Origin of the sequence: Winslowiella sp. 2C04 (assembly GCF_050037805.1) — a bacterium.
GTDB classification, from domain to species: Bacteria; Pseudomonadota; Gammaproteobacteria; order Enterobacterales; family Enterobacteriaceae; genus Erwinia; species Erwinia toletana_A.
Window position 1 is genome coordinate 402,607 of record NZ_CP188300.1, and the last position, 57,671, is coordinate 460,277.

A 57,671-nucleotide genomic window follows, 5' to 3' on the forward strand; every position below is an offset into this window, starting at 1 on the left:
GTGGGCAACATGGCGAATACCGCCCCCGGCTCAGAGGGCGCCGGCCTGGAGGAGTACAACCGGGAAATAGTGAGCAGCCAGAAGGCCAGTTTGCGTGCGCAGGATTCGGTACTGGAGCTTGGCCGGGCGGTGCAGAAGGCGACCGGAAAACCGGTGGACGTGTTCTCAAAGGACGCGCGCATCGCCCTGCACCTCGGGCAGTATTTTGCGCAGATGAAGGCGTCAATGCAGGCAGATCCCGGGTTTAAGCCGTGGCTGTTCGACAGGATGGTCGGGGAGGTGGTCAATAAAGAAATACCCGGGCACTTCGGCAAAAAGGATGACCCGGACGGGACGGTGATGCTGGCCAGAGTGATGGCGGCGGTGGTCGCGGCGGGCAATGGCACGCTGCTGACGCCCGCAACGATCGAAGAAGTGATGGCGAAATACCCGACGGCGGGTGAGTACCTGGCGAAGGCGGGCCGCAGCAGCATGGTGGGCAGGCTGGTTTACGCCAGCGTGGACATGACGGTCGAGCGGCTGACGTCCTGCCTGCCGCGCAATCTAATCCCGAACCTGAGCATACTGAAGGCGGCGCTGCTGCCGCTGACCTTTTATCAGGCGTACAGCAGCCTGCAGCATGCGGTGATGCCGGGGCAGCCGGCGCCGGCCAAAGAGGCGGCGGTGCTGGGGGCAAGCTTCCTCACTCAGCTGACGAAGCAGGTGGCTGACTTTGTGCTGCCGCACATGTGGAAATTTTTAGCGAGCGCGGCCCTGACCGGTTATTCCCTGGCGCGCGACGGTGCGGATAAATTTTCATATAACCTGATGAAAGATCTGGTGGATAACGCCACGTTTGCCGCGGCGTCCAGGCCGCTGTCTGAAGGGATAGACATCGTAAAGGACGCCTACGTCGAAAACAAAATAAATGCTTTAAGAATGGCGGCGGCAGGTGAAGCCGTTGCTGCGGCTGTTGAGGAGATTGTGGTTGCGAATACTGCTGCTCAACAACAGATTGACCGCTTATCATCGGTAGTTGAACAGGGTAAGGCTACTCTGGACGCGGCGGATGCGGCATCGGTAGCGGCCACAGATGAGAGCCCGCCGGTAGAAGAAGTGACAGGAAAAAGCCGAAAAGAACGTTCCTTCATCACTCGATTTTTTGAACGTTTTAAGGATAACGAGCCTCTTAAGGTAAAGGAAAAAATTACTACACCTTATCAGGTGGAATTAGCTGTGGAGGAATATAAAGCGGCATATAAGGGATTTAATGATTTAAATGGCAAGAAGTCAGTCGGAGGTGAACGGCTAAATGCTTATAATAGATTAAATATCGCGATAGAAAATGTTGAAACGTTAAGAAACAATCTTCGGGAAACCGAGATTAAACGTAGTAAGTTGGATTTAAATAGAGTAGCAACAGAAACAACAGACTTTATGAATTCAGTAATGCGTGGAAGTAAGGTCAGAGATTCTGAAGGCCTTTTTCCCAGAAAATTCACTGAAAATTATATTATGGAGATAATTAATCGTTATCCAAAAAGTGAACGCGGCGGCTTAGATGCTGTTGACAGCAAAATAACGCTTAAAAGTAAATGGTTAGGGGAAGAGGAAGAGTTTTCTTTACTCGATATCGCCCAGGGAAAAGTCGACATAACCGGTTACCGATTACCGCATAACTTTGTCAGAGACAGACCTGATTTTAATATAGAGTTCGGCAAAGAACTTAAATTATTGGGTGATGATAAATTCAAAGTTCCTGGACCAGCTCTCGGCCCCACTCAAAAGTCTAATGAGCATGCGATATATGAAAATGGTACTAAATTGGGAGATCTGGCTGCCGATATTTTGAAGAAATTTGAAAGTGAAATGGATAGTGTCAGGGGCGATCCAGAAAAAATTTCTGATATGGAAAATTTTTACAAAGCCAACTTTAAACATTCAGCCAGTGAGTTAGCAAAAAAACCTGATCTCAAGGATTTCAAGATACAGCTTGAGGCTTTTATCTATGGGAAAAGAGAAGCTGAGCATCTGAAATTTCGAACCGGAACACTAACAGAGGTTGTTGCTGTGTCAGTAGGGAATAAAATACTGGCATGGGATATTCAGGGTACCTATAAAGTCATTGAAAATACTCCCGGTGGGCTTAGTGATTACGACACCCAGAAATGGATCGTTTCTCATATGAGTGCAAATAATCAGTATGCATACAGAATAAAACCAGGAAATGAGTATGCGTTCAGGTTTGTTAACCCAAATCATCTGGGAAGTAGCGTATTTGCACCTAGTTATAATGTGCTGGATGGTTCAAATAAGATATTTTCACCGCTAAAGACTGTTCTGTCAACGGATACCTTTAAACAAACATTTTATAATACATGTCAACGTGCAATTGACGATATTAATAGTATGGTCAAAACTCGCAATGAATATTTAATTGATGATATTATCGACTACAGCTTTATTATCGGTGGTACTGTGGCGGGGATAGCTCTGGGCGGGCTTCCTTTGACAACTGTAGGAGGATGCATAGCGCAGTTGCTTTTTGCAACCACATCGACAGGCGTTAAAGACCTCGTTAAGTACGGTTTTAAAGATAACGCAGAAGAAAGGCAAGCGATCTTAGATTCTATGACCGCGAATATCGCGGCAAGTCTTATTGTTGACGGGCTGTTAATATGTGCTTCGCCGAAAGTTAATCAGATATTGAATTCCCTGGGTATCAAAAAGGTGTTTAACGGTCGTACGTTAGAGTTTATCCGTGACAGTAAGATAAATGTGGCTGGTTTTCATGCGGCTAATAACGTCGCTTCCAACTTACCTTTCAGCACCAACCAGGATGAAGTGGAAAAGGCAGAGCTACCAAACGGAAAGAAAATTCCAGATGCGGGGCTCACAAAAATTAATAGCCAACTTGCAGCTCAGTCAAAGGCAACAGGCATCCTGTTAGATAATACCTATACAGTGTTGAAACCTGCCGATCTCTTTTCTGTTTGTGCTGATTTAAGCATCACAATGACAGAGTTTTCTAAGCTACAGTACGACAATAGCATCAAAGACCCTATGAATATTCCAGCAGGGACAAAGCTGATTATCGAGCCCAATCTGCTCAGGAAGGAACGATTGGGTTTAATAAATGCGAAAGATGTACCGGGGAAGGTTACAGATGGTAAATATGTAATTGATAAGGAGACTAACGCAAATGCTATTACCAAAAGTTTGGGGCTGGATTCGAGACAGTTTGGTCTGATCTATACTGATAATGCGGATAAAATCATCGATCCTAATAAGATTCCTGCAGGTACAGAGCTGACTCTTTCAGACAATATTCAGCAGGCTTACCAGCTGTACTGTAAAGGGGCTACGGGTCGAATTGAAGATAATAAGTATGTGGTTTACCGGACAACCAGTCGTGAGGCAGTCTGTAAAGACTTGAATATTACTGTGGCTCAGTTCCATCTGATAGTTGCTGCCAATCCAGATATAATTGAAAACAATGAGGATAAAATCCTGCCGGGTACAAAATTGAATCTTCCTGATGTTGTACTGGATCCTTTCCTGCTGGCCAGTGAAGGTCAGGAGAGCCAGCTAACTGGCAACGTTTATAAAGTTTTGAAACCTGCCAGCCAGGACTCGATCTGTAAAGATATAGGAATTACCTATGAGGATTTTTATTTAATATACAGAGCGAATATGGAGTCACTCACCGATGTTTTCAACATTCGTCCAGAAACGGAGCTGATTATTCCAGACAATGTTCTGGAAGTATATCAGGCAAAATTAAAAGGCGAGACCGGTAAGGTTAAAGGTAGCGAGTATCATGTTCTGCGAACAGCCAGTAAGGAGTCCATCTGTAAAGATTTGGAGATTCCGCCTGAGAAGTTTGGTTTGATATTAAATGCGAATCGTAAGCTAATCAAAAATACTCAAAAAATTCCCCCGGGTATAAAATTGATTATTCCAGAGCCGATACTGGATCTTATCGAGGCGAAAAAGAATGGTGTGACAGGTAAAGTTAGAGGTGACGTCTATCATGTTTTACAATCTACCAATCAGGATACTATCTGTAAAGAACTGGGGATTCCATCCAGGATGTTTTTTGGGATATTCAAGGAGAACAGAAGGGTAATATCAGATCCTGACAACATTCCCGCTGAAACGAAGCTGACTCTTCCAGCAGATGTAATGCAGAGTTACCGCTCGTACTTAGAAGAACAAGTTATGATGGAGGCCGTGGAGAAGGGTGAAGGTGTTCAATATAAACCTTCGCGCGAACCGGCTCCGAAGAAGGTCCTTTTACCACAACCCGTGCCAGATAAAACAGATAATTCAGTGGGTAGAGTTGAAGGTGACCAATATACACTTTTGCAAGAATCTTCTCTCGATGCAGTTTTCAAAGATTTGGGCGTTACAGCCGATAAAGGTACTCTAATCTATTATGCTAACGCCAAAAAAATATCTAATCCTAATTATATCAGTGCAGGTACTGTATTAACGTTGCCACAAGCCGTGTTAGAGCAAGTACATATTCATGCTGCCAGGGTTAATCAGGCTGGTATGGAAGAGAGCACATCCAAAACAGCAAGCTGGCCGCAAGAATTAAAAGAATCCGAACCATTGCAGGGCAGTGGCATTGACAGCAAGGCTTTTTATGCCTATTTGCATAACAAGGTGGTTTCTTCCGGAAGTCAGTCGTCAAAACCGTATAGTCCTGAACTTTACTTGCGCGTTACTGGCGATACGCTTAAGGAAGAAAGATTTGAGAATATCCGTTTCCGCCGCATTGACATATATCTGGATGGGGAAGATAAAAAGCCGCAGCAACATGTTGTCGTGGTTGCAACGGACTATGGAAAAGACTATGTATTCGATGTATTAGAAAATAAATCAATACCAGGTCAAAATCGAGGGGTTCATGCTCTGGAAAACTATAATGAGAGTAATCAACACTTCTACTCTGGAATCGTGATAAAAACGCATGATTTTAAGGAAACGACTTCGATATCCCAACTGTTGATACCACCAGCCGCTGATCCTCAGCCTAACGATGATATTGATAGTCAGCGCTATTTTAGCCATTTGACGAATACCGTCGTTGCGAAAATTGCTAAGTCGTCCCCGATTTATACTCCTGAAATTCATCAGCAATTTTTTGCCGACACGCTTAAGGAGGAAGAATTTGAAAATGTTCGTTTTCGGAGCGTAAAAATATTCAAGGATGGAGTCAATAACAGTTCTGTTGACCATTCGGTTGTTGTGGCAAACAAAGATGGAAAGGAATATGTATTTGATATTCTGGCACATAAAGCGCTGCCGGATAAAATCAGTAATAAAGCCCTCACTAAAAGCGAATGGGACTCAAACTATGCAGCCAAATATCCTGGAGTGACGATAAAGTTCAAAGACTTTGAACAACTCCCGTCAGCTAACGCTTATGGAAAAATGACCAGTTAGCGTTATTAAGCGACTAACGCCTGATGGTCTCTGTCAGGCATTAGTCGCTACTTATCCACTTATCGCGGCACCGTTATCCTTACTATCTACCTTTACCTTCCCTGAAAAAACATGACGCAGTAATAAGAAGAACCTGCTCAAAAGCCAAAGACTGGCCTCAATGATACCGCTAACTTTGCGGGATCATTATTGACCGCTGATGACCGGGATCACCTCATTATGCCTAATCTTTTACAATCTGCGTCGTCCGCTTCTGCCGTGTATATCAGCCGGACCGCAGCCACCGGGGCGAAAAACGGTAATATCCCGTCCGCGGTGGCTGACATTTCCGTCTGCCCGCAGGCCAGACAGCTGCTGGGGCAAGTCGTGATGGATGCCGGGGAGCGCTGGCAGCATGACGGGGGCGTTCCGGCCTTCCTGTCCGATTTGCTGAGAGATAAAACTTTTGCCGGAGATATTAAGGAGTTAACCGGCCTGTTGATGGCCGCGAATCAGCCCGGCAGCGCGCCGCCCGCCAGCGTGAAGGACCTGCTGGCGCCGGGCTGCCACGCGGCCCAGTTTCAGCTCGATCAGCTGCGCCAGCTGCTTACGGACAAGCTGGAATACAGCTATCCGATGCTGGACGAGTTCCGCAGTAAGGGGCATAACAGCAAAATTCTGCACCTTGAACTGGACAGCACCCTGCTCCAGTCGCTGAAGGCGCAGTCCCCTGAAGGCAGCGGCAGTGAGGCCGTGACGGAGGTGGCTGAAGCACTGCACAAGGCGATAGCCAGTACGCTGGCGATAACGTCAGCAGACAAGGACGTGCAGGCCGACGTGACCAGCCTTAAAAAGGCGCTGCGCGCCCAGACCGACGCGCTGATGAAGGCCGCCCTGGCTCTGCCGGTGGCCAGCAAGCTGTTAACGCCGGTGGCCGGAAAGGCGCCGGACCCTGACCCGGCGCTGATAAAGGCGGTTGCGGAAGGGCTGCACGACGCGGCGAAGGCGAACGACCAGGCAGAAAAGGCCTTTACTAAGGAGCTGGGCAGGCTGTCGCCGCTTTCCGAAGGGGCATGCGGAGCGATAGCGATCCAGGCCGGGCTGGTCAACAAAAAGCTGAAGCTGATGCGGGAAAGCCTGAAGGCGATGGAGCAGGCGATCCAGCCGGCCAGGTCGCGCATGGGGCAGCTGGCAGAGCTGTCTAAAAAAGCCTTCCGCGCGGTGGAAAAAGCCACTTCGGCCGAAAGTGTTGGAACGCTGCAAAAAGCGATGGGGAACGCCTGGCATAAAAGCCCGGCGTTTTTCCGCGATTTGGTACGCAGCACGGCAAACCAGGGGATGACGCTGCCGGCCGCCATCAGGCACGTCGCAAAACTGACGACCAGCTACATCAACAAGGCTAACCACGCCGTTCAGGACGCCGCGCGCTGGGTCGGGGATGCCCACCTCTCTTTTGAAGCCAGGCTCGAAAAAGGGGCCGGGGATGCGGTCACGCAAAAAATAAACAGCCAGGTGCGGGCGGCCTATCACCCGCTGCTGGTGGCGATGAAAAAGCACCAGAACGCCTCGGAAAAACTGATCGCGGCGACGGAGACGCTGGCAAGGGCGACCCTGGCTTACGACAAGTCGCCGGACGGGGTCTCCGGCTTGATGGATGAAATTACGGAGGGATCGGCCGCCGGGAGCGCACTGGCCGCCGCCGGGCAGCACCTGGCGGGCGGCCTTACGCCCGGCGGCGCGGCAAAGAAGGAAAAAAGTGAAGCACAGCTGAGGGAGCAGGCGCAGCTGATGTTCAACCAGCAGTCGGAGGCGTTGTCCGCCGCCCGCGATGAGGTGGAAGGCTGCTCGGAAGAGCTGCGGGCGGTGCTGAAGGAGACCGCGGAGCGGTATAAACAGCATGACAAGCAGGTGAAGAAGCTCAGGACGTTCAAGGCCGAGATTGACCGGGCCGAGCGCCACTTCCGCGCGGCGGCGGAAAAAATGAAAGGGGCGGTGGGCAACATGGCGAATACCGCCCCCGGCTCAGAGGGCGCCGGCCTGGAGGAGTACAACCGGGAAATAGTGAGCAGCCAGAAGGCCAGTTTACGTGCGCAGGATTCGGTACTGGAGCTTGGCCAGGCGGTGCAGAAGGCGACCGGAAAACCGGTGGACGTGTTCTCAAAGGACGCGCGCATCGCCCTGCACCTCGGGCAGTATTTTGCGCAGATGAAGGCGTCAATGCAGGCAGATCCCGGGTTTAAGCCGTGGCTGTTCGACAGGATGGTCGGGGAGGTAGTCAATAAAGAAATACCCGGGCACTTCGGCAAAAAGGATGATCCGGACGGGACGGTGATGCTGGCCAGAGTGATGGCGGCGGTGGTCGCGGCGGGCAATGGCACGCTGCTGACGCCCGCAACGATCGAAGAAGTGATGGCGAAATACCCGACGGCGGGTGAGTACCTGGCGAAGGCGGGCCGCAGCAGCATGGTGGGCAGGCTGGTTTACGCCAGCGTGGACATGACGGTCGAGCGGCTGACGTCGTGCCTGCCGCGCAATCTAATCCCGAACCTGAGCATACTGAAGGCGGCGCTGCTGCCGCTGACCTTTTATCAGGCGTACAGCAGCCTGCAGCATGCGGTGATGCCGGGGCAGCCGGCGCCGGCCAAAGAGGCGGCGGTGCTGGGGGCAAGCTTCCTCACTCAGCTGACGAAGCAGGTGGCTGACTTTGTGCTGCCGCACATGTGGAAATTTTTAGCGAGCGCGGCCCTGACCGGCTATTCCCTGGCGCGCGACGGTGCGGATAAATTTTCATATAACCTGATGAAAGATCTGGTGGATAACGCCACGTTTGCTGCTGCATCCAGGCCGCTCTCTGAAGGGGTAGACATCGTAAAGGCGGCCTACGTTGAGAATAAAATTCAGGGTTTAAAGATGATTGATGAGGCTGTTGCGGTTATGACGTACGCTGCATCTGTTGCTCAAAATCAGAATGCCCTGCAACTAACAGAACTAAATATCGATGGTGATAGGGCAGTTCAAGATAGTAATGTTGATTCGGGGTCGTTACAGGATAACAGCGATAATGTTAAGGTTCGAAAACGGCGTAGTGATGATCATATAAATACCCAGAATGATGATATAGAGTTGGATGCCATTCAGCGAAACTTCTTTGCTGAAAATAGTGTCGATAAAATAAACTATAAAATACGTCAGTACTCCGATGGATTTAATCATCGGGTAGGAGGAATTTTCACACCGGAACTGGCTGCTGGTATATATATGGATGAACTGATTAAGTCAGTTCCTGAGGAGCAGCGTGGTGCTCGTGGAGAACACGGTTTTATTGAAGATCTTGATAGTAAAGTCTATATAAAACTTAATATTAGTCGCGGTGAATTAATTGAGGTCAAGTTATCTGATTTGCTTTTTGGTAAGGTGAGTAACTTACAATATAATATTCTTTGGCATCCTAATGTCTCCCGTGAATTAAGAGATAAGCTGTTTCCAAATGGATATAATGTTACTAAGTATGATAACGTCAGAATTGGCGATTTTAACGGAAAATATCCGGCCGGCGAGGGGCTGAAAGCTAAATATCCGGATGGGAAATATCCCGTCGACCGTTCTCCGCAAGGTAAGCACCCTTACGGTACAATACTTAAATCCAGTAACTCAGTTTCAGGGAATCTACCGGGCAATTTTAAAACTTGGTACTACAATAAAATAACGACTTTCTCACCAGGTACGTTAAATAGAGAAGATTTAGATCTCTATTATGAAACCACTATCAAAGCAACATGTATGGAGATCGTTGATAAAAAAGATCCTGTCCTTGATCGATTTAGGCCACAGCTACGTGAATATATCAATGGTGGCAAAAAACCTGAAATGTTGAAGGTAGCTGGATATACGGTAAGTGATGCCGTTGCCTTTCGTGATGGTAAAGATTATCTGATGATTAACGCATTTGGTGGTCACAGAATCGTGACAATGACAGATGAGGGTGTTGAGTATAAAGAAGCCCTTGACTGGCTTTTTAAACATATGCCGGTAGACGCTCAGCATAGTTATAATTTAGCTAATGATGAGGATGGATTCAGAGCTTTCGTACTCGGTAATAAAAAAGTAGAAACGATAACCATCGATGAGGGTAAAACGGTTGGCTCTATGCTTTCGGAGGCTATATGTAAACGAGCTATAATCGATTTTGATACTCGGGTAACAAGTAATTTTGAAAATACGCTGGATACGGTTATTGATGTTGCATATATAGCGCTTGGTTTCATTGCGGCACTGGCATCTAATGGTGCCGGTAGTGCTACGGCGTCATTCTTGTATTCAATGGCAGCAAATGCCGGGTTAACGGTAGCTAAAGATGTGCTCAAAGCAGTAGCCGCCGACCCGGAGACAGGGGCGAACATTTTAAGTGCGACTAAGGCGAATGTTATTGGTTCAATGTATTCAGATGCCTTAATGTTTAGTAAAACGAAATTTTTTGATCTCTTAGAAAAAAAAGGAGTTAATTTTCCCTGGGAGAGTCATATGAATAGTGTTAATCCGGTTAAGGATACGATTGAAAATTATGTTGCTTTCAAAATAGCGAATGACGGTGGATCATCTTCGTTTGAGAGTTTTTATAGTGATATACCAGACGAAAGTGAGGCAGATCTCATACCCGTGCAGATAGATGCATCACCACAGCCGGCTAAAGATACAGTGCAACCGTCAAGTGATATTACGTCAGCCCCCTTTATCGATAAAAGAAAAATATTATCTGCTATTACCGGAAATGAAAAAATCAACAGTATTACAGGATCAGCTGTAGGGCAGTTAGAAGGAGGGGATATAAGGCGAGTTGCATCCGCTATGCATAATGCAGGATTTACTGATGTAAGAGTACGGGCTATGCATGTCTGGGATGATAATAAACAATCCGCATCGCAAAATCACTTTGCGTGGGTAGGTAAATTAAATGGCCAGGATTATATTCTGGATTTTGCGAGAAATAAATCAACTGGAACATATGATAAACCAGAAATTTCTAAGCTGAGTGAGTGGACGGAAAAATATAACATTAAGTCTGAACTTCATCGTGTTTTATATACTGATTATCATTTAAGCTCGCCAAATTTTATCATTTTAACTCGTGATGATTTTTATAAAGAATATTTAAGCTGCAATCGCAATAGCAATACTAAGGTTCGCAATGGAGAGACTGAGCTGAAACCAACAGGAAATCCTGCTTTAATGTTTTATGCGGCTATTGAGAGTGGGGATTTCAAAAAGGATCTTCAAACAAAGGAAGTTACTGATCTGCAGAATGAACAGAAAAATAATTCTCTAAAAATCATGCGTATAGTTGCGGATTCTCTTAAAGAAAAAGGCTTCAAAAATATCCAGTACCGCGCTGTGATTAAATTTGATAATAAAGAGGATAAAACTGCGGACGTCAACTATGTTGTTGTTGCTGAAAATCATGGGAAAAAGTATGCTTTCGACCTGGAAGTAAATAAGTTTTTAAAACAATTTAATGATCCCTTAGTGCTTTCTGAGGATGAGTGGGCGGCTAACGTTTCTCAGGAGGCAGATGATGCATATATTATGTACATGGATTTCACAAATGCAACTCGGGCAAAATACGCTTATGATGAAAAAAGATATAATATGAAGAATCACCATGGTCAACTTTTTAAAGGGGAGACTCAGCTGACTAAACCGAAATGGGCTACGGGCTGGCGCTCATCAGAAGGGGCACCTTCACGGGCCGTAACCACAGAGCAGTTGAGTAAGAAACTGGATATTCAGGCCAGTAATGGTGAGCTTTTAATAAAAATTGTTAATCACCAGCCTGAGCTGAAAGCAGGAATGAATTCTGATAAAAATGCCGCGAAAAATATCATCGATCCAGTGATTACTGCTCTAAATAAAGAGGGTTTCTGTAATTTTCGTCATCGTATTATTCATATATGGGATGATAGTAAACAGCAGGAAGGGAAACCTCATTTTGTGGTAGTGGCCCAAAAATATGGCAAGGATTACGTATTTGATCTTTCTGCACAGAAGGCTATCCCGACGATGAGTGATCCATTGATTCTTTCTAATGATGCCTGGCTGAAAAAATATCAAGGAGAGGGTAAGGATAAACGTATTATATATCATGATATAGCATTAAAGAGTGCTTTGAAGTCTATCAGCAGCATTTCTCTGTTTAAGCGCTTTAGCACGGATAGCTTGATTGCTGGAGAAAAAAAATTGAGTACACCAGCTTGGGTTTCAGAAGTAGATTCGCCTGCTGATGTTTCCCCACAGGAGCCATTACAATCACAAAAAAATGTCAGGCAGCCTGAGGTTTCTCTGACACGTAAATATTTCTTACGGTTAGGTGACCCGGAGATTAATCGGCTGATGGATGCGCCAGCTGATCACTCTCGGGAGTTGATGGTAAAATTAGAAAAGACACTTAAAGAAAAGGGAGTTACAGATATTAAGTATCGTGGAATTTATATCTGGACTGAAGGCGAAAAATATCCGAAGGCTCATTTTGTTTTGACAGGAAAGATAGGAGGGGAAGATAAAATATTTGATCCTGAAGGCGGTAAGTTATTTAATCATCCGGGCGGTTCATACATTATGGATCCGCAGGATTGGTTAAATAAATACCAGAGTATGGATAATGCTCAGCGTATCATCTACCAGGATTACGGCTATCCAGGCTCCGCGGGTTTTCATTTTGCGGAAAATATGTTGCCCAGCGATAAATTAATGCAGAAAGCTAAAAATATCGCCATCAAAACGACATAATATTGATATTAAGCCAAAAAGTAATCGGTTATTTTCTTTATGCCGCTAATAAAATATGAGGCCGGAATCCTGCGGCCTCATTGGTTTAATATTTAATGTTATGAAATTAATGGATTTTCGCATCTTTCAAACAGGTAACAGTCTCAGCATTGATTGCTCCAGCGTGGCTGCGGCTTGCCAAGTCTGCATAGGGGGAGTGTTAATCCCTTATGTAATATCTTTACTCTCCCTGAAAAAACATGACGCAGTAATAAGAAGAACCTGCTCAAAAGCCAAAGACTGGCCTCAATGATACCGCTAACTTTGCGGGATCATTATTGACCGCTGATGACCGGGATCACCTCATTATGCCTAATCTTTTACAATCTGCGTCGTCCGCTTCTGCCGTGTATATCAGCCGGACCGCAGCCACCGGGGCGATAAACGGTAATATCCCGTCCGCGGTGGCTGACATTTCCGTCTGCCCGCAGGCCAGACAGCTGCTGGGGCAAGTCGTGATGGATGCCGGGGAGCGCTGGCAGCATGACGGGGGCGTTCCGGCCTTCCTGTCGGACTTGCTGAGAGATAAAACTTTTGCCAGAGATATTAAGGACCTGACCGGACTGGTGATGGCCGCGAATCAGCCCGGCAGCGCGCCGCCCGCCAGCGTGAAGGACCTGCTGGCGCCGGGCTGCCACGCGGCCCAGTTTCAGCTCGATCAGCTGCGCCAGCTGCTTACGGACAAGCTGGAATACAGCTACCCGATGCTGGACGAGTTCCGCAGTAAGGGGCACAACAGCAAAATTCTGCATCTTGAACTGGACAGCACCCTGCTCCAGTCGCTGAAGGCGCAGTCCCCTGAAGGCAGCGGCAGTGAGGCCGTGACGGAGGTGGCTGAAGCACTGCACAAGGCGATAGCCAGTACGCTGGCGATAACGTCAGCAGACAAGGACGTGCAGGCCGACGTGACCAGCCTTAAAAAGGCGCTGCGCGCCCAGACCGACGCGCTGATGAAGGCCGCCCTGGTTCTGCCGGTGGCCAGCGGGCTGTTAACGCCGGTGGCCGGAAAGGCGCCGGACTCTGATCCGGCGCTGATAAAGGCGGTTGCAGAAGGGCTGCACGACGCGGCTAAGGCGACCGACCAGGCAGAAAAGGCCTTTACTAAGGAGCTGGGCAGGCTGTCGCCGCTTTCCGAAGGGGCATGCGGAGCGGTAGCGATCCAGGCCGGGCTGGTCAACAAAAAGCTGAAGCTGATGCGGGAAAGCCTGAAGGCGATGGAGCAGGCGATCCAGCCGGCCAGGTCGCGCATGGGGCAGCTGGCAGAGCTGTCTAAAAAAGCCTTCCGCGCGGTGGAAAAAGCCACTTCGGCCGAAAGTGTTGGAACGCTGCAAAAAGCGATGGGGAACGCCTGGCATAAAAGCCCGGCGTTTTTCCGCGATTTGGTACGCAGCACGGCAAACCAGGGATTGACGCTGCCGGCCGCCATCAGGCACGTCGCAAAACTGACGACCAGCTACATCAACAGGGCTAACCACGCCGTCCAGGACGCCGCGCGCTGGGTCGGGGATGCCCACCTCTCTTTTGAAGCCAGGCTCGAAAAAGGGGCCGGGGATGCGGTCACGCAAAAAATAAACAGCCAGGTGCGGGCGGCCTATCACCCGCTGATGGTGGCGATGACGAAGCACCAGAACGCCTCGGAAAAACTGATCGCGGCGACGGAGACGCTGGCAAGGGCGACCCTGACATACGACAAGTCGCCCGACGGGGTCTCCGGCCGAATGGATAAGATGGCAGAGGGCTCAGTCGCCGGGCAGCACCTGGCGGGCGGCCTTACGCCCGGCGGCGCGGCAAAGAAGGAAAAAAGTGAAGCACAGCTGAGGGAGCAGGCGCAGCTGATGTTTAACCAGCAGTCGGAGGCGTTGTCCGCCGCCCGCGATGAGGTGGAAGGCTGCTCGGAAGAGCTGCGGGCGGTGCTGAAGGAGACCGCGGAGCGGTATAAACAGCATGACAAGCAGGTGAAGAAGCTCAGGACGTTCAAGGCCGAGATTGACCGGGCCGAGCGGCACTTCCGCGCGGCGGCGGAAAAAATGAAAGGGGCGGTGGGCAACATGGCGAATACCGGCCCCGGCTCAGAGGGCGCCGGCCTCGAGGAGTACAACCGGGAAATTGTGAGCAGCCAGAAGGCCAGTTTACGTGCGCAGGATTCGGTGCTGGAGCTTGGCCGGGCGGTGCAGAAGGCGACCGGAAAACCGGTGGACGTGTTCTCAAAGGACGCGCGCATCGCCCTGCACCTCGGGCAGTATTTTGCGCAGATGAAGGCGTCAATGCAGGCAGATCCCGGGTTTAAGCCGTGGCTGTTCGACAGGATGGTCGCGGAGGTGGTCAATAAAGAAATACCCGGGCACTTCGGCAAAAAGGATGACCCGGACGGGACGGCGATGCTGGCCAGAGTGATGGCGGCGGTGGTCGCCGCGGGCAATGGCACGCTGCTGACGCCCGAAACGATCGAAGAAGTGATGGCGAAATACCCGACGGCGGGTGAGTACCTGGCGAAGGCGGGCCGCAGCAGCATGGTGGGCAGGCTGGTTTGCGCCAGCGTGGACATGACGGTCGAGCGGCTGACGTCCTGCCTGCCGCGCAATCTAATCCCGAACCTGAGCATACTGAAGGCGGCGCTGCTGCCGCTGACCTTTTATCAGGCGTACAGCAGCCTGCAGCATGCGGTGATGCCGGGGCAGCCGGCGCCGGCCAAAGAGGCGGCGGTGCTGGGAGTAAGCTTCCTCACTCAGCTGACGAAGCAGGTGGCTGACTTTGTGCTGCCGCACATGTGGAAATTTTTAGCGAGCGCGGCCCTGACCGGTTATTCCCTGGCGCGCGACGGTGCGGATAAATTTTCGTATAACCTGATGAAAGATCTGGTGGAAAGCGCCACGTCTTCCATCGCGTCCATGCCGCTGTCTGAAGGGGTAGACATCGTAAAGGCGGCCTACGTTGAAAACAAAACGAATAATTTAAAGATGGCGGCAGCGGGTGAAGCCGTTGCTGCGGCTGTTGGAGAGATTGTGGCTGCTAAGGCATCTGCTCAACAGCAAACTGACAGGGAGCTACAGGAGTTAAAATCTTATCTGAAAGAAAAAGGAGTAAGTGACCAGGAGTCAGATGATCTGGTCAGGCAGATAAAAGAAGGAGCACCGAGCGAAGATACCGCTAAGTTGAGAAATAAGCGGGCAGCGGGTATGAGTATTCTGACGCCTTTAGAGCGACAAAAATTATTAAATGCATATGGTAAAGGGAGCCCTAAAGGGGTCAATATTGTTACACCTTTTGAGTTGCAACAAACAGTTAATGAAAAACAAAAAGTAACGAAGGAACTTAATTATTTAAGATCGCAGAAACTTTCATTGGAAAATAGTATTAAAATAGAAAGTAATAGCCAGTCTCAGGGGAGTGAAACTAACGTTGCTGAGTTGCAAAAAGAACTAAAATCTATAACCGAAAATATTAGCCAAAAAGAAAACGAAGATAGTAGTCTGAAAGAAAAAGTTAAGTCTATGCAGGAGAGACTTGATCAGTCGGCTGAGGTGCGTAGACGCTGGGATCCTAAATATCTTGAGATTATAGCGCAAAATCATCTTAATAAGTTTAAAGATGGCGCTGTTATCAGAATGTCAGGAGAGTTACATCCTGAAACATTTATTAAAAATTATATCAGTGGGATTATTAATAAATTTCCGAAGGAGCAACGTGGAGGTCTTGACTCTCCTGACAGCAAAATAAATTTGCGTGGTATAGGAAGTAATACCAGTGGAGGAAGCCGTGAGATTACGCTGAAGGAACTCGCCATGGGGAAGGTGAGTACCATAGATTGGGATATTAAATGGGATAAGAATGTTTCAATGGATTTGAGGGAGGCGCTCAATCCTGGTGGATCTAATACCGTACCTGATGGTAGCGGAAGTAATCTTGGAACAAACTGGTATATATCAAAGAAGGTCCGGCCAGAAAGTCTGACGCAACAAATAGTTAAAGCCTTTGAAAAAAACCTGGAGACTCTCAGCAAGGATGAGGACAAAACAGCGGCGCTGGTGACATTTTACGATACTTCGTTTAAAAGTGCCGCGATAAATTTAGCTAAAAAGCCTGAGTTAAGTGAGTTCAGAGGGCAGCTTGATGCTATTCAGTCTGGCAAGGATGTCGGTGAACATGTGCTTTTTTACGGTTATGTACTGACAGAAGTCGTTGCAGTGCGTGTCGGTGATAACATTCTTGCATGGGATGCTTCAGGTTCACATACTGTTATCAATAATACTGAGTTTGGTATTGAAAATAAACAAACGCAAAAATGGATTGTAGATCATCTGGATGCCAATGCTCAGTATAAATATAAAACCGATGAAAGCAGAAAGAAAGCCTTCGCGTTTTACGATTCCAGCACTGCGACCAATCAGCGGTTAATGCATCAACCCAATTTTAAGTCACCAATAACCACAAGTAAGGAAGATACCCTTGGTAAGGATGCGTTAAGAGTCGTAATGCATCGTGCAAAAGATGATATTAACAGTATGGTTAAGACATCGGGTGAACATTTACTCGACAGAATGATTGACCTTGGTTTTATGTTCCTTGGGAGTGGAATGGCAATTACTGTGGGTGGTATGGGTGGTGCCATGGCTGCAAATGGAATGTATGTGATGCTTTGCCAGATAGCGGCATCTGCCGGATTATCAGTTACTAAAGATATGCTAAAGGTGGCGCTGGCCGATGACGAGGAGAGCAGGGCAGCAGTTCTGGCCGCTGTTGAGGAAAATGTGCTGAATACTCTTCTTGTCGATGGCGGCTTAACACTCGGCATACCACTGGCTAAATCCATGTTTCCGAGTTTGAAACTTCCATGGAAAGCAGAATTTAAAGACGTCAATGTGATGAAGGAAGCCATGTTTGGTGTTGCTGGAGATTCGATTGGTGCACGCGTAGGTCATTTGACATCTGGAGTGGTTGGCATGATCGCGTCAGCTGAGGTAAGCGGCGATTCCAGTGAGAAGCAGCCGAAAAAAGCGGAAGCAGTAACCCAACCAGTAATATCACAGCAAGCTTCCCTGCCACCCTTGAGTCAGACTAATGGGGTTTCGGCGCAATTCTATGAAGTGAAAGAAGGCGATAACATCTATGCTATGAGTGTGCATCTTGGCATTCATCCGTCGAATTTTGATCTCATCGTTAAAGCTAACAGTTACACTCTTAATAGCGTCTTTGACATCGCCCCAGGGCAAATTCTGATCATTCCGGACAGCGCTATTCGTCCACAAGACAGAATCCATACTACGGTGCAAGGTGATACTCTCGAGAATCTTTCCTACCAGTATTACGGCAATTACAACGACTGGAATCTGATCATACTTGCCAGCATTGATAAAGGCTTACCTGCCGATCTACGCAACCTGCCACCAGGTGGAGAATTATCGATGCCAGGCAGCCTTTTTAATGGAACATATACCGTACCTGACTTTACGCATGAGGTTAAATCAGGCCAGACTCTGGAAGAGCTCGGCGGTTTGTATTACGACAGTAATGTCGGAGCTAATAAGTTACGCGAGTTGAATCCAGGTGTTGGTGATATCCCTCCCGCTGGCACGGTATTAAAAGTTTCAAAGTACACTTGTCCTGAATTTTACAAGGAACTGCCTTTAAATCTTAATAAAGGCCTGGTGCAGGAACACGCCGAAAATTCTCAGAGAGTTTCCGGCCGGTCTGCTATGGGGGTAAGTGAGCAGGCGACGAATGATCATAATCTGGCGGCAGGACGCAGTAATCCTGCTGCCTATCAAGTTCAGGCTAAAGGCCAGAGATATATCGTTCAGCCGGGGGATAGCTTCCATGCTATCGCCAGCGCTTTTGGCATCAGACCGGCTCAGTATGCGCAGTTTATTGCGGCCAATGAATATGCATTACAATCGGTTAAAAACATTAAGGTTGGGGGAGAGCTATTTATCCCGGATAATGTTCGTTATACCAATATTCACCAGTCTGGTGAGAATAATCTGGTTCCTAAAACCAGAACTGGCGGGCTACAGAGTCTCGATGATGTCAGGCCTGTTCAAAAGAAGTCTTTTTCTCCGAATCATCTGCTGAATGGTCAAAGTTATCGGGTAGAGCGAGGTGATACTCTTGAGAGCATTGCCAGAGAGTTCAACGTTCCAGCTACAAAGATTGGGCTGTTGGCTCAGGCCAACCAGCAGATATTGTTACCGGGTAATAATCTTGCACCGGGTACCATCATCATTCCTGAAGAGGCACGCAGAGATAACCCTATTAAACCAGAAACAAAACTCCGAATTTATACCACCAAGCCGGGTGATAGTATTGAAACGATCTCCTATCGATTTTATGGAAATCATGATAATCGGCAGAAAATAGCGGATGTTAATCCTGGGGTGACTATCAATCCAGAGCCTGGCCGTCGGATAATCCTTCCGGACAGTAGGTTTGATGGAAATTATAATTCGGACACCCTAGTCCATAGAGTTAAAGCGGGTGAAAACGTGCAACAGCTTGCCCAGCGCTATTACGGTAGCTCTGTCGGCATAACCCATATAATGATAAATAATCCTGACATTAATATTTTCTCTGAACTTAAAGAAGAAACTGTCCTGAATATGGTTAATATCGTTGAGCCTCAATATTCCGATAAGATTGAGCAAAGTGGTCTGGCAAAGCAGAGTCACCAGGTTTCAGAGAGCAAGCCCGCTGTGCAGCAGGGGGTTAAACGTGCAGACCAGAGTCTGCAGAATGGCGATGCGAGCAGTTCGGTTGAGTCAAAAACAAATAATCTTCAACTTAACCGTAAACATATTGTTCTTAAAGGGGAGAATATTGAGTCTGTCGCTCAACTTTATGCTATTCCGTACACAAAAATTGGTCTGTTGATTCAGGAAAACCAGCAACATTTACTTCCTGGTAATGCCCTCAAGCAAGGGGCAAGCATCTCGATTCCCGGAGAGGCCCGTGGAGATAAACATGCTATTAAACCAGAGATAAGAGAACGGGAGCATACTGTTAAGCCAGGCGAGTCTTACGCTGCGATTTCCTACAAGTTTTACGGAAATTATGATCATCAGAATCACATCTTGTTATCTAATGCTGATGAACTTACAAGCAACGATTATCCACAGCCCGGTGTTACGATAAAACTTCCGGAAAGCCGATTTAATGGAAACTATGCTGCAGATGCTCTGATTCATAATGTCAAAGAAGGTGACAATATTCATGCTCTTTCCGTGCGCTATTACGGCAGGTTGATTGACGGCATAGATATTATTGAGAAGAATAATCCCACTATTGATTTTACCGTACCACTCAAGGAAGGCACTTTCCTGAATATGCCGGGTGTTGTTGATCCGAAATTTATAAATGATCCGACAGGAGACAGCCGTAATTAATGGCGGTGGTTTGCGACTACAGAAGGTTGCAGGTGCGTGGGCTTAACGACTTCCTGCAACCCAAACGATCAGGGGAGATGTCAGGCTGTGCTGTTTACTTATTCAGTACAAACAACGAGACGATGCCGGCGGCAATTAATGGCCCGACCGGCACGCCGCGAAATAGCGCCACGCCAATAATGGTGCCAATCAATAAGCCACCGACGATGGTTGGCTGGGCACTCATCAGCGAGACGCCACGACCACCGAGCCAGGAGACAAAAATCCCGACGGCAATTGCCAGCAGCGATTTCCAGTCGAGAAAGGATTTGATCAGGGTACTGGAGGGCAATGACCCACTGGCCAGCGGAGCCATTACTGCGATGGTGAGAATGATAATCCCTAAGGTAATACCTTGTTTTTCGACATAGGGAAAAAACTGCGCCAGCGGGGTGATTTTGATCACCAGCAGCACCAGAATTGAGATGGTAACGGCGGTGTTATGAATAAATAAACTCAGCGCGCCGAGCAGAACCAGAATGATTAACGAAGAGTACGCGGCCATTTACTGCTCCAGTAGAAAGAAAAAAGGACGGTTTGAGATTGCCGTCCTCTTTACCTTATCACCGCATATTCAGCAGTATAAGCCTTATTATTGACAATTACTGACAATCGTCCGGATTGGCACAGGCTCCCTGCCTGAGTGATTTCAGCATCAGAGCCTGATTTTTTACCAGCTCAACGCCTTGCACACCCAGAGAAATTCCGGCCATCGTACCTTGCTGTTTCAGATACCAGGCTTTTGACGCTTCCATCCAGCTGTCGCGATATTTCAGCCAGTTACGCTGCGCATCCCGCAGTTTGGCTTTCTGCGCGTCATCAAGTTTAGCCATTACCGCCTGGTATTGATTGTTCATTTCCTTGTCCCAGGCGTGGTTTGCGGCGTCGTAGCATTGCGACATACCGACCGTTGAAGAGTTGCTGTTCAGGCAACTCTCCAGTTCGCGATCAATAGTGTTATCCGCCGCCAGCGCACCGAGTGGCAGCAATAAACCGATCGTCAGTAACACTGTCTTCATATTTTATCCAGGTAAGGTAAGGGCAGAGGAATCTGCCCTTAATCAGGAAGCGATTACTCGTCCGGATACTCACGCATAAAGCGTTCAGTATCGTCTACCATCGCGTCATTGCCGACAAAGAACGGGCTGCGCTGATGCAGCGTTTCCGGTTGCAGGTCGAGAATGCGGTTTTTACCGTCGCTGGCTTTACCACCTGCCTGCTCCGCGAGGAATGCCATCGGGTTGCACTCATACAACAGGCGCAGCTTGCCTTTCGGGTGGCTGGCGGTGCTTGGGTAAAGATAAATTCCGCCTTTCAGCAGGTTACGGTGGAAGTCTGCCACCAGCGAGCCGATATAGCGCGAGGTATAAGGGCGGTTGGTGGTTTTATCTTCTTCCTGGCAGAATTTCAGATACTTTTTCACGCCCTGCGGGAAGCGGATATAGTTCCCTTCGTTGATTGAGTAGGTGTAACCCTGCTCCGGGAACATCATGCGTTCCTGACTGAGGCAGAACACCCCCAGCGACGGATCGTAGGTGAAGGCATGAACGCCTTTACCGGTGGTATAAACCAGCATGGTTGAAGAGCCATAGACCACGTAACCGGCCGCAACCTGCTGATTGCCCGGCTGAAGGAAATCTTCTTCAGTAACCGGTGTGCCTGGAGGGGTAATACGACGATAGATTGAGAAAATGGTCCCGACAGAGACGTTAACGTCAATGTTGGAAGAGCCATCCAGTGGGTCCATCAGCACCACATATTTACCGTTCTCGACCCCTTCAAAGATAACGATTTCGTCTTCTTCTTCGGAGGCAATACCGGCAACAATTCCACGTGCCTTCAACGCTGCTTTAAGTTTTTCATTAGCAAACAGGTCGAGCTTCATCTGCTGCTCGCCCTGAATATTTTCAGCGCCGCTGGCACCGAGAATATCAACCAGTCCGGCTTTGTTGATATCGCGGTGGATAATTTTCGCACCCAGTTTGATGGCGGAAATCAGTGCCGTCAGTTCACCTGTGGCGTGAGGAAAGTCATGTTGCTTCTCGACGATAAATTCGCCTAACGTTTTCATAACACAATCCCTGAATCTGCGGTTGAGTGGCAGCATGTTTTACATGCCGCCAACGTATGCGTACGCAGTTTAGCCGATTGAACCGCAAAGACCATAGTCCAAATCCGTTTATTCCGCCGTAAGTCAGGGTTAAACTGTGCGTCGAACATTTAAAGTAATGGACCATTTATGCGTATTCATATTCTCGGTATCTGCGGCACCTTCATGGGCGGCCTGGCTATGCTGGCGCGCGCGCTGGGGCATGAAGTGACAGGCTCTGATGCCAACGTCTATCCACCGATGAGCACATTGCTTGAAAAGCAAGGCATTGATTTAATTCAGGGTTATGATGCAAGTCAGCTTGATCCGGCTCCGGACCTGGTGATTATCGGCAATGCGATGACGCGCGGCAATGCCTGCGTTGAAGCGGTGCTGGAACGCAATATTCCTTACCTGTCAGGCCCGCAATGGCTGCACGATTTCGTGTTGCGCGATCGCTGGGTGATTGCGGTCGCTGGTACCCACGGTAAAACTACCACTGCCGGCATGGCAGCGTGGATTTTACAGGCCTGCGGCCTTGAACCGGGGTTTGTGATTGGCGGCGTTCCGGGAAATTTCGAGGTATCGGCAAATTTAGGAAAAAGCCCATTCTTTGTGATTGAAGCCGATGAGTATGACTCTGCCTTCTTCGACAAACGTTCAAAATTTGTCCATTACTGCCCGCGCACGCTGATTCTGAATAACCTGGAGTTCGATCACGCGGATATCTTTGACGATCTGCGTGCCATTCAGAAACAATTCCATCATCTGATCCGTATTGTGCCCGGGCAGGGCAAAATTATTCTGCCAGAGCACGATGCCCATCTTAAGCAGGTGATGGCGATGGGCTGCTGGAGTGAGCAGGAGCACGTGGGTGACGGCGGAAAATGGCAGGCGAAGAAGCTGTCGCCGGATGCTTCCCACTGGGAAGTCCTGCTGGATGGCGAGCGGGTTGCTGAGGTGAACTGGTCGTTGGTTGGCGAACACAATATGCATAACGGCATGATGGCGATTGCTGCTGCGCGTCACGTTGGCATTAAGCCGGAAGATGCTGGCCGGGCGCTGAATGACTTTATCAATGCGCGTCGTCGTCTTGAGCTGCGCGGTGAAAGCAACGGCATCAAAGTCTATGACGATTTTGCCCATCATCCAACGGCGATTCTCGCTACGCTGGCCGCCATGCGCGGCAAAGTCGGCGGCACGGCACGCATTCTGGCGGTGCTGGAGCCGCGCTCCAATACCATGAAAATGGGTATCAGTAAGGACGATCTGGCACCGGCTTTAGCGCGCGCCGATGAAGTGTTCCTGCTGCAACCGCACCATATTCCGTGGCAGGTTTCAGAAGTCGCTGACGCCTGTATGCAGCCTGCGCACTGGAGTGCCGAGGTGGATACGCTGGTGGAAATGGTGGCAAAAGTGGCGCAACCGGGTGATACGGTGCTGGTGATGAGTAACGGTGGATTTGGTGGCATTCACCAGAAGCTGTTGGATCGTTTACAGAAATAATGCAGGGGCGGCGTTTTCGCCGCCCCACACCACGATAAGCGTTTATACCGCTTCTGCCAGCTCACGCAGATACTGGAAGATTTGACGATAAGCCTTCGGTGGCTTATTGCCCGCTTTCTCTTTTTGCGCATTACGGATCATCGCGCGCAACTGCTGGCGATCGGCGTGCGGATAGAGATTCAGCACTTCCGGGATCACATCATCACCCTGCTCGACCAGACGGTCGCGCAGGACTTCAAGTTTGTGGAACAGCGCAACCTGCTGGTTATGGCGGTTCTTCAGCTTATCCAGCGCCTGGCGAATCGGATCTTCATCACGTGAACGCAGCATTTTACCAATCAGCTGCAGCTGACGGCGGCGTCCTTCTTTCTTGATCTTTTGTGCCAGCTCAATGGCGGCGCGCAGATCTTCATCCAGCGGGATTTTATCCAGCGAGTTTTTACCGAGTTCAACTAACTCAGCGCCAAGGCGTTTTAACTCTTCCGCGTCGCGCTTAATTTCACTTTTACTGACCCAGATAATCTCATCATCTTCTTCTTCCTGATTATCCGGTACATCATCGAGCCAGTCTTCGGGCTGCTTGGTCATTGTTAGGCTCCTGAGAAAGAGGCTAATGCTATCAGGTTACGCGGCTACTGCGAAATTGTTCTCTGAGTCTGTTAGACTCAAACCCATCCCCATTCATTGATTATATGGCAGGCCGATGAAAGTAATCTCCCAAGTCGCAGAGCAGCGTAAAACGCTGGAGCAGGCGGTCGCACAAGCGCTCGAGCTGGCCAAAGCCAGCACGGACGGAGCAGAAGTCGCCGTTAGCAAGACCACCGGTATCAGTGTCAGCACGCGTTACGGTGAAGTTGAAAATGTTGAATTTAACAGTGATGGCGCGCTTGGCATCACCGTTTACCACCAAAACCGCAAAGGCAGTGCTTCCTCCACTGATCTTAGCCCGGATGCGATTAAACGCACGGTTCAGGCGGCGATTGATATTGCGCGCTACACTTCTCCCGATCCTTACGCGGGTGTGGCCGACCGCGATCTGCTGGCGTTCGACGCGCCGGATCTGGATCTTTATCACCCGGCAGAGATCGATGCCGATCAGGCAATTGAGCTGGCGGCGCGTGCGGAACAGGCCTCGCTGAAAGCGGATAAACGCATTACCAATACCGAAGGCGGCAGTTTTAACAGCCACGTCGGCATTAAGGTATTTGGCAACAGCCACGGTATGTTGCAGGGCTACTGCTCCAGCCGACATTCTCTCTCCAGCTGTGTGATTGCCGAACACAACGGCGATATGGAGCGCGATTACGCTTATTCGATTGGCCGCGCGATGGGCGATCTGCAATCGCCGGAGTGGGTCGGTGAAGAGTGCGCACGCCGCACGCTGTCTCGCCTGTCACCGCGTAAATTGTCGACGATGAAAGCACCGGTTATTTTTGCCGCCGAAGTGGCGACCGGCCTGTTTGGTCATCTGGTAGGTGCCATCAGTGGCAGTAGCGTTTACCGCAAATCAACCTTCTTACTCGACTCGCTGGGCCAGCAGATTTTACCGCAATGGCTGACGATTGAAGAGCAGCCACACCTGCTGAAAGGCCTGGCATCGACGCCGTTCGACAGCGAAGGGGTGCGTACCCAACAGCGTGACATTATCAAGGACGGCGTGCTGCAAAACTGGCTGCTGACCAGCTACGCGGCACGCAAGCTTGGCCTGCAAAGCACCGGTCACGCTGGTGGCATTCACAACTGGCGTATTGCCGGCCAGGGTTCCAGCTTTGATGATCTGCTAAAGCAAATGGGCACCGGGCTGGTGGTCACTGAGCTGATGGGCCAGGGAGTCAGTGGGATTACCGGTGACTATTCGCGCGGTGCCGCCGGTTTCTGGGTGGAGAATGGCGAAATTCAGTATCCGGTCAGCGAGATTACTATTGCCGGTAATCTGAAGGATATGTGGCGCGATATCGTCACCGTCGGCAGCGATATTGAGACCCGTAGCAATATTCAGTGCGGTTCAGTGTTACTGCCGGAAATGAAAATCGCCGGGCAGTAAATAAGCTCTTTATAACTGAATAATAATGACAGGCGGCGCCATTCGGGGCCGCTTTTTTTATGCCATAACCCTTTCTTATATTTTACTCGCTGATTTTATTTATCTTTTTTTTCCTCTGCCGCTTTCTGCACACTTTGCCGCTAACAGGCTGATTAATGTGATTTAGCTCCCAATTATTCGGCTGTATTTGCATGAAATAACGTTTTTGCGAACTGACTCGCTTATTCCGGCACGATTTCCGTTTCGAAACGGAAAAAGTCGGTCTACACAGAGTCGTGCCGCAGCGGTAATTTATTTGCAACGCGAATTATCAACACTGAGCTGTTGTGGCAAATAGGGGTGTAAAGGTGAAAAACGCAGCGATGGCGGACAATTCTGCCACCAGCACGGAAGCGATCCAGGCGCTGGCTGACAGAGTAATGGGGCAAATTAATGACGTGTTTGTCGCCAGGGCGATTCATCCTAATGCGGTACAGCAGCAGATGCTGGCCTCCCATGTTCGGGCGATGGCACTGCGTTCACTCAGCGGTGAACCACTGCCTGAGGTAGAACAGGATCTGTTTGAGGATATCTCAGAGCAGTCAATGCAGCTGGCGCAGCAGATCGTCGATCTGTTCGGCAATCTGCCAAAAGAAGAAGCCTGGCTGCTGTCCGTCCACTTCGAAGTGGCCAAAGAGAACAATGCCATCCAGGGATAGCGTTATCACCGTCTCTATCAAAATATTATCTGAATCAAACTGTTAAGGAACTCAAGATGACACAAGTAACCGTAGTGATTGGCGATCGTTTAGGTAAAGGTCAGAAAGTTGCCGCCGGCGTAGAAAAAGCCGGTGGTCGTGCGGTGGTGGTGCCGGGCGTGGCGGCAGATATGAAGCTGGGTGACGTGATGAAGGCTGAAAACGCCACCTTCGGTATTTCATTCTGCGGCAGCGGCGGTGCAGGCGCGATCACCGCTCAGAATAAATATGGCTACAAAGCGAAGCACGGGATGCGTTCAGTCGATGAAGGTGTGACCGCGATTAACGAAGGCTGCACCGTGCTGGGCTTTGGTTTTATGGATAAAGAAGAGCTGGGTGAACGTCTGGTGCAGGCCTGGAACAAAAAACACGGCGGCTAACGATGAAAGAACAATTCACCACCACGGTGACGGTAAGCGGCAAGGGCGATGCTAAAGGTAAAGCCTTTGCCGATGCGCTCAGCCGGGTGCAGAGCACGGTACTGCGTTCTACCGATAAAATTCTGTTGCGCATCGAGCCACAGGACGTGCGGGTGATTCGGGCGCGGGAGAGCGTCAGAAAAGAGAAATTCCTGTTCTTCTTTCTGGCGCGCGAGCGACGGAGCTACAGCGTAGAGCTGGAGATTACCGTCAACGTGACGGTGATTGATACCGATAAGGTGCAGTTCGACACGAACTAAAAACGTTGGGCGATAAAACCAAAGGAAAGACTGATGTTTTTAATCATTTTATTTAAATCGTTAATCATCGGCGCGCTGGTCGGTGTGGGCGTCGGTGCCGGTGCGGCGCGTATGTTCCATGCCCCCACCACGCAGGGGATGGGCGCATTTCGTACGCTGGGTGAACTGAACTCCTGTGAGGGCGATCCTGCCTCTCATTTCTCTTTCGGTCTGGGTTTTTTCTTTAACGCCTGGGCTTCTTCGGTGGCGGCGGGCGCTTTTACCCAGGACGTTGACCATCGCATTATTCCCCACTGGGGCGCAGCGGCATTGATGGTTAAAAACCGAAGTGTTGCGCAGACGATGCACGATCCGAAAAAGATGGCCATTGCCTGCGGCATCATCGGCATGATCGTCGTGGCATTTCTTAATTCGACCGCCTCAGCGGTGCCGGCCGCGTTACAGGTGACGGCGATTAAAGTGCTGGTGCCTGCGGCTAACCTGCTGGTTAACACCGTGATGCCGGTGATCTTCTGGCTGGCTGCCATTGATGCCGGTAAAAAATCAGGCTTCTGGGCGACCATATTTGGCGGCCTGTCGCAGCTGATTATGGGTAATGCGGTGCCGGGGCTGGTGCTGGGAATTCTGATCGGTAAAGGGGTCGAAGAGAGCGGCTGGAACAAAGTCACGAAAGTGATGATGTTCGCCATCGTACTGCTGTTTGTACTGAGCGGCTTCTTCCGCGGCTTCGATATGAAACTGTTGCAGTCATTCCAGCTTGGCGTTCCTGGCTGGCTCGACATGATCCACAACTCCCTGAGCGGTAAGTAACGAGGAAGATGGCAATGAGCGATACGAAAAGCGGCTTCTGGTATGCCGACTGGTCTTTCCCAATTTTTGTCGGCCTGCTCTCATCAGGGGTGTTTGCCGGTACGCATATGTACTACCTGTATGGCATCGGGGCGTTTAACGAAGTGGCGTTTGTTTCAATGCTGCGTGCCGGAATGGATACTGGCGTTTACGGCGCGGTGGCGGCCTTTGGTGCCAGCTTTCTGTTTGCACGCATTATCGAAGGTTCGCTGGTGGGGATTCTCGATATCGGTGGTGCGATTCAGACCGGCGTCGGGCTGGGCGTGCCGGCGCTGCTGTTGGGCGCGGGCATAATCTTTCCAGTGGCAAACTTTGCTGCTTCGCTGGTTACCGGTCTGGTGATTGGCCTGGCGATTGGCTATGTCATTATCCTGGCGCGTAAGTTCACCATCAACCAGAGCAACTCAACCTATGGTGCCGACGTCATGATGGGGGCCGGTAATGCGTCTGGCCGTTTTCTTGGCCCGCTGATCATCCTGTCGGCAATGGCCGCGTCGATTCCGATTGGTATCGGCTCGCTGGTCGGCTCGCTGCTGTTCTACCTGTGGGGTAAACCGATCACCGGCGGAGCGATTTTAGGCGCGATGATCCTCGGCGCAATGTTTCCGGTGGCGATCGGCTAGTCCCGATTCTCCAGGGCGCCGCTTTTGGCTCCCGTCGTAATGATAAGCAGGGAGTTATCATGTTCGATCTGATTATTCGCCGTGCGCGGCTCAGTGATGAAAGCGTAATGGATATTGCGCTGCTCGACGGCAAAATTGCCGCAATTGGCGAGATACACGGCGAAGCGCGTCAGCAGCGCGATTTAGCCGGTCGCTACTACCTCAGCGCCGGCTGGATTGATTCGCATGTGCACTGTTACGTCAAATCTCCGATTTATCATGATGAAGCGGATGCAATTGGCGTCAGCACCGGAGTGACCACGGTGGTTGATGCCGGCAGCACCGGTGCTGATGATATTGATGATTTTTATCAGCTGACGCGCAACGCCAGCACCCAGGTATATGCACTGCTGAACATTGCCCGCACCGGCATCGTCACTCAGAACGAGCTGGCAGATATGAGCCAGATCGACAAGGCTGGAGTGCGTGAAGCGGTGCAGCGCCTGCCCAATTTTATTCTCGGCATTAAAGCGCGTATCAGCAGCAGCGTGGTGGGAAATAACGGCATCAAGCCACTGCAGCGCGCTAAAGAGATTCAGCATGAAAACGGCGATCTGCCGCTGATGGTGCATATTGGCAATAACCCGCCGAATCTGGATGAGATTGCCGATTTATTGACCGCTGGTGACATCATCACCCACTGCTACAACGGCAAGCCGAACCGCATTCTGACGCCAGCCGGACAGCTGCGCGCGTCAATTCAGCGGGCGATTCAGCGCGGCGTGCGGCTGGATGTCGGCCACGGCAGTGCCAGCTTCAGCTTTGAAGTGGCGCGCGTTGCCATTGCGCAGGGCATTCTGCCGGACACCATCAGCTCTGATATTTACTGCCGCAACCGCATCAGTGGCCCGGTGCACAACCTGGCACACGTGATGTCGAAATTCTTCAGCGTCGGGATGACGCTGCCGCAGGTGATTGACTGCGTCACCGTCAACGCTGCGCAGGGTCTGCGGCTGAGGAGCAAAGGTCGCCTTGAAACAGGTTTCGACGCTGACCTGACCATTTTTACCGTCAAAACGGAAACTCGCCCATTTGTTGACTCCGAAGGGGAGAGCGTTGAGGGCGAGAAACATCTGGTGCCATTAGCGGCGGTGATCGCGGGCCAGTGGATTGTGACCGATGAAGGAAAAGCCAGTCATGACTTCGATCTATGAAAAATATCAGTTAAAGCAAGTGATTAATGCCTCCGGGCGCATGACCATTCTCGGCGTATCAACACCGGAGAAGTCGGTGGTCGATACGGTTAACTATGGCCTTAATCACTATTTTGAGATGAAAGATCTGGTTGATAAAACCGGCGCGTATATCGCTGATTTACTGAATGCCGAAGATGCAGTGGTGGTCTCCTGTGCCTCGGCCGGGTTGGCACAATCGGTAGCGGCAGTGATTGTTAAAGACGATGACTGGCTGCTGGAAAATCTGCACGCCGCGCCGCTGGAGGTGCCGCACGATATCGTACTGCCAAAAGGGCATAACGTTAATTTTGGTGCGCCGGTTGGCACGATGGTAACGATGGGCGGCGGGCGGCTGGTAGAAGCCGGGTACGCCAATGAATGTTCGCCGCAGCAGCTGTCGGCGGCCATTACCCGGCAAACTGCTGCAATTCTGTATATCAAATCTCATCATTGCGTGCAGAAGAGTCATCTCAGCGTTGAGCAGGCGGCAGTCGTGGCGCGCAAGCACGGCGTGCCGTTGATTGTTGATGCGGCGGCGGAAGAGGATTTGCAGTGCTACTACCGCGTGGGTGCCGATCTGGTGATTTACAGCGGCGCGAAGGCGATTGAAGGGCCAACCAGTGGTCTGGTGGTTGGCAAGCAGCAGTACATTGGCTGGGTCAAGCGTCAGTCGGCGGGCATTGGTCGGGCGATGAAGGTGGGTAAAGAGGGCATTCTTGGCCTGACGCAGGCGATTGAAAACTATCTGACGCAGGAGAAAGTGACCGGCGCGCAGATGGTCGAAAAGATGACGCCATTTATCGATAACCTGAATACGCTGAACGGCATCAGCGCGCGCGTGGTGTGGGATGCCGCCGGGCGCGATATCGCCCGCGCGGAAATTCATTGCGACGAGGTGCTGATTGGCCGCACCACTGGTGAGCTGGTGCAGGCGCTGAAAACCGGTGAAATCGCCATCTATTTCCGTGGTTATAAAGCCAATGAAGGGCTGGTGGAAGTGGATGTGCGCAGCGTATCGTCAGAGCAGCTTGAGACCATCTATATCTGCATTAAAGCTTTGTTATCAGGAGAGAAAATCGCATGACGCTAACGCCGAAATTTTATCAAGACCGCGTATGTCTTAATGTCCTTGCTGGCTCTAAGCAGAATGCGCAGGATATCTGGCAGGCGGCAGAAGGACATGTGCTGGTTGGCGTGTTGTCGAAAAACTATACCAGCGTGGAAAGCGCGGTGGCGGATATGCGCCAGTATGCCGCGCTGATTGATAACGCGCTGTCGGTCGGGCTGGGTGCGGGCGATCCGAATCAGTCGGCGATGGTCAGTGAAATTGCTCGCCAGATTCAGCCGCAGCATGTTAATCAGGTATTTACCGGCGTGGCAACCAGCCGTGCGCTGCTCGGGCAGCAGCAGACGGTGGTTAACGGACTGATTTCGCCAACCGGTACGCCGGGGCAGGTGAAAATCTCCACCGGCCCGCTGAGTTCACAGCAGGCAGACGCGGTTGTACCGATCGCCACCGCCATCGCGCTGCTGAAAGATATGGGCGGCAGTTCGGTGAAGTATTTCCCAATGGGTGGCCTGAAATCTATCGATGAGTTTAGCGCGGTCGCCGTAGCCTGTGCCGAACATGATTTCTGGCTGGAGCCGACCGGTGGAATCGATCTGGAAAACTATCAGGCGATTCTGAAGATTGCGCTGGATGCGGGCGTCAGCAAAATCATTCCGCATATCTATAGCTCGATTATTGATAAAGAAACCGGCAATACTCGTCCGGCAGATGTGGCGACATTATTAGCGATAACCAAACAATTGCTGGCATAACATCCACCGGGCGGTGACACCGCCGCCGCCCGGATTGAAAGGGGCAGGTAACGTGAGATTTCCCAATCAACGACTGGCGCAGCTGTTTGATGCGCTGCAAAACGAAATGCTGCCGCAGGATGAGCTGGCGCGCCGATTTGCCGTCTCAACGCGTACCGTACGCACCGATATCAGCGCGCTGAACCAGCTGCTGGTGGAGCACGGCGCGCACTTTGTACTGAGCCGCAGCGAAGGCTATCAGTTAAAAATCGACGATGCTGCCCGCTATGGCCGCTTGTTGCAGTCCGCGCCTTCGCATCTGCGCATACCGCGAACTTCGGCAGACCGCGTGCACTATCTGTTAACCCGTTTTCTCACCTCAGCTTTCTCGCTTAAGCTGGAAGATCTGGCGGAAGAGTGGTTTGTCAGCCGGGCTACGCTGCAAAGCGATATGGCTGAAGTGAGAGATTGGCTGAACCGCTACCAGCTGGCGATTGAAACCAAGCCGCGCTACGGTATGAAGCTGTTTGGCAGCGAAGTGTCGATTCGCGCCTGTCTGACTGACCTGTTGTACCAGATTTCGCAAGAGGCCAATGAGAGCCCGCTGCTGACGCTGGAGGCGCTGAACAGCGGAATGCTGGAGACGCTACAGCCGCTGCTGCATCAGTGCTTCTCTCGCTTTCATATACGAATGACCGACGACAGCGAGCACTATCTGCGGCTCTACTGTGCGGTAGCGGTCCGGCGTATTAGCGAGGGCTATCCGCTGACCGAGTTTAGCGCCGAGGATGTTGATGATGATGTGCGTGATGCAGCGCGGCATATTATCAATCTGATGCGGCCGATCACCGGCAAAGCGATCTCACCGGCTGAAGAGGCTTACTTACGCGTTAATATTGCCGCGCGGCGGGTGCAGGATATTGCCCCCAGCGCCATCAGCCCGGATGATGGTGATACGCTGGTCGATTACATTCTGAGTTATATCAACCACCACTATAATTTTAACCTGCAAAACGATGCTCAGCTGCGCGCTGACCTGCTGACCCATATCAAGACCATGATCACCCGCGTGCGCTACCAAATTAATATTCCTAACCCACTGTTAGCCAATATTAAACAGCACTATCCCATGGCCTATGACGTAACGCTGGCGGCGGTTTCGAGCTGGGGAAAATATACGCCTTACGCGATCAGTGAAAACGAAATCGGTTTTCTGGTGCTGCACATTGGCGTCGGGCTGGAGCGGCATTATAACGTTGGTTATCAGCGTCATCCGCAGGTGATGCTGGTATGCGATACCGGTAACTCGACGGTGCGCATGATTCAGGCGATGTTAATGCGCAAATATCCGCAAATTGTGGTGCAGCAGATTATTTCGCTGCGCGATTATGAACAGCTGAATGTAATCGAGGAAGATTTCGTTATTACCACCGCGCGGCTGACGGAGAAAGATAAGCCGGTGGTCGTGATGTCACCGTTCCCGACTGATTATCAGCTGGAGCAGATTGGCAAACAGGTGCTGGTCGATCGTACCCGCCCGTATATGCTGGAAAAGTTCTTCGACGCGGCACATTTCCGTATTATCGATCGGCCGATGGATCGGTCGCAGCTGTTTCATATGCTGTGCGAACAGTTGCAGCAGGAAGGGGTTGTCGATGAGACGTTCTGTGCCTCAGTGGAAGAGCGCGAAGCCATTGTCAGCACCATGCTGGGGGAGGGCATTGCGCTGCCGCACGCCCTCGGCTTACAGGCGCGTAAAACCGTGGTGTACACCGTGCTGGCACCGCAGGGCATTCAGTGGGGCGACGAAACCGCCAGTGTGATATTTCTGCTGGCGATCAGTAAAACTGAATATGAAGAGGCGATGGCGATTTACGATCTGTTCGTCACCTTTATGCGCGAAAGGGCGATGACACGACTGCGTGACAGTAAGGATTTCGCCAGCTTTAAGGCCGTAGCAATTGATTGCCTGAGTCGTTTGTAGAAAGGTGAAATCTGTTGCTGAACAGATCTTTGACCTCACGTCAGTTGAAAGCTGGAAAGTATAAAAAAACACCTGTAATGTTGGTTTTTTTAACATAAAAGGAATTATGGAATGGATACTATTGAAGAGTTGAATGGTATCTATTTTTATCGAGGATTAAACAATATCACAGCTATGGAGTTACTTTTCTGGATACTTATTGAGGAGACTGAGAAGCAATTAGGTATTCAGGATATTGCTGGAGTAGCCGCGTTGCTGATGGGACATAATGGTATTGATGTACCCGGTAAGCCAGGCAGTGCTACACCCGGAACCTCTGATGCGTCAGTTTATTCGCGAAAATATCTAAGCTATAGATTCCAGAATAGAGTTTTACCTACGCTGACAAAAAAATCTATTTCACTTAATGGCTTATAAGTTTTTTGGGTCAACAATATGGGGGCTTTTGTTGGGCGAGCAGCACCCGTGCTGGGGTGGATAATCCTGGCAAATGACGTCAGCCAAATAAGTTTCAGAACAGCGAGTAAGTACAATGTGTTGGTTCGAAACGAGGATAAAATCTGGTGAATAATAATATTGAAAAAGTTGTTTATGAATTCATCCAGAGTGAGTTACCCCTTGTTACCACCATTCTGCTAAAGAAAGTTCCCGTGGGGATCGATTTCCCTCTTCAGCAACTACACGAAGCAGATGATGTTGCTGAAATGGCTAATAAATACTTCAGGGAATTTAATGTTGATCCGGCAGGGTTCACGTTGGAGCACTATTTTCCCTGGAAAACAGCGTGTTTTATGCGGCGATGGTTTAATGCAGAGCCGATCGGGCAGGATAAACAACCTCTGACAGTCAAGATGTTTGCTGAGTCAGCAAAGGCCGGTAAATGGCTATATGGATGATTTCAGCCAGATAAGTGGTGAATGGAGCAAGTTACTGCATCAGGAAGCAGGAATAGTTCATTTGTGCCGAGGTAGCTGAACACCGTAGCAAAGCCCTATCCCGCGCTCACGAAAAGCAAAAACCCCGCCGAAGCGGGGTCTTAAAGAGGTGAAACTGACCGATAAGCCGGGTTCTGTCGTGGACAGTCATTCATCTAGGCCAGCAATCGCTCACTGGCTCAAGCAGCCTACCCGGGTTCAGTACGGGCCGTACCAAGTGAACCCCTATTTGGCCTTGCTCCGGGTGGAGTTTACCGTGCCACGGACTGTTGCCAGCCGCGCGGTGCGCTCTTACCGCACCCTTTCACCCTTACCTGATCCCATAAATGGGCCATCGGCGGTTTGCTCTCTGTTGCACTGGTCGTAGGCTCATCACCCCCCAGGCGTTACCTGGCACCCTGCCCTATGGAGCCCGGACTTTCCTCCCCTCTGTCTGTCTCCCCCCGAAAGAGGACGGCAACAAAGCGGCGACTGTCTGGTCAGCTTCGGCGCGGATAATAGGGCATTCGGCGCGGTTTGTCACCCCTCTTGCTGTTCCAGCGCATACTTATACAGCGCATTTTTTTTCACGCCGTGGATCTCGGCGGTCAGCGCGGCGGCCTTTTTCAGCGGTAATTCAGCCTGTAACAGCGCCAGCGTGCGCAGTGCTTCAGCTGGCAGAGCATCGTCAGCTGGCGCTTTAAAGCCTTCGATAATGAGCACCATTTCGCCCTTACGGCGATTTTCATCCTCTTTAACCCACGCCAGCAGTTCGCCAATCGGTGCACCCTGAATCGATTCCCAGGTTTTGGTGATTTCACGCGCCAGCACCACATAGCGATCTTCACCCAGCACTGTGGCAATATCCTGCAGGCTGTCCAGCAGGCGGTGAGTGGATTCGTAGAAAATCAGCGTGCGCGGCTCCTGCTCAAGTGCACGCAGCGTGTCGCACCGGCCTTTGCTTTTCGCTGGCAGAAACCCTTCGTAACAGAAACGGTCTGACGGTAATCCCGCCGCGCTTAAGGCGGTAATCGCCGCGCAGGCTCCTGGCAGTGGCACCACCCGGATACCGGCTTCGCGACAGCGGCGCACCAGATGATAGCCAGGATCGTTGATCAATGGCGTGCCTGCATCGGAAACTAACGCTATGCTTTGGCCTTCCTGCAGCTTCGCCAGCAGCTGTTCTGCTTTCTGTTGTTCATTATGATCATGGAGTGCGAACAGGCGAGCATTGATGGCGAAATGTTGTAGCAACAGCCCGGTATGACGTGTATCTTCCGCAGCGATCAGATCGACGCTCGTGAGTACCGTCAGGGCACGCTGGGTGATATCACCCAGATTACCAATCGGCGTAGGAACGATATAGAGCGTGCTGGCAGAAATGTCTGCCCGATCGAGTTGTTTCATTGTTTCATCCGCATTGCCGATTTAATATTGAGCATCTTGAAAAAAACATCACTGGATACAGTATGCTTCCTTCAAAAGTCGTTCGTAATAAAGCAGGACGCTTCGTGCCTGTTCTTCTGGCCGGGCTAATTTTAGCAGCTTGTACTGGTCAGGCACCGCAAACTCCAGGTGCGGATGTCCAGGGACCTGCTACCAGGACTTCCGACTATTATCTGCAACAAGTGCAGCAAAGCTCCGATGATAACAAGGCTGACTGGCAATTACTTGCCATACGTGCATTGTTGAATGAAGGGAAGTATCCGCAGGCCAACCAGCAGTTCACTCAGCTACCGAAAACATTGAGCGACAGCCAGAGTCAGGAAGTGCAGCTACTCAACGCGCAGCTGGCGATTTCACGCCAGGATGTGGCCAGTGCACAGAGCGTGCTGGATAAACTCGACCCCTCTTCATTGTCGAAAGATCAGCAGGCGCGCTATTGGCAGTTGCAGATCAATGCGAATCAGGGCAAGCCTTCCCTGACGTTGTTACGTGCTTTTATCGCACAGGAACCGCTGTTGCAGGGTGCTGATAAGCAGAAAAATATTGATGCTACCTGGCAGGCGCTGACGCAAATGACGCCGGAACAGGCGAATAGTCTGGTGATTAACGCCGATGAAAATGTCCTGCAAGGCTGGCTTGATCTGCAAAGTGTTTATCATGCCAACCGTCAGGACCCGGATATGCTGAAAGCGGGCATCACCGACTGGCAGACGCGTTACCCGCAGAACCCGGCGGCGAAAATGTTGCCGACGGCGCTGGGGCAGGTACAGAACTTCCAGCAGGCCTCAACCGGTAAAATTGCGCTGTTACTGCCGCTGAACGGTCAGGCCCAGGTGTTTGCCAGCGCCATCCAGAAAGGCTTTAACGATGCGAAAAATGGCGTGCTGAATGCGCCTCCGCCAGCAGCGGAGGCTCAGCCGACAGAGAACGCTTCTGCAACGCCAGCAGAAAACGATGCGAATGCCGTGGTCAGCCCGTCAGCCATTCAGCCAGGTGATGACAGCGAACAGCAACAGAACCAGTCGGTTGCGCCCGCCAGTTCGCAGTCGGTCGCTACTGCGCCTGCCAGCAATGCCGAAGTGAAAGTCTACGATACCAGTGCTCAGCCGCTGCCACAGCTGCTGGCGCAGGCGCAGCAGGATGGCGCGACGCTGGTGGTAGGCCCGCTGCTGAAAAACAACGTTGAGCAACTGGCTGACAGCCAGACGCCACTCAATGTGCTGGCGCTGAATGAGCCTGAAAAAATCCAGAACCGTCCGAATCTTTGCTATTTTGCGCTTTCTCCTGAAGACGAAGCGCGCGATGCTGCGCATCATATCTGGGAGCAGGGTAAACGATCGCCACTGCTACTGGTGCCTCGCGGCTCGCTGGGCGATCGTGTGACCAATGCCTTTGCCAGCGAATGGCAGAAGCTGGGAGGAAGCACGGTACTCAGGCAGCAGTTTGGTTCCACCGGTGAACTGAAGCAGGGGATTAACAGCGGAGCGGGTATTCGTCTGACCGGCACGCCAGTCAGTGCGCCGCAAGAACAGCCGCAGGGTGTGACCATTGCTGGCCTGACCATCCCGGCGCCGCCGAGTGATGCGCCGGTGCAGAGCTCTTCCGGCAATGTGGATGCGACCTATATTGTCTCAACGCAGGATGAGTTGCAGCTGATCAAGCCGATGATAGCGATGCGCGTCAGCAGCCGTGATAATGTGGCGCTGTATGCCAGTTCTCGTAGCTTCCAGGCAGGCTCAGGCCCGGATTTCCGTCTGGAGATGGAAGGGCTGCAGTTCAGCGATATTCCGTTGCTGACCGGGGCTAACCCAGGTTTGATGCAGCAGGCAGCAAGAACATTTAATAATGATTACTCGTTGGTACGCCTTTATGCGATGGGCATTGATGCCTGGACATTGGCTAACCACTTTAGTGAAATGCGTCAGCTGCCTGGTTTCCAGATTGATGGCAACACCGGCAAGCTAAGCGCCACTCAGGATTGCGTCATCAACAGGAAGTTGACATGGAGCCAGTATCGTCAGGGACAAATCGTTCCGGCCAACTGAGTCGCCAGCAACAAGGGGCGGGCTATGAGTTGATAGCCCGCCGCCATCTGGAACAGGCCGGGTTGATATTTGAAGCCGCCAACGTGCGTTTTCGTGGCGGAGAGCTGGACCTCATCATGCGCGACCAGCAGCGCTGGGTGTTTGTTGAGGTTCGCTATCGTCGTAACGACCGTTTCGGTGGCGCCGCTGCCAGCGTGACGCGGCAGAAGCAGCAGAAGTTACTTCGGGCGGCAGCCATCTGGCTGGCGATGCGCAATGCCAGTTTTGATACGCTCGACTGTCGTTTTGATGTTGTTGCCATCACCGGGAATCAGCTTGAGTGGTTGCCCGACGCGTTTAATGCAGAAGATTAGAACCGGGTGAAAAACCGTGCTGGAAAAAATTAAAGCTTGTTTTACCGAAAGTATTCAAACGCAGATTGCTGCGGCAGAAGCCTTGCCGGATGCCATCTCGCGTGCTGCGATGACCATGGTGCAGTCTCTGCTGAATGGCAACAAAATCCTGAGCTGTGGTAACGGAACCTCAAGTGCCAATGCTCAGCATTTTGCCGCCAGCATGATTAATCGCTTTGAGACTGAGCGCCCGAGCTTACCGGCGATTGCGCTCAGCGCCGACAACGTACTGTTAACCGCGATTGGTAACGATCGCCTGCATGAAGAGATTTACGCCAAGCAGGTGCGCGCGCTGGGTCATGCCGGTGATGTGCTGCTGGCGATTTCCACCCGTGGTAACAGCCGCGATATCGTCAAAGCCGTTGAGGCGGCGGTAACGCGCGATATGACGATTATCGCACTTACCGGTTACGACGGCGGTGAGCTGGCCGGTTTGCTGGGGCCACAGGATGTGGAGATCCGCATCCCTTCACACCGCAGCTCAAGGATACAGGAAATGCACATGTTAACCGTGAATTGCCTGTGCGATTTGATAGATAACACCTTATTTCCCCACCAGGATGTTTGAAGGAGCAAAAATGAAGGCATTATCTGCATGTGCAGTTATTCTTACCGCGCTGATGCTACAGGGTTGTGCAGCAGTGGTTGTGGGTAGCGCAGCCGTAGCCACTAAAACGGCCACTGATCCACGCACGGTGGGTACTCAGGTTGATGATGGAACGCTGGAGCTACGCGTCAGTAACGCGCTGGCGAAAGACGAACAGATTAAGAAAGATGCGCATATCGTCGCGACCGCCTATCAGGGCAAAGTTCTGCTGACCGGCCAGGCGCCGAGTGCCGATACTGCGGGCCGGGCGAAACAGATTGCGATGGGTGTGGATGGCGCAACTGAGGTTTACAATGAGATTCGCCAGGGGCCAAAAGTGAGTCTCGGCACCGCCTCTTCCGACACCTGGATTACCACTAAAGTCCGTTCCCAGTTACTGGGCAGCGATCAGGTGAAGTCGTCCAACGTGAAGGTGACGACTGAAAACGGCGAAGTATTCTTACTGGGTCTGGTGACCGAGCAGGAAGCGAAGGCCGCAGCGGATATCGCCAGCCGCGTAGGGGGTGTGAAACACGTGACTACTGCGTTTACCATTCTGAAGTAACCAGTGTGGCGGCGTTCTCGCCGCCTGTGCCGCACGGGAGCCGAAAATGGCTCCCGGATAAAATTATACCGGCAAATCAATCACCAACGCCCGTAGCGGCGTTGCGGCAACCAGCGACACATGCTGCTCTTCTTTAATAAAAGCCCCATCGCCACAGACCAGCGTTTGCTGTTGCTGAGACTGCGTCTCTGCTTGTAAGGACCCATGAATCGATTGCAGATAAGCACGCGGCCCATGCAGTTTAGTGGACCAGCTTTCGCCGGGTTGCAGCTCAATATGGTGTATCCAGACCTGCTGACGCAGTTGTAAGCTGCCCAGTTCGCCATCAGGCGATGCCAGCAAAGTATACGACTGGCGGGGTGAGATTTTCACGCGTTGAATCAGCGGGTTTTCCCGCTCCGGGCAGGCATCCAGCCACAGTTGCAGGCGCGTCAACGGCGTCTCTTTGCTCAGGTTGTGTTCACTCCAGGTGACGCCAGCCTGAGTAGACAGCAGCAAGGCTTCCCCGGCGCGCGCGCTGGTGTGATTGCCTTCGCTGTCGCGATATTCAGCTTCGCCTTGCAGAATTAAATTGAGGATATCCACCTTCGGATAGCTGCGCGGCTGAAAGGATGCCGCTGGTGCCAGTACTTCCTGATTCAGCACTCGCAGCGACGCATAGCCCAGCAGTTCAGGATCAAAGTAATGTCCAAAAGAGAAAGTATAGCGACCCTGCAACCAGCCATAATCGGCCTTGCCACATTCGTTCGCTGCACGTGATGTAATCATAATTGTTTTAACCTCCAGTGTCGTCCAGCCCCAGAGTGGCGGACGCTCATCATCATTCCATGGTAAGTTTCTGGACGCAGGATTGTTAGCCAGTTAATCTGCTGGGTATATTCAAATTTCCTGACAGAGAATCGCGATGGCTAAAGATCGGGCCTTAACGTTAGAAGCTTTACGGGTGATGGATGCTATCGATCGTCGTGGCAGTTTTGCCGCCGCCGCTGATGAGCTGGGGCGCGTGCCGTCTGCGCTAAGCTACACCATGCAAAAGCTGGAAGAAGAGCTGGACGTGGTGTTATTTGACCGTTCTGGTCATCGAACTAAATTCACCAATGTTGGCCGGATGCTGCTGGAGCGCGGGCGGGTTCTGCTTGAGGCTGCGGACAAATTAACCACCGATGCGGAAGCGCTGGCGCGCGGCTGGGAAACTCATCTGACAATTGTGGTTGAAGCGCTGGTTCCCAGCCAGCTGCTGTTCCCGCTGGTTGATAAACTGGCGGAAAAAGCGAATACCCAAATTTCACTGATGACAGAAGTGCTGGCGGGTGCCTGGGAGCGGCTGGAACAGGGCAGAGCGGATATTGTTATCGCTCCGGATATGCATTTCCGCGCATCATCGGAGATTAACACTCGCAAACTCTACAGCATGGTCAGCGTCTACGTCGCCAGCCCGGACCATCCGATCCATCTTGAGCCTGAGCCACTGTCCGAAGTGACGCGAGTGAAATATCGCGGCATTGCGGTGGCGGATACTGCGCGTGAGCGCCCGGTGTTAACCGTTCAGCTGTTGGACAAACAGCAGCGTTTAACCGTCAGTTCGATTGATGATAAACGCAAAGCGCTGTTGGCCGGTCTCGGCGTTGCTACCATGCCTTATCCGCTGGTGGAAAAGGATATCGCTGAAGGGCGCTTGCGGGTAGTCAGCCCGGAATATTCCCGTGAGGTAGATATTATTATGGCATGGCGACGTGACAGTATGGGTGAGGCGAAGGCCTGGTGCCTGCGTGAGATACCGCGTTTATTGGCAAAGCAGCGATGAGTTTATTCTCTGCTATCCTGCACAGCTGATTACATCAAGCAGAGTTCCATAAATGGCTCTCTGCTGTATTTTGTCTTTGATATAATATAATTTAAAAACATAGAGAAAATCGTAAAAAAAATCGCCATATCCAAAATGTGAGTAAGAATATTAACAGTAAATTATAAAAAAGGGATTTAAACTTTCTTCTTGAGGAGATGTGGATGAATGGAATGATAAGAGTTAATGTTACTGGAGCAAGGATATCTCGGGTGTCATCATAAACCAAATTCTCAAAAGCAATACAGATATTAGTTAATGCTCCCTCTCCAACCATATATTCATGGTCAAAAACAGACATCATATAGATAACTAATAATGAAAAAAAGAAATATCCGATGGCAGTTACTCTTTTCCAGCTGATCATTCTCCTAAGTCCATTATATTCTCTATCGACTTCCTCTTATTTATAATGCTGCGTCCATACTCTGTATATTTTCGCAGCGGAGAACCTACTGGAGCATTAATGGAATCAATAAAGTCCTGTTTTTTTCGCTGGATCCCTCTATTGTAGCGTGAGCCCGCGAGGATAATCTGTTCATCATTAAGATTGCGTGTGTCAGCATCAGGATAGTCATAGAGGATTAAATCGTGAAGATGTTTAGCAACGATCTGTATATTGTAATCATTGTTAAGTAAGCAATTTGAAAGTTGAAACTGCTGTGTTCGGTTAAGCTTAGAGGGATCGATACCAATAGCTTCGGCGGCTGCGCGTAACTGTATTGCCAGTGAACCCACGGATGTAACATTCGAGAGATTATTATTCCCTCTAAATATATCAATTAACTGGCGAAACTGAAGAAGACCATATGTTTTCAATCTATCTGGTTTTCCTCCCACTTCGGAAACTGCAACCCCTGCTAATAATAATTCTGGTATGTTGTTTTCTTGTGAAAATCGGCTAATTGCATGCCTGTTATAAACTAAAAATCCAGCTTTGTAGGCCCACAGGTAATTTTCTCCAGTAACGAATCGCTGATTGCCTGGAAGTAATTTATAACGCATAAGATCTATAGCGTTGAAATGAGGAAAACCCAGATCATCAACAGTGCAGAATGCATTTCCCATTGTTAATTCCCTATAAGGTAAATCTCCTGAATATATTGAGGTAATATACCGCTTAAAGTCTTAATGAGAAGTTAATAGTTAAAGAATTGTTTTTTTTGTGATGAGCATCAATACTCTGAAAGATTACGTTAACGAGTACTAAAAAGAGTGAACAGGGTGACATTCAAGCCACCCGTGACAATATCACTCATTAAAGATGGTCCCGCCCGTGCGGCTCATCCCAGTTAAACGCTGGCCCGATGGAAATCACGCCGTGCGGATTAATAGTTTTATGGCTGCAATAATAGTGATGGCGGATATGCGCCAGATCGACGGTCTCCGCAATGCCCGGCATCTGATAAATCTCGCGCAGGAAGCCATTCAGATTCAGATAATCACCAATACGATGCTTGTCACATTTGAAATGGGTGACATACACCGGATCAAAGCGCACCAGCGTTGTCCACAGACGCAGATCGGCTTCAGTCAGACGGTCGCCGGTCAGATAGCGATGCTGCCCCAAAATTTGCTCAAGGCGGTCCAGCGAGCTAAACAGCGAAGTAACGGCTTCGTCGTAGGCTTCCTGTGAGGTGGCAAAGCCACTTTTGTAGACGCCGTTGTTAACGGTGTCATAAATCCAGCCGTTCAGTTCATCAATGCTGGCACGTAAATCCTGCGGATAGAAGTCTCCCGCGCGGGCACCCACGCCATCGAATGCCGAGTTAAACATGCGGATGATGTCAGCAGACTCGTTGCTAACGATGGTGTTCTGCTGCTTATCCCATAATACCGGGACCGTCACGCGGCCGGTATATTCTTTGTCAGCGCGCAGATAGAGCTGATAAAGAAACGCGTTATGAAACAGGTTGTCACCGGTAGCCGCAGGAAAATCGTCATCAAAGGTCCAGCCATTTTCCAGCATCAACGGATGTACCACTGAAACTGAAATCAGATTTTCCAGCCCTTTCAACTGGCGCATCAGCAAGGTGCGGTGCGCCCATGGGCAGGCCAGTGAGACATACAGATGATAGCGGTCGCGCTCGGCGCGAAAACCGCCGCTGCCGGTCGGGCCAGCTGAGCCATCGGCAGTGACCCAGTTACGGTAAGCCGATTCAGAGCGCTTAAAGCGGCCACCGGTGGATTTGGTGTCATACCAGTTGTCGTGCCAGACACCGTCAATTAACAGTCCCATAAAACCTCCAAAATAAATGAGGCGAGGATGAAATCATCCTCGCCCTGGTATCAGTCATAATTTAGAGTATAGACCTACCGCTGTTACCATTTTTTATTGATTAGGCGGTCGATGCTGAAAGCGCCCGGACCGGTAATACCTAACAGTAAGAAGCCGCCAGAAATGGTCAGATTTTTCATAAACATCAGCTGGTTAACGCCTTCAGCAAAGTTGCTGTGGAAAATAAACGCGGTCAGCAGTGTAAAGCCAGCGGTAAACAGTGCGGTAGTACGGGTCAGGAAGCCGAACAGAATGGCCAGACCGCCGCCGAACTCCAGCAGGATGGTTAGCGGCAGGAAGAAGCCTGGAACACCCATTGCTTCCATATACTGCTGAGTACCGGCATAACCGGTGATTTTGCCCCAGCCTGCAGTAATGAACAGAATTGGCATCAGAATGCGTGCGATCAGTAACCCGGTATCTTCTAATTTTTTCATCATTTACTCCAACGTGTTTTTTATTATGGGCAGAACAAGTCAGCCAGCTAAGTAACAAGGCTCACGGGCAAAACGCGCTGGAGTCCTTTCGTTGAAGAAGATAATAATCGCGAATGATTAAGGTTGTAAGCGAGATATACTGTCGATGTTATTCAAGAAAATTGAATTGGAAGAAATGGCAGGAAATCAGTGAAGCGGGCAGTACCAAGGGGAGAAATGGGCGGCAACAGCGCCGCCCCTAAGTTATCGGCTACCGGGCAGGTTTTTACGAATCAACCGCCAGGTGCTCCATGCACCGAAGCCGCGCTTAGCCCAGCGCAGCAGGAAGCTTGGGTTACGTGCGGACCAGATGGCCAGCGCGCTACTTCCTATAACTAAATAGCGGCGCATGCTGACCAGCGTCAGCCAGCCGCTATCGTAACGAGCAGTGCTCGTCAGCCAGTCGCGGCGAGCGGCGGTCAGATCGAGGCGTTGCTGCTGGACAATGCCCAGCAGTTCGGCCTTACGCTGTTCGCGTTCGCGGCGGCTCATGCACCGTCATCCTCAAGCAGCTTGCGGTCGGTTTCCAGCTCTTTACGCGTGGCGCGCAGCAGCGTCGATTTGCGCGACTTGCTTAACGCCCACAGACCAAAGAACAGCGCCAGTGCAAACAATACGCCGGTAGTGATGGCGATTGCCATCAGACGATATTGTGCATCGACCGCCCAGACGACCAGTACCATCAAGCTCATCAACCCGAAGGCGGTGAACAGCATGGTTAATCCGACCATCATCAGCATCTGCAGCAGATTGGCTTTCTCTTCCTCCAGCTCTACCACTGCCAGCCGCACGCGGGTTTCAACCATGCCGACCAGCGTGGTGATGATACGCTGTCCTATGTTTATGACCCCTTTGCCCGGGCCGTGGCTTTGCTGTGAGTCGGCCATATTAACGACGCGTCAGCAATACGCCCAGCACCACGCCTACAGCGGCACCAATGCCGACGCCATGCCATGGATTTTCACGCACATACTCATCGGCGCGTCCTGCTGCTTCGCGGGTACCCTGTGCAATACGCTCGCCAGATTCGCCCAGGCGGTGACGTGACTCATCCAGCGCGGCGCGTGCCTTGGTACGCAGCTTGTCCAGCTCGGTTTTTGATTTTTCACCGGTGGTGCTCAGTACTTCTTCCAGGGTGTCGGCCAGATTTTTTAATTCCGCGCGCAGGTGTTCTGAGGTGGTATCTTTTGACATGAAACACTCCTTATTATCATTGGATTAAGTCAGTTACTTCGGTTAATACGGTGCTGCTTCTGTTTGTTTAAGTTCTTCGCGTGCTTCAGCCAGTTTCTTCTCACGTTTGGCAATTTTTTCATTATCGCCTTTATCACGTGCTTCACTCAAATCGCGTTCACGTTCAGCAACTTCGTGCTTATGTTTTTCAATCTTCTCCTGATGCTCAGCTTTAAGACCGGCATCAGTACAGCCTGCACGCGCTTCGGTAAGCGCACGCTCCAGTCCGGTCACACGACGTTGATTATCGTGCTGACGAGCGATATCGATCTGTTGCTGAATAGCCTGCTCTTTCTGCTGGCAGAGCGGTTCAGCTGCCTGAGCGAAGCCGGAGAGAGAGAAAAGACCTAAACAGAGAACGAAGCGAAATTTCATGTTCTTTTACCTTCCTTTGTTGATATGTCGGGCGTTATGCAGAATCCCGACACTGGAAATTCCTGAGTCTGCTTTGGGCCATAAGGCAAAACAGACATTATCCTGTAAGGATAGTCAGAAATTGGTGAAAGCTCAAAGCAGAGGGTGTAAGTGGGGGAATTATGACCGCCGACCATAGCGTCGGCGGTAGATCTCAGCCAACCGACTGAGGATTAAAGCTGATGCGGCTGAACCAGCTTTTGCTTGAGGTCGCATCCATTTGTGCTATCTCAAACCCGTAGGGCAGTATCTGCTGCAACGCCTTTTGCGCTGCCAGGCTCTGCTCCTGCGAGTCAAATTTGATCACCAGTGAATCGCGGTCAGGCGTGATGCTCTTAATCTGAATGCCCTGCGCATTAAGGCGCTGCCAGACATAAAAACCATCCGGTAGTGAGATGCCCTGACGGGATGTTTTAATCTGTAAAGCGGTCTCCTGGCGGTACAGTGCTGGCATTAGCACAACGGCTAATAAGGCCAGCGCGCCCAGCACCAGCCACGGTAGCAGACGCCGCCGCCCGGTAGTCCATTTGGGTAACACGATCATTATGAGTTTCCTTTCTCACTACCTGGATTTCGCTTGTTGCGCCATAAAACGTACAGTGAACCAAACAGGCCAAACACCAGTAAAACCAACGGTAACAGCATCAGGCAGAACATCACCTCATCTTCATATTTGCGGAAAATCGGCGTTTTACCTAATGCGAAGCCCATAACCGTCAGAATGAGTATCCAAAGTAGCGCGCTCATCCAGTTAAAAAACTGAAAGCGAGCATTGCTGAGGCCTGACAAACCCGCGATGGTTGGCAGCAGGGTACGAACAAAAGCAATAAAACGGCCGATTAACAGTGCCGAAAGGCCATGACGATGAAATAGACGGTGCGCCCGCTGATGGTACTGCGCGGGCAAATGGGAAAGCCACTTCTGCACCGTGACGGTATTCCCCAACCACTTGCCTTGTATGTAACCGACCCAACTCCCAAGGCTGGCTGCGGTTGTCAGGATAAGAATGGTCAGTGGGAAGTTCATGGTTCCTTTGGCGATCAATACGCCTACCAGAATCAGCAAGCTGTCTCCTGGCAGAAAGGCTGCGGGCAGCAGGCCGTTCTCGAGAAACAAAATCATAAACAGTATGCCGTAAATTGCCCAGACCAGCGTCGGATCGGCCAGGGTTTCATAATCTTGTTGCCACAGTGCATGCAGCAACTCTCTCATAATATCCATTAATTCTTCCTGAACATCATTGTTAAACACGCTTGCCGGATGACAAGTTCAGGCGGAGGCTGACGCGGATTTTGATCGTTATAATTGGCGCAGCCTGCTGCCGAATAGGGGACACTCTGCATTTCGTGCATAAAAGCCGCACGTTCTTTTCACCCGGTGGCAAAGGGTAAAAAAAGACAGTTAACTGTAACAAAAACCACCGATTTGAGACAGGGGAAACTTGCTACCGCCAGGCTGTTTTACCGTTCAATGGCATTAGCAGAAAGGAGCTTTACACAGGCTGACACTTATGCAAGTTTGCTTAAATAATCAGCCTTACAGAAAAATAGCGTATTTTTTAAGAATCTTTTGGTTTTTCGAGGGTGATGACTGGGTTTTCGGCGAACATATAGCGATCGACATTTATTTCAAAATCATCACTGGTGGCGCGAAATAACATCTGACGCGTATTTTCCAGGTGTTGCCACATCGCTCGTTTGCTGGCTGCCGGATCCTTGCGCATTAGCGCCTGAAGAATCTGGTCATGGTCGTCGCACCAGCTTTCGATCGACTTGTCATCAATATGTTCATGCAGTTTTAACCAGTACGGGTTATATAAACGGTGTAACCACATCTTTTCAACAATTGCCGCCAGCGCGCTGTTTTGTGTCGCGGCAGCGATCTGCACATGGAATTTCATATCCCATTCTGAATCGCGGAAGCGATCCTCTTTACGCGCCTGCTCCTGAATTTCCATGAGCTGAATAATGTGCTGGCGTGTCACCTGGGTGGCAGCGAACTCTGCGACATTACTTTCAATCAGCTGCCGTGCCTGCAACAGCTCAAATGGGCCGAAATTGGCGAACTCAAGCTGACTGTGGGTCGTAACGCTTTTTTTCTGCTGATTACCGACCACATGGATACCGGATCCTTTGCGGACGTCAACATAGCCTTCCACCTCAAGCATGATGATCGCTTCGCGCACCACGGTGCGGCTTACGCCCATCTCCTCGGCAATAAAACGCTCAGCGGGCAGCTTGTCGCCCACCAGATATTCGCCTGCCTCCAGCTGACGTTTCAGTTCAGCTGCCAGCTGTTGATAAAGGCGACGCGATTCGCTCAGTTCCATGATCGAGGCTCCGGGTTAAGAGGGCTGATAGTAGAGTTGTTATACCCGTTTTCTGACCGTTTTAACAATGTCAGCCGGAGGAAAGCTCATGGCCGCGTTTGTCTGGCAACAGCCAGGTTCTGGTATAACAAGAATAAGGGAATGCTGTCATACAACTTTGAAAGGTTGAATGCCATCACATAAACCTTTACTGGCGTGTGGGATACTAAAAGTGGACTTAGGTCAGTGCGTTACTCATTCTCTGACCGGGTGGAGTGAAAAGTTAACCAAGAAAACTGCTGTTAATGTGAGCGGCATCTCAAAATTATCGCTGCGCCTGCCATAATTGGTATGATAACTTTTTAAGCGTTCAGGCAGTGCGGCCCAACGTCGAGAGTGAGGAAGCGGTTATGTCCCAATTTATGAGCGAAGATTTTTTGCTGGATAGCGCAGTTGCACGACGGTTATTTCATGATTATGCCGCTGAACAGCCGATTTTCGATTACCACTGCCACTTACCGCCGCAGCAGATAGCCGAAAATACACGCTTTAAAAATCTCTTTGATATCTGGCTGAAGGGCGATCACTATAAATGGCGGGCGATGCGCGCTAATGGGGTGCCCGAAGCGCTCTGCACCGGTAACGCCAGCGACCGCGAAAAGTTTGATGCCTGGGCGCGCACGGTGCCGCATACCATTGGTAACCCGCTGTATCACTGGACTCATCTTGAGCTACGCCGTCCGTTCGGCATCCGCGATATTCTGCTGTCGGAGAAAACTGCTGATAGCGTCTGGCAGCAATGTAATGCACTGCTGGCCGAAGATGCATTCAGTGCGCGCGGCATTATGACGCAGATGAAGGTGAAAATGGTCGGCACCACTGACGATCCAATTGACGACCTGCGCCATCATGCTGCGCTGGCACGCGATAGCAGTTTCACCACCAAAGTGCTGCCTTCATGGCGACCCGATAAAGCCTTTAATCTTGAAGCGGAAGGTTTTGTCGATTATCTGCACCAGCTGTCAGCCAGTGCCGATGTATCGATCTCGCGCTTTGATCATTTGCTGCAGGCTTTGAACCGAAGGCTGGACCATTTTGCGGCGCACGGCTGCAAAGTCTCCGACCATGCGCTGGATGTGGTGCTGTTTGCCGAGGCGGATGAGGCAACGCTCGATGCGATTCTGGCGCGCCGACTGCAAGGAATGACGCCAACTGAACACGAAGTCGCCCAGTTTAAAACCGCGGTGTTGGTGTGGCTGGGAGCGGAGTATGCCCGTCGCGGCTGGGTGCAGCAGTATCATATTGGCGCACTGCGCAATACCAATCGCCGCCAGCTGGCGCTGCTTGGGCCGGACGTCGGCTTTGATTCGATAAATGACCGTCCGCTGGCGGAGCAGCTGGCGCGCCTGCTGGATGCGCAAAACCGTGACAACGCGCTGCCGAAAACCATTCTTTACTGCCTCAATCCGCGTGACAACGAAGTGATTGCCACCATGGTCGGTAATTTTCAGGGCGAGGGTCAGCCAGGCAAAATGCAGTTCGGTTCGGCCTGGTGGTTTAACGATCAGCTGGACGGCATGCAGCGCCAGATGACTCAGCTGTCACAAATTGGTCTGTTAAGCCGTTTTGTCGGCATGCTGACCGACAGCCGCAGTTTTCTCTCCTACACCCGACATGAATACTTCCGCCGCCTGCTCTGCCAGATGATTGGCCGTTGGGTAGAAAACGGTGAGGCACCGAATGATATCGAACTGCTGGGTTCGATGGTGCAGAACATCTGCTTTAACAATGCTCGGGACTATTTTGCCGTCGAGCTTTAACAAGGAATCACTATGCAGCAGCTGAACCGCCGTCAGTTTCCAGGCAGACACTATCCCGATCGTATTATTCAGTTTGGTGAGGGCAATTTTTTGCGCGCCTTTATCGACTGGCAGATCGATTTGCTTAATCAACATACCGATCTGGATGCCGGTATTGTGGTGGTTCGTCCGCGTAACAGCGCCACGCAACGCAGCTTAAACAGTCAGGATGGCCTGTTTACCGCGTTGATTCGTGGTCTGAACGACAAGGGCGAGGTAGTCAGCGAGCCGCGCCTGATTCGTTCGGTGAATCGGGAAATCCACGCCTGGCGCCAGTTCGATGAGTTTCTGGCGCTGGCGCGTGATGGCAATATTCGCCTGGTGTTCTCCAATACCACCGAAGCGGGTATTGCCTTCGCGGCTGATGACCGACTGGAAGACTCGCCGCCGCATAGCTTTCCGGCCAAGCTGACGCGCCTGCTGTACGAGCGTTTCTGCCACTTTGCGGGTGCCGCAGATAAAGGCTGGGTCATTTTGCCGTGTGAACTGATCGATGAGAATGGTGAGGCATTAAAGGCGTTAGTGCTGCGCTATGCGCAGCAATGGCAGCTGCCCGAGGCGTTCAGCCAGTGGCTTCACCAGCACAACACCTTCTGTTCAACGCTGGTCGATCGTATCGTTACCGGCTATCCGCAGGAAGATGCGGAGCAAATTTTCCAGCAGCTGGGTTATCGCGACGACTATCTCGATGCCGGAGAAGTCTATTACCAGTTTGTGATACAGGGGCCGCACTGGCTGCATGAAATGCTGCGCCTCGATCGCTATCCGCTGAATATCCGGCTGGTTGATGACATCAAACCGTATAAGGCGCAGAAAGTGGCGATCCTCAACGGTGCGCATACCGCGCTGGTGCCGGTGGCATTTCTCGCCGGTCTGGATACCGTTGGTGAAGCGATGAATGATGCGCAGATTGCGGCATTTGTCGAAAGCACGCTGCGTGACGAGATTATCCCGACGCTGAATTTACCTTCAGCTGAACTGCACGCCTTTGCTGACGCGGTGCTGAGCCGCTTCCGCAACCCGTTTATCCGCCATCAGCTGCTGGCCATTGCGCTTAACGGCATGACTAAATTCCGCACCCGAATCCTGCCGCAGCTGCTGGCAAGTCAGCAGCAGCAAGGCCAGTGGCCGCGTAAGCTCACTTTTGCGCTGGCGGCGCTGCTGGTGTTTTATCGCGGCGAGCGCGATGGCAAGCCTTTCCCGTTACAGGATGACGAGCACTGGCTGAGCTGCTTTTCGACACTGTGGGCGCAGCTCGGGCGCGGTGAAATCACGCCGCAGCAGCTGGTCGAAACGGTGCTGGCGGATACCCAACACTGGCAAAGCGATCTGACGCAGCTGCCGGGGCTGGTGGCGGCGGTGACGGAATCGCTGCAAATGATTGTCGATCGCGGTATGCGTGCGGCACTGGAACAACTGGGGTAAAAGCGCCATGCAAAAAATCATAAAAATAGATCCGCGAGACAATGTCGCAGTCGCCCTGAGTGATTTAACTGAAGGGGAAAGTCTGTCGCTTAATCAGCAGCTGGTCACGCTGTCTCAGCCGGTAGCGCGAGGTCATAAATTCGCGCTACAGGCGATTGAGCCGGGCGCGCTGGTGATCAAGTACGGTCTGCCGATTGGTCATGCAACCCAATCCATTGCGGCAGGCGAGGTGATTCACTCGCAAAATGCGCGCACTAATCTCAGCGATCTGGATGAGTATCAGTATCAGCCCGATTTCCCCACTCTGCCGCCGCAGGCCAGTGACCGCGAGGTGCAGATTTATCGCCGCGCCAGCGGTGAGGTCGGCATTCGCAATGAGCTGTGGATTCTGCCAACCGTCGGCTGCGTTAATGGCATTGCACGCCAAATCCAGTCGCGCTTTCTGCGTGAAACCGCTGACGCGCCAGATATTGATGGTGTGCATCTGTTCAGCCATCCGTTTGGCTGCTCGCAGCTTGGCGAAGATCATGAAAATACCCGCACTATGCTGCAAAATATGGTGCGCCACCCCAATGCTGGTGCGGTGCTGGTGATCGGCCTTGGCTGCGAAAATAATCAGGTGGATGTGTTTCGCGAGACGCTGGGTGAATTTTCCAGTGAACGCGTGACCTTTATGATCTGCCAGCAGCAGGATGATGAGGTTGAGGCGGGCGTTGAGCGCCTGCATCAGCTGTATCAGGTGATGCGTTCCGATCGGCGTCAGCCGGGCAAGCTTAGCGAACTGAAATTCGGTCTTGAATGCGGTGGCTCCGACGGATTATCCGGCATTACCGCCAATCCGTTGCTCGGGCGCTTCTCGGATCAGATGATTGCCAACGGCGGCACCACGGTACTGACTGAAGTGCCGGAAATGTTTGGCGCGGAGCAAATTCTGATGAGTCGCTGCCGTGATGAAGCGACATTTGAGAAAACTGTCAGCATGATCAACGACTTCAAACAGTATTTTATTGCCCATCAGCAGCCGATTTATGAGAATCCTTCTCCCGGTAATAAGGCGGGCGGTATCACGACGCTGGAAGAGAAATCACTGGGCTGCACGCAGAAAGCCGGTCAAAGCCAGGTGGTTGATGTGCTGAAGTATGGTGAGCGCCTGAAGATTCACGGTCTGAATTTATTGAGTGCGCCAGGCAACGATGCGGTCGCCACCAGCGCGCTGGCGGGGGCGGGGTGCCATATGGTGCTGTTCAGCACTGGCCGGGGGACGCCTTATGGCGGATTTGTGCCGACGGTGAAAATCGCTACTAACAGCGAGCTGGCGGCTAAGAAGCCACACTGGATTGATTTCGATGCTGGCAAGCTGATACACGGCACCAGCATGGAACAGCTGTTAAGCGAGTTTGTTGATGATATTGTCGGCATCGCCAATGGCAAGCCGACCAATAATGAGCGCAACGATTTCCGCGAACTGGCGTTGTTTAAAAGCGGCGTCACGCTCTGAATCCGGCACGGGCGGCGACATATACTCGCCGCCCGTTACCCTCAGGCTTCCTGCGAGAGACGTTGCTCTTCTGCCTGACAAACCGCGGCAGTGAACAGAATATCGGTGGAAGAATTCAGCGCGGTTTCCGCTGAGTCCTGCAGTACGCCAATGATAAAGCCGACCGCAACCACCTGCATCGCCACTTCATTTGGGATACCAAACATATTACAGGCCACCGGGATCAGCAGCAGCGAGCCACCGGCCACGCCGGATGCGCCGCAGGCACACAGTGATGCCACCAGGCTTAACAGAATCGCTGTCGGAACATCGATGCTGATACCCAGCGTATTCACCGCCGCCAGCGTCAGCACGGTAATCGTGATTGAAGCACCCGCCATGCTGATGGTAGCACCGAGCGGAATCGACACCGAATAGGTATCTTCATCCAGCTTTAGTCGCTTAGCCAGCGCCATATTTACCGGAATATTCGCCGCTGAACTGCGGGTAAAGAAGGCGGTGACGCCGCTTTCACGCAGGCAGGTAAAGACCAGTGGATAAGGGTTGCGACGGATTTTCCAGTAAACCAAAATCGGGTTAAATACCAAAGCCATCAACAACATGCAGCCGATAAGTAGCGCCAGCAGATGCGCATAACTCCAGAGTACTTCAAAGCCGGTTGACGCCAGAATCGAGGCGACCAGGCCGAAAATACCGACAGGCGCGCAGCGGATAACCATTCGCACGACCCAGGTTACGGCTTCGGACGCGTCGTTCAGCAGGGTTTTAGTGGTGTCACTGCTGTGGCGGAAGGCGAGGCCTAAACCAATGCCCCATACCAGAATACCGATATAGTTGGCGTGCATCAGCGCGTCAATCGGATTGGAAACCATACTCATCAGTAAACCGTGCAGCACTTCAATGATGCCGGACGGTGGCGTGATATCGATATTCGTCGAGCTGAGCGCCAGCGTTTGCGGGTAAAAGTGGCTGACCACCACCGCTACCATTGCGGCAAACACCGTACTCAGCAGATACAGCAGCACGATGGGGCGGATATTGGTTTTCTGTCCCTGTTTATGGCTGGCAATCGCCGATATCACCAGCACCAGCACCAGCAGCGGTGCAACCGCTTTTAATGCACTGACAAACAGCGAGCCCAGCAAGCCTACTGCCAGCGCGCTATCTTTTGAGAACCAGGCCAGCGCAATACCTGCGACCAAACCGATCATAATTTGTTTCACCAGACTGCCGCCGAAAAGTCGGCCTAACAGCCCGGAAGGCTTATTTTCCATCGTCATTTTCTAAACCGTTAATAGTTATAAGATCACTTATCCGGCATCCCTGATGTGTTACTCCAGATGAAGCGTTTGCCTGGGCAGTATAAGGAAAACAAATGGCAGGAAAAGGGGAAATCTCTACAATTTGTCCAGGATCGACTTTTACAACTTACCAGTCAGAGTAATGCGAGCGAGATAACAAAGGGAGAATCGAGCCTGTTGCAGAATAATAAAATGCCGCTAAGGGCTGATGGCAGTATTTACGTTGGGGCGGCGTTTCCGCCGCCCGTGATATTAGCGGCGTTTCTTCTGGTCGTTTTTGTGGTTAACCCAGGCATTGATCAGCAAAGTCAGCGCCAGAATACCGCCGACCACGCTCAGGGAGATCGCTACCGGGATATGCCAGATATCGACAATCAGCATTTTCACCCCAATAAAGACCAGCACGATCGCCAGGCCATATTTCAGCATTGAGAAGCGCTCTGCCACGTTTGACAGCAGGAAGTACATGGCGCGCAGGCCAAGAATGGCAAACAGGTTTGACGTCAGTACGATAAACGGATCGGTGGTGACGGCAAAAATCGCCGGGATACTGTCGACGGCAAAAATCACATCGCTCAGCTCGACCATAATCAGCACCAGCAGCAGCGGGGTGGCAAATAACACGCCATTTTTGCGGATAAAGAACTTCTCACCCTCAAGGCTATCGGTCATACGCAAATGACTGCGCAGCCAGCGGACTACCGGTTTATCGCCAACCGCGCTGGCGTCATCGTCTTTTGCCATCGCCATTTTGATACCGGTAAACAGCAGGAAGGCGCCGAAGATATACAAAATCCAGCTAAACTGCGTCACCAGCCAGCTGCCGGCGAAAATCATAATGGTGCGCAGCACAATCGCGCCCAGCACCCCGTAAATTAATACCCGGCGTTGCAGGGCCGTCGGTACGGCGAAATAGCTGAACAGCATCAGCCAGACAAATACGTTGTCCACCGCCAGCGCTTTTTCCAACACATAGCCAGTCAGGAAGGCCAGCGTCTGGCTGTCTGCCGCTTCACGGCCAAGCGTACCGTTGAGATACCACCAGAAAGCGGCACTGAACAGCAGTGATACGGAAACCCAAACCAGTGACCAGATGGCGGCTTGTTTGAGCGACATAGTGTGAGAGCCGCGACGCCCCTGCAACAGCAGATCGATCGCCAGCATGATAATGACCACGACAGCGAAGCTGCCCCAGAGTAACGGTGTGCCAACAGTATTCATAAACTCATCCTGTAAAAAAACAAAACGGCTGACATCGGAAGACGTCAGCCGCACTGTTACGCGCAAGCAAAACCTCGCCTTCCGGCAAGGTCTCACTTACAACGCAGGATAAGGTGCTATCCGGGTTGCCCAGTAACCGGGCTAAAATCGGCTATCAGCTCAGTAGCTGATGCGGCGATTTATCATGGCCGTAATGACGATTAACTGGCTAAGAAGTTACTCCCCTTTGCTGTCGCGTAAGATACGTTCAGCGGCATAAAGGGTCAACGAATCGGAGAAATATTTAGAAATATTTACACAGCCGATTGATCGCGCCCGTCTGCCGGGAAGACCACCCCGGTCTGCCGTCGAATTTCCGTCAGCAGGCTGGCGGTGATTCGCGAGGTTGTCAGACCGGCATGGTTCACTTCATTAGTTTCAACCAGGTGGGCGAAGTGTTCCGCTTCATACAGCATAGTATTAATATGCTGTTGTCGGCTAAGTTGTTGCGTCTGGCCTGCGCGCGGCGTCAGCGTAACGCGCTCGCAATGCGAGAGTTGTTCAACGATCAGCGAGCCTTCTTCGCCCTGAATTTCACTTGGGATCAGTGAGTTACTCACTTTGGAATGCAGAATGGTGACGTCAAAATCGCCATAGCCCAATACGACCGTGCCGTGCGCATCGACGCCACTTTCCAGCAGCGAGGCCTGGGCGATGACGCTGACCGGTTCTCCCCATAAGCTGACCGCACTGGCAAGGCTGTAGTAGCCGATATCCATAATCGAGCCGTTAGACCACGCCGGATTAAAGGTGTTGGGGTTTTCACCATCGAGATAACGCTGGTAGCGCGATGAATACTGGCAGTAATTAAACAGCGCTTTGCGCAATTTACCCACTTCAGGCAGGGACTGACGCAGAATTTTAAAATTCGGCAGGCTGGCGGTTTTAAACGCCTCAAACAGCACCCGCTGATTATCGCGGGCGCAGGCGATCATCTGCTCCACTTCCTGTAAGTTTGAAGCCAATGGTTTTTCGCAAATGACATGTTTTTTATGGCGCAGGAACAGCTGAGCCTGCTCGCAGTGCAGGGCGTTGGGGCTGGCAATATAAACCGCATCAATGACGTCGGACTGCGCCATTTCTTCCAGTGAGACAAACAGATGTTTGACCGGATAATCGTGACTAAACGCCTGCGCCTGTTCCAGCGTGCGGGAATAGATGGCGCAAAGCTTAAATTTACCGGTTTCATGGGCGGCATCAACAAACTGGCGGGTAATCCAGTTGGTTCCAACAACAGCGAGGCGAATCATCTTCTTCTGGCTCCACGATCCTGTGAGTGAAACTGCAGATTATCACAGCCTAAAGTCAGGGCAATGAAGATCGGCGATGGTAATTTCAACCTGAGATCTCGCTTCCAGTATGGTAATTTTCAGGCTTTCCCGTTGCGGGCGCGGGCTTAATAAAAGGATCAGCAGTGAGTAGCACAGTTGCCGGAAACAAACATGCGTTGAACTGGACCAGTATTCTGGTGGCGATCCCGGTTGGCTTCGCCGCTTCGCTGGTGACCTTAGGGTTTCGGTTGCTGATTGAATTGATCAATCAGCTGCTGTTTAACAGTCAGCAGGATATCACCCAGGCAATGACGATTTATCCGTGGTTTTTCTGGCCGCTGATTGTCGGTGCAGGTGGCGTGATCGCCGGTTTTTTTCTGAAATATGCCACGTCGATTGAGCAAACACAGACGGTGAAAACCGACTACCTTGAGGTGATCAACGCCAGGCTGGATGCTGTACCGACCAAAACTTCGCTGTTTCGCGCCTTATCGTCGATTGCCAGTATTGGCAGCGGTGCGTCAATCGGTAAAGAGGGGCCGATGGTTCAGCTGTCGGCGCTGTGCGGCAGCATGATGGGGCGCTACTGCTTTAAATCGCTGTCGCTGAAAAACAGTGATGTGGTGGCGATGGCAGCGGCAGCGGGACTCTCTTCGGTCTATCACGCGCCGTTGGCTTCGGCGATCTTTGTGGCGGAAATCGCTTTCGGTATTTCGGCGTTGCAACGGTTGATTCCGCTGATTATCTCCTCGGCGGTTGCCGTGCTGACTATGTGGTCGCTGGGCTATCGCTCTGCCATCTACACTTTTGCCGATATCCAGTTTCAACTGACTCCGGCCTCGGTTGCTCTGACGGTACTAATCGGCCTGGCGGCGGGGCTGGCGGGCTGGCTGATGATCGCTTTAATCGGTAAAAGCAAAGGGCTGTTTTCCGGCATAAAGAGCCTGCCGCTGCGGCTGGGTATCGGTGGTTTTGCCGTTGGCATGCTGGCGATCGCTTCCAGCGATATTCTTGGCAATGGCTATGAAGTGATAGTCGACGTGATGGCTGGCAGCCTGGCATTGCAGGCGATGGTGGTGTTGCTGGTGCTGAAAATGGTTGCCACCGCGCTGTCGGTTGGCTCCAGCGCGGTCGGTGGACTGTTTACCCCATCATTATTGATTGGCGCGTTGCTGGGGGTCGCTATTGCTACCGTCGCCAGTGCGGCAGGGCTGCCGGTGGGCAATGTGTTGTTGTATGCGGCGATTGGCATGGCGGCGGTGCTGGCGTCCGTCAGTCAGGCTCCGCTGATGGCAATTATTATGGTGCTGGAAATGACGCTGAACAGCAGCCTGCTGTTTCCGCTGATGATCGCCGCCGTACTGGCCGCAATGACGGTGTATCGTC

At 51.2% G+C, this 57,671-nt stretch carries 44 protein-coding genes, 1 other RNA gene and 1 pseudogene (2 of these 46 only partly in view); 25 read left to right on the forward strand and 21 right to left on the reverse strand.

Going from position 1 to position 57,671, the window contains the following annotated elements; genetic code table 11:
* The 3 genes from ACP3TC_RS01885 to ACP3TC_RS01895 all read left to right on the forward strand — a co-directional run.
* Nucleotides 1-5,433: the 3' portion of a hypothetical protein gene (locus ACP3TC_RS01885; RefSeq protein WP_426817401.1), read on the forward strand. Its footprint begins 1,767 nt before the window's first position; 5,433 of the gene's 7,200 nt are visible here — the last part of the coding sequence; its start codon lies off the left edge, out of view; it ends in the stop codon at nt 5,431-5,433.
* A gap of 219 nt (nt 5,434-5,652) precedes the next feature.
* The gene (locus ACP3TC_RS01890; protein ID WP_426817402.1) at nt 5,653-12,192 is read left to right on the forward strand and encodes a hypothetical protein; all 6,540 of its coding nucleotides are present in this window, start codon (nt 5,653-5,655) and stop codon (nt 12,190-12,192) included.
* A gap of 347 nt (nt 12,193-12,539) precedes the next feature.
* Nucleotides 12,540-19,607, forward strand: coding sequence for a LysM peptidoglycan-binding domain-containing protein (locus tag ACP3TC_RS01895; RefSeq protein WP_426817403.1), 7,068 nt, complete (start codon nt 12,540-12,542; stop codon nt 19,605-19,607).
* Between the two features lie 94 nt (nt 19,608-19,701).
* On the opposite strand, the gene ACP3TC_RS01900 is transcribed toward ACP3TC_RS01895, so the two are convergent.
* The 3 genes from ACP3TC_RS01900 to fbp all read right to left on the reverse strand — a co-directional run bounded on the left by ACP3TC_RS01900 (nt 19,702) and on the right by fbp (nt 21,717).
* A complete protein-coding gene (locus ACP3TC_RS01900) occupies nt 19,702-20,151 on the reverse strand; it encodes a DUF441 domain-containing protein (RefSeq protein ID WP_313853937.1) in 450 nt (149 codons plus the stop codon).
* A 97-nt stretch (nt 20,152-20,248) separates the two neighbouring features.
* Entirely contained in the window at nt 20,249-20,665 is a 417-nt protein-coding gene (locus tag ACP3TC_RS01905) for a lysozyme inhibitor LprI family protein (protein ID WP_313853936.1), read from the reverse strand.
* Between the two features lie 53 nt (nt 20,666-20,718).
* Complete coding sequence (gene fbp / locus ACP3TC_RS01910; protein WP_313853935.1) at nt 20,719-21,717, reverse strand: class 1 fructose-bisphosphatase; 999 nt, start codon at nt 21,715-21,717, stop codon at nt 20,719-20,721.
* A 168-nt stretch (nt 21,718-21,885) separates the two neighbouring features.
* Here fbp and mpl point away from each other — a divergent pair, with 168 nt between their 5' ends.
* On the forward strand, nt 21,886-23,241 hold the full coding sequence (gene mpl / locus ACP3TC_RS01915; protein WP_313853932.1) for a UDP-N-acetylmuramate:L-alanyl-gamma-D-glutamyl-meso-diaminopimelate ligase: 1,356 nt from the start codon (nt 21,886-21,888) through the stop codon (nt 23,239-23,241).
* A 42-nt stretch (nt 23,242-23,283) separates the two neighbouring features.
* Here the strand turns inward: mpl and yjgA are convergent, their stop codons facing one another.
* Nucleotides 23,284-23,829, reverse strand: a complete 546-nt coding sequence (gene yjgA / locus ACP3TC_RS01920; RefSeq protein WP_426817404.1) for a ribosome biogenesis factor YjgA — start codon at nt 23,827-23,829, stop codon at nt 23,284-23,286.
* Nucleotides 23,830-23,944: 115 nt separating this feature from the next.
* On the opposite strand from yjgA, the gene pmbA reads away from it, so the two are divergent.
* The 12 genes and pseudogenes from pmbA to ACP3TC_RS01980 all read left to right on the forward strand — a co-directional run bounded on the left by pmbA (nt 23,945) and on the right by ACP3TC_RS01980 (nt 34,067).
* Nucleotides 23,945-25,285, forward strand: a complete 1,341-nt coding sequence (gene pmbA / locus ACP3TC_RS01925) for a metalloprotease PmbA (protein ID WP_313853930.1) — start codon at nt 23,945-23,947, stop codon at nt 25,283-25,285.
* Nucleotides 25,286-25,647: 362 nt separating this feature from the next.
* Entirely contained in the window at nt 25,648-25,983 is a 336-nt protein-coding gene (locus ACP3TC_RS01930; RefSeq protein WP_313853929.1) for a glycine dehydrogenase, read from the forward strand.
* A 56-nt stretch (nt 25,984-26,039) separates the two neighbouring features.
* Nucleotides 26,040-26,402 carry an SFCGS family glycine-rich protein gene (locus ACP3TC_RS01935; protein WP_313853928.1) on the forward strand — a complete coding sequence of 121 codons (363 nt, stop codon included), beginning with the start codon at nt 26,040-26,042 and terminating at the stop codon, nt 26,400-26,402.
* 2 nt (nt 26,403-26,404) lie between these two features.
* Entirely contained in the window at nt 26,405-26,701 is a 297-nt protein-coding gene (locus ACP3TC_RS01940) for a DUF4312 family protein (protein ID WP_313853927.1), read from the forward strand.
* Between the two features lie 33 nt (nt 26,702-26,734).
* Complete coding sequence (locus tag ACP3TC_RS01945) at nt 26,735-27,511, forward strand: DUF4311 domain-containing protein (RefSeq protein WP_313853926.1); 777 nt, start codon at nt 26,735-26,737, stop codon at nt 27,509-27,511.
* A 14-nt stretch (nt 27,512-27,525) separates the two neighbouring features.
* The gene (locus ACP3TC_RS01950; protein ID WP_313853925.1) at nt 27,526-28,173 is read left to right on the forward strand and encodes a DUF4310 family protein; all 648 of its coding nucleotides are present in this window, start codon (nt 27,526-27,528) and stop codon (nt 28,171-28,173) included.
* A 59-nt stretch (nt 28,174-28,232) separates the two neighbouring features.
* Complete coding sequence (locus tag ACP3TC_RS01955; RefSeq protein WP_426817405.1) at nt 28,233-29,366, forward strand: amidohydrolase/deacetylase family metallohydrolase; 1,134 nt, start codon at nt 28,233-28,235, stop codon at nt 29,364-29,366.
* Nucleotides 29,350-30,471 carry a DgaE family pyridoxal phosphate-dependent ammonia lyase gene (locus ACP3TC_RS01960; protein ID WP_426817406.1) on the forward strand — a complete coding sequence of 374 codons (1,122 nt, stop codon included), beginning with the start codon at nt 29,350-29,352 and terminating at the stop codon, nt 30,469-30,471. Before ACP3TC_RS01955 ends, ACP3TC_RS01960 begins: the two co-directional genes overlap by 17 nt.
* A complete protein-coding gene (gene dagF, locus ACP3TC_RS01965; protein WP_313853922.1) occupies nt 30,468-31,208 on the forward strand; it encodes a 2-dehydro-3-deoxy-phosphogluconate aldolase in 741 nt (246 codons plus the stop codon). Before ACP3TC_RS01960 ends, dagF begins: the two co-directional genes overlap by 4 nt.
* 52 nt (nt 31,209-31,260) lie before the next feature.
* Nucleotides 31,261-33,171, forward strand: a complete 1,911-nt coding sequence (locus ACP3TC_RS01970) for a BglG family transcription antiterminator (RefSeq protein ID WP_313853920.1) — start codon at nt 31,261-31,263, stop codon at nt 33,169-33,171.
* 111 nt (nt 33,172-33,282) lie between these two features.
* Nucleotides 33,283-33,738 (forward strand): annotated as a pseudogene (locus ACP3TC_RS01975) (STM2901 family protein).
* Entirely contained in the window at nt 33,735-34,067 is a 333-nt protein-coding gene (locus ACP3TC_RS01980) for a DUF1493 family protein (RefSeq protein WP_426817407.1), read from the forward strand. Before ACP3TC_RS01975 ends, ACP3TC_RS01980 begins: the two are co-directional and overlap by 4 nt.
* 146 nt (nt 34,068-34,213) lie before the next feature.
* Here ACP3TC_RS01980 and rnpB read toward each other — a convergent pair.
* Nucleotides 34,214-34,593: RNase P RNA component class A (rnpB, locus tag ACP3TC_RS01985), an RNA gene on the reverse strand.
* 32 nt (nt 34,594-34,625) lie between these two features.
* Entirely contained in the window at nt 34,626-35,492 is an 867-nt protein-coding gene (gene rsmI, locus ACP3TC_RS01990; RefSeq protein ID WP_313853917.1) for a 16S rRNA (cytidine(1402)-2'-O)-methyltransferase, read from the reverse strand.
* 62 nt (nt 35,493-35,554) lie between these two features.
* On the opposite strand from rsmI, the gene ACP3TC_RS01995 reads away from it, so the two are divergent.
* From ACP3TC_RS01995 to dolP, 4 genes are read left to right on the forward strand one after another with little or no spacing between them, the layout of a single operon-like run.
* Nucleotides 35,555-37,576 (forward strand): penicillin-binding protein activator, encoded by a 2,022-nt coding sequence (locus ACP3TC_RS01995; protein WP_426817408.1) that lies wholly within the window; start codon nt 35,555-35,557, stop codon nt 37,574-37,576.
* The gene (locus ACP3TC_RS02000) at nt 37,534-37,929 is read left to right on the forward strand and encodes a YraN family protein (RefSeq protein ID WP_313853914.1); all 396 of its coding nucleotides are present in this window, start codon (nt 37,534-37,536) and stop codon (nt 37,927-37,929) included. Before ACP3TC_RS01995 ends, ACP3TC_RS02000 begins: the two co-directional genes overlap by 43 nt.
* Nucleotides 37,930-37,945: 16 nt before the next feature.
* Nucleotides 37,946-38,536 carry a DnaA initiator-associating protein DiaA gene (gene diaA / locus ACP3TC_RS02005; protein ID WP_052902921.1) on the forward strand — a complete coding sequence of 197 codons (591 nt, stop codon included), beginning with the start codon at nt 37,946-37,948 and terminating at the stop codon, nt 38,534-38,536.
* 10 nt (nt 38,537-38,546) lie between these two features.
* Entirely contained in the window at nt 38,547-39,119 is a 573-nt protein-coding gene (gene dolP, locus ACP3TC_RS02010; RefSeq protein ID WP_426817409.1) for a division/outer membrane stress-associated lipid-binding lipoprotein, read from the forward strand.
* A 63-nt stretch (nt 39,120-39,182) separates the two neighbouring features.
* On the opposite strand, the gene ACP3TC_RS02015 is transcribed toward dolP, so the two are convergent.
* Nucleotides 39,183-39,887, reverse strand: coding sequence for a pirin family protein (locus ACP3TC_RS02015; protein ID WP_313853908.1), 705 nt, complete (start codon nt 39,885-39,887; stop codon nt 39,183-39,185).
* Between the two features lie 136 nt (nt 39,888-40,023).
* Here ACP3TC_RS02015 and ACP3TC_RS02020 point away from each other — a divergent pair, with 136 nt between their 5' ends.
* Entirely contained in the window at nt 40,024-40,923 is a 900-nt protein-coding gene (locus ACP3TC_RS02020; protein WP_313853907.1) for a LysR family transcriptional regulator, read from the forward strand.
* Between the two features lie 91 nt (nt 40,924-41,014).
* Here the strand turns inward: ACP3TC_RS02020 and ACP3TC_RS02025 are convergent, their stop codons facing one another.
* From ACP3TC_RS02025 to exuR, 11 genes are all read right to left on the reverse strand, one after another.
* Nucleotides 41,015-41,329: a DUF2645 family protein gene (locus ACP3TC_RS02025; protein ID WP_426817410.1), complete on the reverse strand. Its 315-nt coding sequence runs from the start codon at nt 41,327-41,329 to the stop codon at nt 41,015-41,017.
* Nucleotides 41,326-42,030 (reverse strand): hypothetical protein, encoded by a 705-nt coding sequence (locus ACP3TC_RS02030; RefSeq protein ID WP_426817411.1) that lies wholly within the window; start codon nt 42,028-42,030, stop codon nt 41,326-41,328. The genes ACP3TC_RS02025 and ACP3TC_RS02030 overlap by 4 nt, the downstream gene beginning before the upstream one ends.
* Before the next feature lie 190 nt (nt 42,031-42,220).
* Entirely contained in the window at nt 42,221-43,201 is a 981-nt protein-coding gene (locus ACP3TC_RS02035; RefSeq protein ID WP_313853905.1) for a glutathione S-transferase family protein, read from the reverse strand.
* 83 nt (nt 43,202-43,284) lie between these two features.
* Nucleotides 43,285-43,677 carry a DoxX family protein gene (locus ACP3TC_RS02040; protein WP_426818227.1) on the reverse strand — a complete coding sequence of 131 codons (393 nt, stop codon included), beginning with the start codon at nt 43,675-43,677 and terminating at the stop codon, nt 43,285-43,287.
* A 243-nt stretch (nt 43,678-43,920) separates the two neighbouring features.
* Nucleotides 43,921-44,208, reverse strand: coding sequence for a YqjK-like family protein (locus ACP3TC_RS02045; RefSeq protein ID WP_313853902.1), 288 nt, complete (start codon nt 44,206-44,208; stop codon nt 43,921-43,923).
* Nucleotides 44,205-44,603, reverse strand: a complete 399-nt coding sequence (locus ACP3TC_RS02050) for a phage holin family protein (protein ID WP_313853901.1) — start codon at nt 44,601-44,603, stop codon at nt 44,205-44,207. The genes ACP3TC_RS02045 and ACP3TC_RS02050 overlap by 4 nt, the downstream gene beginning before the upstream one ends.
* Before the next feature lies 1 nt (nt 44,604).
* Complete coding sequence (locus ACP3TC_RS02055; RefSeq protein WP_313853899.1) at nt 44,605-44,910, reverse strand: DUF883 family protein; 306 nt, start codon at nt 44,908-44,910, stop codon at nt 44,605-44,607.
* A 42-nt stretch (nt 44,911-44,952) separates the two neighbouring features.
* The gene (locus tag ACP3TC_RS02060; protein ID WP_426817412.1) at nt 44,953-45,324 is read right to left on the reverse strand and encodes a DUF1090 domain-containing protein; all 372 of its coding nucleotides are present in this window, start codon (nt 45,322-45,324) and stop codon (nt 44,953-44,955) included.
* 193 nt (nt 45,325-45,517) lie between these two features.
* Nucleotides 45,518-45,907, reverse strand: a complete 390-nt coding sequence (gene mzrA, locus ACP3TC_RS02065) for an EnvZ/OmpR regulon moderator MzrA (protein ID WP_313853895.1) — start codon at nt 45,905-45,907, stop codon at nt 45,518-45,520.
* The gene (locus ACP3TC_RS02070) at nt 45,907-46,584 is read right to left on the reverse strand and encodes a DedA family protein (RefSeq protein ID WP_313853893.1); all 678 of its coding nucleotides are present in this window, start codon (nt 46,582-46,584) and stop codon (nt 45,907-45,909) included. Before ACP3TC_RS02070 ends, mzrA begins: the two co-directional genes overlap by 1 nt.
* A 337-nt stretch (nt 46,585-46,921) precedes the next feature.
* Nucleotides 46,922-47,692: a transcriptional regulator ExuR gene (gene exuR, locus ACP3TC_RS02075; RefSeq protein ID WP_313853892.1), complete on the reverse strand. Its 771-nt coding sequence runs from the start codon at nt 47,690-47,692 to the stop codon at nt 46,922-46,924.
* A 389-nt stretch (nt 47,693-48,081) separates the two neighbouring features.
* On the opposite strand from exuR, the gene uxaC reads away from it, so the two are divergent.
* Genes uxaC through ACP3TC_RS02090 form a run of 3 tightly spaced genes read left to right on the forward strand, consistent with a single transcriptional unit; the run spans nt 48,082 to nt 52,453 of the window.
* Complete coding sequence (gene uxaC / locus ACP3TC_RS02080) at nt 48,082-49,491, forward strand: glucuronate isomerase (RefSeq protein WP_426817413.1); 1,410 nt, start codon at nt 48,082-48,084, stop codon at nt 49,489-49,491.
* 12 nt (nt 49,492-49,503) lie between these two features.
* Nucleotides 49,504-50,955 (forward strand): tagaturonate reductase, encoded by a 1,452-nt coding sequence (locus ACP3TC_RS02085; RefSeq protein WP_426817414.1) that lies wholly within the window; start codon nt 49,504-49,506, stop codon nt 50,953-50,955.
* A gap of 7 nt (nt 50,956-50,962) precedes the next feature.
* Nucleotides 50,963-52,453, forward strand: a complete 1,491-nt coding sequence (locus ACP3TC_RS02090; protein ID WP_426817415.1) for a UxaA family hydrolase — start codon at nt 50,963-50,965, stop codon at nt 52,451-52,453.
* 41 nt (nt 52,454-52,494) lie between these two features.
* On the opposite strand, the gene sstT is transcribed toward ACP3TC_RS02090, so the two are convergent.
* The 3 genes from sstT to ACP3TC_RS02105 all read right to left on the reverse strand — a co-directional run bounded on the left by sstT (nt 52,495) and on the right by ACP3TC_RS02105 (nt 56,264).
* Complete coding sequence (gene sstT / locus ACP3TC_RS02095) at nt 52,495-53,727, reverse strand: serine/threonine transporter SstT (RefSeq protein WP_313857814.1); 1,233 nt, start codon at nt 53,725-53,727, stop codon at nt 52,495-52,497.
* Between the two features lie 279 nt (nt 53,728-54,006).
* On the reverse strand, nt 54,007-54,975 hold the full coding sequence (locus ACP3TC_RS02100) for a TerC family protein (protein ID WP_313853888.1): 969 nt from the start codon (nt 54,973-54,975) through the stop codon (nt 54,007-54,009).
* A 293-nt stretch (nt 54,976-55,268) separates the two neighbouring features.
* The gene (locus ACP3TC_RS02105) at nt 55,269-56,264 is read right to left on the reverse strand and encodes a Gfo/Idh/MocA family protein (protein ID WP_426817416.1); all 996 of its coding nucleotides are present in this window, start codon (nt 56,262-56,264) and stop codon (nt 55,269-55,271) included.
* A gap of 164 nt (nt 56,265-56,428) precedes the next feature.
* On the opposite strand from ACP3TC_RS02105, the gene ACP3TC_RS02110 reads away from it, so the two are divergent.
* Nucleotides 56,429-57,671: the 5' portion of a chloride channel protein gene (locus ACP3TC_RS02110; protein WP_426817417.1), read on the forward strand. It continues 458 nt past the right edge of the window; 1,243 of the gene's 1,701 nt are visible here — the first part of the coding sequence; it begins with the start codon at nt 56,429-56,431; the stop codon falls past the right edge of the window.

Coding starts and splice junctions, on each gene's coding strand:
- ACP3TC_RS01900 (WP_313853937.1), bottom strand. CDS start 20,151: ATGGCCGCGTACTCTTCGTTAATCATTCTGGTTCTGCTCGGCGCGCTG.
- exuR (WP_313853892.1), bottom strand. CDS start 47,692: ATGGAACTGAGCGAATCGCGTCGCCTTTATCAACAGCTGGCAGCTGAA.
- ACP3TC_RS01940 (WP_313853927.1), top strand. CDS start 26,405: ATGAAAGAACAATTCACCACCACGGTGACGGTAAGCGGCAAGGGCGAT.
- ACP3TC_RS01935 (WP_313853928.1), top strand. CDS start 26,040: ATGACACAAGTAACCGTAGTGATTGGCGATCGTTTAGGTAAAGGTCAG.
- fbp (WP_313853935.1), bottom strand. CDS start 21,717: ATGAAAACGTTAGGCGAATTTATCGTCGAGAAGCAACATGACTTTCCT.
- ACP3TC_RS02035 (WP_313853905.1), bottom strand. CDS start 43,201: ATGGGACTGTTAATTGACGGTGTCTGGCACGACAACTGGTATGACACC.
- ACP3TC_RS02100 (WP_313853888.1), bottom strand. CDS start 54,975: ATGAATACTGTTGGCACACCGTTACTCTGGGGCAGCTTCGCTGTCGTG.
- ACP3TC_RS02020 (WP_313853907.1), top strand. CDS start 40,024: ATGGCTAAAGATCGGGCCTTAACGTTAGAAGCTTTACGGGTGATGGAT.
- ACP3TC_RS02070 (WP_313853893.1), bottom strand. CDS start 46,584: ATGGATATTATGAGAGAGTTGCTGCATGCACTGTGGCAACAAGATTAT.
- ACP3TC_RS01950 (WP_313853925.1), top strand. CDS start 27,526: ATGAGCGATACGAAAAGCGGCTTCTGGTATGCCGACTGGTCTTTCCCA.
- mpl (WP_313853932.1), top strand. CDS start 21,886: ATGCGTATTCATATTCTCGGTATCTGCGGCACCTTCATGGGCGGCCTG.
- ACP3TC_RS01945 (WP_313853926.1), top strand. CDS start 26,735: ATGTTTTTAATCATTTTATTTAAATCGTTAATCATCGGCGCGCTGGTC.
- ACP3TC_RS02060 (WP_426817412.1), bottom strand. CDS start 45,324: ATGAAATTTCGCTTCGTTCTCTGTTTAGGTCTTTTCTCTCTCTCCGGC.
- pmbA (WP_313853930.1), top strand. CDS start 23,945: ATGAAAGTAATCTCCCAAGTCGCAGAGCAGCGTAAAACGCTGGAGCAG.
- ACP3TC_RS02085 (WP_426817414.1), top strand. CDS start 49,504: ATGCAGCAGCTGAACCGCCGTCAGTTTCCAGGCAGACACTATCCCGAT.
- ACP3TC_RS02045 (WP_313853902.1), bottom strand. CDS start 44,208: ATGAGCCGCCGCGAACGCGAACAGCGTAAGGCCGAACTGCTGGGCATT.
- dolP (WP_426817409.1), top strand. CDS start 38,547: ATGAAGGCATTATCTGCATGTGCAGTTATTCTTACCGCGCTGATGCTA.
- ACP3TC_RS01905 (WP_313853936.1), bottom strand. CDS start 20,665: ATGAAGACAGTGTTACTGACGATCGGTTTATTGCTGCCACTCGGTGCG.
- uxaC (WP_426817413.1), top strand. CDS start 48,082: ATGTCCCAATTTATGAGCGAAGATTTTTTGCTGGATAGCGCAGTTGCA.
- ACP3TC_RS02055 (WP_313853899.1), bottom strand. CDS start 44,910: ATGTCAAAAGATACCACCTCAGAACACCTGCGCGCGGAATTAAAAAAT.
- ACP3TC_RS02015 (WP_313853908.1), bottom strand. CDS start 39,887: ATGATTACATCACGTGCAGCGAACGAATGTGGCAAGGCCGATTATGGC.
- ACP3TC_RS02030 (WP_426817411.1), bottom strand. CDS start 42,030: ATGGGAAATGCATTCTGCACTGTTGATGATCTGGGTTTTCCTCATTTC.
- ACP3TC_RS02000 (WP_313853914.1), top strand. CDS start 37,534: ATGGAGCCAGTATCGTCAGGGACAAATCGTTCCGGCCAACTGAGTCGC.
- ACP3TC_RS01960 (WP_426817406.1), top strand. CDS start 29,350: ATGACTTCGATCTATGAAAAATATCAGTTAAAGCAAGTGATTAATGCC.
- ACP3TC_RS02090 (WP_426817415.1), top strand. CDS start 50,963: ATGCAAAAAATCATAAAAATAGATCCGCGAGACAATGTCGCAGTCGCC.
- sstT (WP_313857814.1), bottom strand. CDS start 53,727: ATGGAAAATAAGCCTTCCGGGCTGTTAGGCCGACTTTTCGGCGGCAGT.
- yjgA (WP_426817404.1), bottom strand. CDS start 23,829: ATGACCAAGCAGCCCGAAGACTGGCTCGATGATGTACCGGATAATCAG.
- ACP3TC_RS02050 (WP_313853901.1), bottom strand. CDS start 44,603: ATGGCCGACTCACAGCAAAGCCACGGCCCGGGCAAAGGGGTCATAAAC.
- ACP3TC_RS01890 (WP_426817402.1), top strand. CDS start 5,653: ATGCCTAATCTTTTACAATCTGCGTCGTCCGCTTCTGCCGTGTATATC.
- ACP3TC_RS01895 (WP_426817403.1), top strand. CDS start 12,540: ATGCCTAATCTTTTACAATCTGCGTCGTCCGCTTCTGCCGTGTATATC.
- ACP3TC_RS01930 (WP_313853929.1), top strand. CDS start 25,648: ATGGCGGACAATTCTGCCACCAGCACGGAAGCGATCCAGGCGCTGGCT.
- mzrA (WP_313853895.1), bottom strand. CDS start 45,907: ATGATCGTGTTACCCAAATGGACTACCGGGCGGCGGCGTCTGCTACCG.
- rsmI (WP_313853917.1), bottom strand. CDS start 35,492: ATGAAACAACTCGATCGGGCAGACATTTCTGCCAGCACGCTCTATATC.
- ACP3TC_RS02025 (WP_426817410.1), bottom strand. CDS start 41,329: ATGATCAGCTGGAAAAGAGTAACTGCCATCGGATATTTCTTTTTTTCA.
- ACP3TC_RS02040 (WP_426818227.1), bottom strand. CDS start 43,677: ATGAAAAAATTAGAAGATACCGGGTTACTGATCGCACGCATTCTGATG.
- ACP3TC_RS01955 (WP_426817405.1), top strand. CDS start 28,233: ATGTTCGATCTGATTATTCGCCGTGCGCGGCTCAGTGATGAAAGCGTA.
- ACP3TC_RS02105 (WP_426817416.1), bottom strand. CDS start 56,264: ATGATTCGCCTCGCTGTTGTTGGAACCAACTGGATTACCCGCCAGTTT.
- dagF (WP_313853922.1), top strand. CDS start 30,468: ATGACGCTAACGCCGAAATTTTATCAAGACCGCGTATGTCTTAATGTC.
- ACP3TC_RS01995 (WP_426817408.1), top strand. CDS start 35,555: ATGCTTCCTTCAAAAGTCGTTCGTAATAAAGCAGGACGCTTCGTGCCT.